At 50.4% G+C, this 56,150-nt stretch carries 62 protein-coding genes, 1 other RNA gene and 1 riboswitch (2 of these 64 cut by a window edge); of the genes, 21 read left to right on the top strand and 42 right to left on the bottom strand.

Annotation, left to right across the window (positions count from 1 at the left end; all coding sequences use genetic code 11):
- Positions 1-251, bottom strand: the beginning of a protein-coding gene (locus L1N85_RS10165) for an ammonium transporter (protein ID WP_235237447.1). It extends 1,114 nt beyond the left edge of the window; 251 of the gene's 1,365 nt are visible here — the first part of the coding sequence; the start codon lies at positions 249-251; its stop codon lies off the left edge, out of view.
- A 337-nt stretch (positions 252-588) separates the two neighbouring features.
- Here L1N85_RS10165 and L1N85_RS10160 point away from each other — a divergent pair, with 337 nt between their 5' ends.
- Together L1N85_RS10160 and L1N85_RS10155 are read left to right on the top strand one after the other, a co-directional pair.
- Positions 589-1,020 carry a MerR family transcriptional regulator gene (locus L1N85_RS10160; RefSeq protein ID WP_235237446.1) on the top strand — a complete coding sequence of 144 codons (432 nt, stop codon included), beginning with the start codon at positions 589-591 and terminating at the stop codon, positions 1,018-1,020.
- Between the two features lie 37 nt (positions 1,021-1,057).
- Positions 1,058-1,741, top strand: a complete 684-nt coding sequence (locus L1N85_RS10155) for a zinc metallopeptidase (RefSeq protein ID WP_235237445.1) — start codon at positions 1,058-1,060, stop codon at positions 1,739-1,741.
- Between the two features lie 89 nt (positions 1,742-1,830).
- Here the strand turns inward: L1N85_RS10155 and L1N85_RS10150 are convergent, their stop codons facing one another.
- Together L1N85_RS10150 and L1N85_RS10145 are read right to left on the bottom strand one after the other, a co-directional pair.
- Complete coding sequence (locus L1N85_RS10150; protein ID WP_235237444.1) at positions 1,831-2,724, bottom strand: LysR family transcriptional regulator; 894 nt, start codon at positions 2,722-2,724, stop codon at positions 1,831-1,833.
- A 32-nt stretch (positions 2,725-2,756) separates the two neighbouring features.
- Positions 2,757-3,404: a rhomboid family intramembrane serine protease gene (locus L1N85_RS10145; RefSeq protein ID WP_235237443.1), complete on the bottom strand. Its 648-nt coding sequence runs from the start codon at positions 3,402-3,404 to the stop codon at positions 2,757-2,759.
- A gap of 101 nt (positions 3,405-3,505) precedes the next feature.
- On the opposite strand from L1N85_RS10145, the gene tpx reads away from it, so the two are divergent.
- The gene (gene tpx / locus L1N85_RS10140) at positions 3,506-4,024 is read left to right on the top strand and encodes a thiol peroxidase (RefSeq protein WP_235237442.1); all 519 of its coding nucleotides are present in this window, start codon (positions 3,506-3,508) and stop codon (positions 4,022-4,024) included.
- Between the two features lie 65 nt (positions 4,025-4,089).
- Here tpx and L1N85_RS10135 read toward each other — a convergent pair whose 3' ends face one another.
- The 4 genes from L1N85_RS10135 to L1N85_RS10120 form a co-directional block, all read right to left on the bottom strand.
- The gene (locus L1N85_RS10135; protein WP_235237441.1) at positions 4,090-4,479 is read right to left on the bottom strand and encodes a DUF1499 domain-containing protein; all 390 of its coding nucleotides are present in this window, start codon (positions 4,477-4,479) and stop codon (positions 4,090-4,092) included.
- A 113-nt stretch (positions 4,480-4,592) separates the two neighbouring features.
- Positions 4,593-4,775: non-coding RNA, 6S RNA (gene ssrS / locus L1N85_RS10130), on the bottom strand.
- 47 nt (positions 4,776-4,822) lie between these two features.
- Positions 4,823-5,617: a YesL family protein gene (locus L1N85_RS10125; protein ID WP_235237440.1), complete on the bottom strand. Its 795-nt coding sequence runs from the start codon at positions 5,615-5,617 to the stop codon at positions 4,823-4,825.
- A gap of 118 nt (positions 5,618-5,735) precedes the next feature.
- Complete coding sequence (locus L1N85_RS10120; protein WP_235237439.1) at positions 5,736-7,337, bottom strand: DEAD/DEAH box helicase; 1,602 nt, start codon at positions 7,335-7,337, stop codon at positions 5,736-5,738.
- 153 nt (positions 7,338-7,490) lie between these two features.
- On the opposite strand from L1N85_RS10120, the gene L1N85_RS10115 reads away from it, so the two are divergent.
- The 3 genes from L1N85_RS10115 (at position 7,491) to L1N85_RS10105 (ending at position 10,001) form a co-directional block, all read left to right on the top strand.
- A complete protein-coding gene (locus L1N85_RS10115) occupies positions 7,491-8,330 on the top strand; it encodes a YitT family protein (protein ID WP_235237438.1) in 840 nt (279 codons plus the stop codon).
- A gap of 140 nt (positions 8,331-8,470) precedes the next feature.
- Entirely contained in the window at positions 8,471-8,665 is a 195-nt protein-coding gene (locus tag L1N85_RS10110) for a hypothetical protein (RefSeq protein WP_235237437.1), read from the top strand.
- A gap of 139 nt (positions 8,666-8,804) precedes the next feature.
- Positions 8,805-10,001, top strand: a complete 1,197-nt coding sequence (locus L1N85_RS10105; protein WP_235237436.1) for a putative glycoside hydrolase — start codon at positions 8,805-8,807, stop codon at positions 9,999-10,001.
- Positions 10,002-10,076: 75 nt separating this feature from the next.
- Here L1N85_RS10105 and L1N85_RS10100 read toward each other — a convergent pair whose 3' ends face one another.
- The 5 genes from L1N85_RS10100 to L1N85_RS10080 form a co-directional block, all read right to left on the bottom strand.
- Positions 10,077-10,796, bottom strand: a complete 720-nt coding sequence (locus L1N85_RS10100; RefSeq protein WP_235237435.1) for a YebC/PmpR family DNA-binding transcriptional regulator — start codon at positions 10,794-10,796, stop codon at positions 10,077-10,079.
- A gap of 113 nt (positions 10,797-10,909) precedes the next feature.
- Complete coding sequence (locus L1N85_RS10095; protein WP_235237434.1) at positions 10,910-11,119, bottom strand: DUF3906 family protein; 210 nt, start codon at positions 11,117-11,119, stop codon at positions 10,910-10,912.
- Between the two features lie 107 nt (positions 11,120-11,226).
- The gene (pfkA, locus tag L1N85_RS10090) at positions 11,227-12,195 is read right to left on the bottom strand and encodes a 6-phosphofructokinase (RefSeq protein ID WP_235237433.1); all 969 of its coding nucleotides are present in this window, start codon (positions 12,193-12,195) and stop codon (positions 11,227-11,229) included.
- Positions 12,196-12,225: 30 nt separating this feature from the next.
- Entirely contained in the window at positions 12,226-13,254 is a 1,029-nt protein-coding gene (locus tag L1N85_RS10085; protein WP_235237467.1) for a tetraprenyl-beta-curcumene synthase family protein, read from the bottom strand.
- A 79-nt stretch (positions 13,255-13,333) separates the two neighbouring features.
- A complete protein-coding gene (locus L1N85_RS10080) occupies positions 13,334-13,651 on the bottom strand; it encodes a hypothetical protein (RefSeq protein ID WP_235237432.1) in 318 nt (105 codons plus the stop codon).
- Positions 13,652-13,785: 134 nt separating this feature from the next.
- On the opposite strand from L1N85_RS10080, the gene L1N85_RS10075 reads away from it, so the two are divergent.
- Positions 13,786-14,973: an MFS transporter gene (locus L1N85_RS10075; RefSeq protein ID WP_235237431.1), complete on the top strand. Its 1,188-nt coding sequence runs from the start codon at positions 13,786-13,788 to the stop codon at positions 14,971-14,973.
- Positions 14,974-15,096: 123 nt separating this feature from the next.
- On the opposite strand, the gene L1N85_RS10070 is transcribed toward L1N85_RS10075, so the two are convergent.
- Both L1N85_RS10070 and L1N85_RS10065 read right to left on the bottom strand, forming a co-directional pair.
- The gene (locus L1N85_RS10070) at positions 15,097-15,294 is read right to left on the bottom strand and encodes a cold shock domain-containing protein (protein WP_235237430.1); all 198 of its coding nucleotides are present in this window, start codon (positions 15,292-15,294) and stop codon (positions 15,097-15,099) included.
- A gap of 79 nt (positions 15,295-15,373) precedes the next feature.
- The gene (locus tag L1N85_RS10065; protein ID WP_235237429.1) at positions 15,374-16,075 is read right to left on the bottom strand and encodes a class I SAM-dependent methyltransferase; all 702 of its coding nucleotides are present in this window, start codon (positions 16,073-16,075) and stop codon (positions 15,374-15,376) included.
- A 145-nt stretch (positions 16,076-16,220) separates the two neighbouring features.
- Between L1N85_RS10065 and L1N85_RS10060 the strand changes: the two genes are divergently transcribed.
- The 3 genes from L1N85_RS10060 to pepF all read left to right on the top strand — a co-directional run bounded on the left by L1N85_RS10060 (position 16,221) and on the right by pepF (position 18,754).
- On the top strand, positions 16,221-16,454 hold the full coding sequence (locus tag L1N85_RS10060) for a hypothetical protein (RefSeq protein ID WP_235237428.1): 234 nt from the start codon (positions 16,221-16,223) through the stop codon (positions 16,452-16,454).
- Positions 16,455-16,583: 129 nt separating this feature from the next.
- A complete protein-coding gene (locus tag L1N85_RS10055) occupies positions 16,584-16,766 on the top strand; it encodes a hypothetical protein (protein WP_235237427.1) in 183 nt (60 codons plus the stop codon).
- A gap of 197 nt (positions 16,767-16,963) precedes the next feature.
- Positions 16,964-18,754: an oligoendopeptidase F gene (gene pepF / locus L1N85_RS10050; protein ID WP_235237426.1), complete on the top strand. Its 1,791-nt coding sequence runs from the start codon at positions 16,964-16,966 to the stop codon at positions 18,752-18,754.
- 67 nt (positions 18,755-18,821) lie between these two features.
- Here pepF and L1N85_RS10045 read toward each other — a convergent pair whose 3' ends face one another.
- The 7 genes from L1N85_RS10045 to L1N85_RS10015 form a co-directional block, all read right to left on the bottom strand.
- Positions 18,822-19,697: a DUF92 domain-containing protein gene (locus tag L1N85_RS10045; RefSeq protein WP_235237425.1), complete on the bottom strand. Its 876-nt coding sequence runs from the start codon at positions 19,695-19,697 to the stop codon at positions 18,822-18,824.
- A 16-nt stretch (positions 19,698-19,713) separates the two neighbouring features.
- Complete coding sequence (locus tag L1N85_RS10040) at positions 19,714-20,454, bottom strand: glycerophosphodiester phosphodiesterase (RefSeq protein WP_235237424.1); 741 nt, start codon at positions 20,452-20,454, stop codon at positions 19,714-19,716.
- Between the two features lie 28 nt (positions 20,455-20,482).
- Positions 20,483-21,721, bottom strand: a complete 1,239-nt coding sequence (locus tag L1N85_RS10035; protein ID WP_235237423.1) for a CapA family protein — start codon at positions 21,719-21,721, stop codon at positions 20,483-20,485.
- Between the two features lie 83 nt (positions 21,722-21,804).
- Positions 21,805-23,271: a protoporphyrinogen oxidase gene (gene hemG / locus L1N85_RS10030; RefSeq protein ID WP_235237422.1), complete on the bottom strand. Its 1,467-nt coding sequence runs from the start codon at positions 23,269-23,271 to the stop codon at positions 21,805-21,807.
- 5 nt (positions 23,272-23,276) lie between these two features.
- Entirely contained in the window at positions 23,277-24,230 is a 954-nt protein-coding gene (hemH, locus tag L1N85_RS10025; RefSeq protein WP_235237421.1) for a ferrochelatase, read from the bottom strand.
- Positions 24,223-25,293: a uroporphyrinogen decarboxylase gene (gene hemE, locus L1N85_RS10020; protein ID WP_235237420.1), complete on the bottom strand. Its 1,071-nt coding sequence runs from the start codon at positions 25,291-25,293 to the stop codon at positions 24,223-24,225. Before hemE ends, hemH begins: the two co-directional genes overlap by 8 nt.
- 137 nt (positions 25,294-25,430) lie before the next feature.
- Positions 25,431-26,831: a DUF4832 domain-containing protein gene (locus L1N85_RS10015; RefSeq protein ID WP_235237419.1), complete on the bottom strand. Its 1,401-nt coding sequence runs from the start codon at positions 26,829-26,831 to the stop codon at positions 25,431-25,433.
- A 242-nt stretch (positions 26,832-27,073) separates the two neighbouring features.
- On the opposite strand from L1N85_RS10015, the gene L1N85_RS10010 reads away from it, so the two are divergent.
- The 7 genes from L1N85_RS10010 to L1N85_RS09980 are packed head-to-tail and all read left to right on the top strand — an operon-like array spanning position 27,074 to position 37,932.
- Positions 27,074-29,260 carry an NAD-dependent epimerase/dehydratase family protein gene (locus L1N85_RS10010; protein ID WP_235237418.1) on the top strand — a complete coding sequence of 729 codons (2,187 nt, stop codon included), beginning with the start codon at positions 27,074-27,076 and terminating at the stop codon, positions 29,258-29,260.
- A complete protein-coding gene (locus tag L1N85_RS10005; protein WP_235237417.1) occupies positions 29,253-30,170 on the top strand; it encodes a tetratricopeptide repeat protein in 918 nt (305 codons plus the stop codon). The genes L1N85_RS10010 and L1N85_RS10005 overlap by 8 nt, the downstream gene beginning before the upstream one ends.
- Positions 30,160-31,992 carry a DUF2194 domain-containing protein gene (locus tag L1N85_RS10000; protein ID WP_235237416.1) on the top strand — a complete coding sequence of 611 codons (1,833 nt, stop codon included), beginning with the start codon at positions 30,160-30,162 and terminating at the stop codon, positions 31,990-31,992. The genes L1N85_RS10005 and L1N85_RS10000 overlap by 11 nt, the downstream gene beginning before the upstream one ends.
- A gap of 5 nt (positions 31,993-31,997) precedes the next feature.
- Positions 31,998-33,455: a GT4 family glycosyltransferase PelF gene (gene pelF, locus L1N85_RS09995; protein WP_235237415.1), complete on the top strand. Its 1,458-nt coding sequence runs from the start codon at positions 31,998-32,000 to the stop codon at positions 33,453-33,455.
- Positions 33,418-36,528: an exopolysaccharide Pel transporter PelG gene (gene pelG, locus L1N85_RS09990; RefSeq protein WP_235237414.1), complete on the top strand. Its 3,111-nt coding sequence runs from the start codon at positions 33,418-33,420 to the stop codon at positions 36,526-36,528. The genes pelF and pelG overlap by 38 nt, the downstream gene beginning before the upstream one ends.
- Before the next feature lies 1 nt (position 36,529).
- Positions 36,530-37,240 (top strand): polyphosphate polymerase domain-containing protein, encoded by a 711-nt coding sequence (locus L1N85_RS09985; protein WP_235237413.1) that lies wholly within the window; start codon positions 36,530-36,532, stop codon positions 37,238-37,240.
- Between the two features lie 11 nt (positions 37,241-37,251).
- Positions 37,252-37,932, top strand: a complete 681-nt coding sequence (locus tag L1N85_RS09980; protein WP_235237412.1) for a DUF4956 domain-containing protein — start codon at positions 37,252-37,254, stop codon at positions 37,930-37,932.
- A gap of 132 nt (positions 37,933-38,064) precedes the next feature.
- Here L1N85_RS09980 and L1N85_RS09975 read toward each other — a convergent pair whose 3' ends face one another.
- Positions 38,065-38,694, bottom strand: coding sequence for an O-methyltransferase (locus L1N85_RS09975; RefSeq protein ID WP_235237411.1), 630 nt, complete (start codon positions 38,692-38,694; stop codon positions 38,065-38,067).
- 146 nt (positions 38,695-38,840) lie between these two features.
- On the opposite strand from L1N85_RS09975, the gene L1N85_RS09970 reads away from it, so the two are divergent.
- A complete protein-coding gene (locus tag L1N85_RS09970) occupies positions 38,841-39,986 on the top strand; it encodes a THUMP domain-containing class I SAM-dependent RNA methyltransferase (protein WP_235237410.1) in 1,146 nt (381 codons plus the stop codon).
- A 24-nt stretch (positions 39,987-40,010) separates the two neighbouring features.
- Positions 40,011-42,059 (top strand): LTA synthase family protein, encoded by a 2,049-nt coding sequence (locus L1N85_RS09965; RefSeq protein ID WP_235237409.1) that lies wholly within the window; start codon positions 40,011-40,013, stop codon positions 42,057-42,059.
- Positions 42,060-42,129: 70 nt separating this feature from the next.
- On the opposite strand, the gene L1N85_RS09960 is transcribed toward L1N85_RS09965, so the two are convergent.
- The 13 genes from L1N85_RS09960 to L1N85_RS09900 form a co-directional block, all read right to left on the bottom strand.
- The gene (locus tag L1N85_RS09960; protein WP_235237408.1) at positions 42,130-43,515 is read right to left on the bottom strand and encodes a PDZ domain-containing protein; all 1,386 of its coding nucleotides are present in this window, start codon (positions 43,513-43,515) and stop codon (positions 42,130-42,132) included.
- 79 nt (positions 43,516-43,594) lie between these two features.
- On the bottom strand, positions 43,595-43,894 hold the full coding sequence (locus tag L1N85_RS09955; protein ID WP_235237407.1) for a hypothetical protein: 300 nt from the start codon (positions 43,892-43,894) through the stop codon (positions 43,595-43,597).
- A complete protein-coding gene (locus L1N85_RS09950) occupies positions 43,857-44,471 on the bottom strand; it encodes a DUF3990 domain-containing protein (RefSeq protein WP_235237406.1) in 615 nt (204 codons plus the stop codon). The genes L1N85_RS09955 and L1N85_RS09950 overlap by 38 nt, the downstream gene beginning before the upstream one ends.
- Before the next feature lie 91 nt (positions 44,472-44,562).
- Complete coding sequence (locus L1N85_RS09945) at positions 44,563-44,793, bottom strand: DUF1450 domain-containing protein (protein WP_235237405.1); 231 nt, start codon at positions 44,791-44,793, stop codon at positions 44,563-44,565.
- Between the two features lie 37 nt (positions 44,794-44,830).
- Positions 44,831-45,133: an iron-sulfur cluster assembly accessory protein gene (locus L1N85_RS09940; protein ID WP_235237404.1), complete on the bottom strand. Its 303-nt coding sequence runs from the start codon at positions 45,131-45,133 to the stop codon at positions 44,831-44,833.
- A 43-nt stretch (positions 45,134-45,176) separates the two neighbouring features.
- Complete coding sequence (locus L1N85_RS09935; protein WP_235237403.1) at positions 45,177-45,416, bottom strand: hypothetical protein; 240 nt, start codon at positions 45,414-45,416, stop codon at positions 45,177-45,179.
- An 87-nt stretch (positions 45,417-45,503) separates the two neighbouring features.
- Complete coding sequence (locus tag L1N85_RS09930) at positions 45,504-46,388, bottom strand: M14 family metallopeptidase (protein WP_235237402.1); 885 nt, start codon at positions 46,386-46,388, stop codon at positions 45,504-45,506.
- 125 nt (positions 46,389-46,513) lie between these two features.
- The gene (gene racE, locus L1N85_RS09925) at positions 46,514-47,329 is read right to left on the bottom strand and encodes a glutamate racemase (protein ID WP_235237401.1); all 816 of its coding nucleotides are present in this window, start codon (positions 47,327-47,329) and stop codon (positions 46,514-46,516) included.
- 246 nt (positions 47,330-47,575) lie between these two features.
- Complete coding sequence (locus tag L1N85_RS09920; RefSeq protein WP_235237400.1) at positions 47,576-48,013, bottom strand: YtxH domain-containing protein; 438 nt, start codon at positions 48,011-48,013, stop codon at positions 47,576-47,578.
- Positions 48,000-48,539, bottom strand: a complete 540-nt coding sequence (locus L1N85_RS09915) for a DUF948 domain-containing protein (protein WP_235237399.1) — start codon at positions 48,537-48,539, stop codon at positions 48,000-48,002. Before L1N85_RS09915 ends, L1N85_RS09920 begins: the two co-directional genes overlap by 14 nt.
- A 198-nt stretch (positions 48,540-48,737) precedes the next feature.
- On the bottom strand, positions 48,738-49,406 hold the full coding sequence (locus L1N85_RS09910; RefSeq protein WP_268818221.1) for a helix-turn-helix transcriptional regulator: 669 nt from the start codon (positions 49,404-49,406) through the stop codon (positions 48,738-48,740).
- 87 nt (positions 49,407-49,493) lie between these two features.
- Entirely contained in the window at positions 49,494-49,913 is a 420-nt protein-coding gene (locus tag L1N85_RS09905) for a DUF86 domain-containing protein (RefSeq protein ID WP_235237398.1), read from the bottom strand.
- A gap of 143 nt (positions 49,914-50,056) precedes the next feature.
- Complete coding sequence (locus tag L1N85_RS09900) at positions 50,057-50,344, bottom strand: Dabb family protein (protein ID WP_235237397.1); 288 nt, start codon at positions 50,342-50,344, stop codon at positions 50,057-50,059.
- 106 nt (positions 50,345-50,450) lie between these two features.
- On the opposite strand from L1N85_RS09900, the gene L1N85_RS09895 reads away from it, so the two are divergent.
- Complete coding sequence (locus L1N85_RS09895; RefSeq protein ID WP_235237396.1) at positions 50,451-50,714, top strand: hypothetical protein; 264 nt, start codon at positions 50,451-50,453, stop codon at positions 50,712-50,714.
- A 69-nt stretch (positions 50,715-50,783) separates the two neighbouring features.
- Here the strand turns inward: L1N85_RS09895 and L1N85_RS09890 are convergent, their stop codons facing one another.
- The 5 genes from L1N85_RS09890 to L1N85_RS09870 all read right to left on the bottom strand — a co-directional run bounded on the left by L1N85_RS09890 (position 50,784) and on the right by L1N85_RS09870 (position 53,796).
- Positions 50,784-51,173, bottom strand: a complete 390-nt coding sequence (locus L1N85_RS09890) for a cupredoxin domain-containing protein (RefSeq protein WP_235237395.1) — start codon at positions 51,171-51,173, stop codon at positions 50,784-50,786.
- 135 nt (positions 51,174-51,308) lie between these two features.
- On the bottom strand, positions 51,309-51,710 hold the full coding sequence (locus L1N85_RS09885) for a hypothetical protein (RefSeq protein WP_235237394.1): 402 nt from the start codon (positions 51,708-51,710) through the stop codon (positions 51,309-51,311).
- A gap of 185 nt (positions 51,711-51,895) precedes the next feature.
- Positions 51,896-52,117: a hypothetical protein gene (locus L1N85_RS09880; RefSeq protein WP_235237393.1), complete on the bottom strand. Its 222-nt coding sequence runs from the start codon at positions 52,115-52,117 to the stop codon at positions 51,896-51,898.
- Between the two features lie 332 nt (positions 52,118-52,449).
- Positions 52,450-53,055: a DUF2087 domain-containing protein gene (locus L1N85_RS09875; RefSeq protein ID WP_235237392.1), complete on the bottom strand. Its 606-nt coding sequence runs from the start codon at positions 53,053-53,055 to the stop codon at positions 52,450-52,452.
- A gap of 186 nt (positions 53,056-53,241) precedes the next feature.
- A complete protein-coding gene (locus L1N85_RS09870; RefSeq protein ID WP_235237391.1) occupies positions 53,242-53,796 on the bottom strand; it encodes a DUF1273 domain-containing protein in 555 nt (184 codons plus the stop codon).
- A gap of 85 nt (positions 53,797-53,881) precedes the next feature.
- Positions 53,882-53,984, top strand: a riboswitch (TPP riboswitch).
- Between the two features lie 95 nt (positions 53,985-54,079).
- Between L1N85_RS09870 and thiD the strand changes: the two genes are divergently transcribed.
- Positions 54,080-54,928 carry a bifunctional hydroxymethylpyrimidine kinase/phosphomethylpyrimidine kinase gene (gene thiD / locus L1N85_RS09865; protein ID WP_235237390.1) on the top strand — a complete coding sequence of 283 codons (849 nt, stop codon included), beginning with the start codon at positions 54,080-54,082 and terminating at the stop codon, positions 54,926-54,928.
- Between the two features lie 272 nt (positions 54,929-55,200).
- Here the strand turns inward: thiD and queF are convergent, their stop codons facing one another.
- Both queF and queE read right to left on the bottom strand, forming a co-directional pair.
- A complete protein-coding gene (gene queF / locus L1N85_RS09860; protein ID WP_235237389.1) occupies positions 55,201-55,698 on the bottom strand; it encodes a preQ(1) synthase in 498 nt (165 codons plus the stop codon).
- Between the two features lie 33 nt (positions 55,699-55,731).
- Positions 55,732-56,150, bottom strand: partial view of a 7-carboxy-7-deazaguanine synthase QueE gene (gene queE, locus L1N85_RS09855; RefSeq protein ID WP_235237388.1) — the 3' portion only. Its footprint extends 313 nt past the window's final position; 419 of the gene's 732 nt are visible here — the last part of the coding sequence; its start codon lies beyond the right edge, outside the window; it ends in the stop codon at positions 55,732-55,734.

The following is a 56,150-nucleotide window of genomic DNA, read 5'->3' as shown; positions in this document are numbered from 1 at the left end:
TAAACAAGTGCGGCTAAGCCTGTCGTGAAAATCGTTTTGCCGGCAACATGGCCCGCATTCTTCATGCGTGTCGAGCCTGTTTCAAGTAGAATAAATCCGCCTTGCATAAGCAGAACAAGAACGAATGAGAGCATAACCCATAGAGAGTTAAGACCCATGTTCAACGTTGCGGCTGATGGATCCTCTGCAAACGCCGCTACCGGAAATAGCAAGGTGAAGATACCTAAAGCTAATATCGTTTTTTTAATCATTACGACCACTCCCTAAGTGTTATGTTTCCTTACATGTGAGGAAAGACTTAATGTCATTATAGTCAGTAGTGCTCATTTTGACAATATGTTTTCTTCTATTTTTTTAAAAAAATCAAACGTTCGGCACAAAAACTAACACGAACGTTTGGATTTTGAACAAATCATAACCAAAAATACCTAATTGAGAGTCTCATTCTTCGCATTTTCGCTTATTATAAGCATAGATTCCTACTTGGCTGCATAGGAAAACTTATAATTACAAAGCCGTGTAACACGTTTGACTGTATGGTCACTTTACTATTATCATGATAAGTAGGAAATTGAACGATCGGAGGAAATGATCATGTATCGAATTGGGGAACTGTCCAAGCTTGCAAACATTAGCCCGCGGACAATTGATTACTATACTTCTATCGGCCTAATTGAGCCGGCAGAGCGTTCGGCTAAAAACTATCGGCTCTATGCTCCTGAAACCTTGCAGAGACTTGAACGTATTGAACTAATGAAAAAAGATAAATATACATTAGAAGAGATAAAGGCGACAATAAAAAGCTGGAGCAAAATTTCGCCCGAGGAACATGTTTCCCGCAAGCTGACCGATTTACAGCTTCATATAAGCCAGCTGGAGCGCGAGGTAAAGGAGCTTGAGCCCGTAATCAATAAACTTAAGCCGCGTCAAGCTAACCACCTTTATACGCGCCTGATGCCGCAAACGGCCGCCTGCATGGAAGCGGTCATGCTGCTCATCAATAAAAGTTCCCTTATGTAACAATCTCTTTACATCATAATTATGGAGGAATGTCTCAATGACGTACATTTTCATTGGAACGATCTTGGCTTTTATTCTAACGATATGGGCTCAATTCCGGGTAAAAGGAACGTTTAAGAAATGGACCAAGGTACAATCCAATAGCGGATTAACGGGCTACCAAGCTGCTAGACGAATGCTTGATTCCAATGGTCTGCATAACATCCCGATCGAGCCCGTACGCGGCGTTCTGACTGACCATTACGATCCGATTCACCGAGTTGTCCGTTTATCAGAGCCCGTTTATTATGAAAACTCGATTTCAGCCGTATCCGTAGCTTGTCACGAGGTTGGGCATGCTATCCAGCACTCCGAGCATTATCCGATGCTCGTACTGCGTCACCGTATTTTCCCGGTCGTGAATTTCGCTTCCGGCGTCGCGCCTTTCCTATTCATCGCAGGCATTCTGTTCTCGGCGATGAATTTAATCGGATTAGGCATTATATTTTTCTCGGTAGCAGTAGCGTTCCAGCTCATTACGCTCCCAGTGGAGTTTAATGCAAGTAACAGGGCAAGAGATATAATGATTGCCGAAGGTTTCATTACGAACGACGAGGAGCGTGGAGTCGCCAAGGTTCTGAATGCAGCAGCGTTAACCTATGTAGCAGCAGCTCTTCTCTCCTTGCTCGAGCTCATTAGGTACATCATGATCTTCGTAGGCGGAAGCAGGCAAGAAGAATAATAGAAAATTTGCATGCGAAAGAGGAGCTGTCCGAAAGCGGTCTGTAAAGACCTCTGGAACAGCTCCTCTTTGTATATATCCAAACATCATTATATTCGGTCTTGAAAATAACGAAGCAAAAAGCTATGAAATACCCTTGCCACATGCGGCAGCTTCTCATTAGAGCGCCTGATTAAACCAATCGTCCTTGTTACTTGAGGCTTTGTGACACGCACTTTGGCCGGCTGCAGCGGCCCCGTATAGTGCAAGGCCATCTCCGGCAGCAAGCTGACACCCATCCCCGCGGCAACCAGGCCGCGAATCGTATCCGTTTCCTCGCCCTCAAATCCTATGCATGGCGTAAAGCCGGCATCCTGGCAAGCCTCCCATACGATCGGCCGTAATGAATAACCTTCACTAAACAGGACAAAGATCTCATCCCGAAGCTCCTGAAGCTCGATGGACTCCACCTCGGATAAGCGATGTCCTGGCGGCACGATTGCGTATAGCTCCTCCGTGAGCAGTACTTCCCCGCACACAAATTCATGTTCATCAGGAAATGGCGAAATAAATGCCAAGTCAATCTCGCCCTTAATCATATCGCGGATAAGAGATGGATACATCCCCTGCTTGAATCGAAACTTTACATTGGGGTGTTGCTTACGGAATGCTGCCACAACCTGCGGTATTAGTGAAATACCGAGACTATGCGGGAAACCAAGTCTAATCTCGCCCTTCTCCGGATCAAGAAATTCGTGTATCTCAATAACGGCCCTCTCCAGATCGGCCAAAATCACCTCAGCACGTTTCAGAAAAAGCTGACCGACCGGCGTAAGCTGCAAATTCCTGCCTTTTTGAACAAAAAGCTTTACGCCGAGCTCCTCCTCCAGCTGATGAATCTGCCGACTCACCGCCGATTGCGCAACATGCAGCTCTTCAGCAGCCTGCGTGACATGTTCTTTTTTTGCTACTTTTACGAAATAATGAAGCTGACGAAGTTCCATACCTATTCGTTTCTCTCCCGTATATATAGTTTTCAGGTGCGATGCTGCTGTTTACGCGCCATCTTGCGATCAAAAAGGTTGTAAAGCAGGAAGCCAGCCAGAGCGCCTCCGACATGAGCCCATAAATCGATTCTGGGCACGAGCAAGGAATAGATTACTCCAAATATTAAAATCGTATAAACCGTTTTGCGCGAGCTCTCATCAAGCTGTGTTTTCCGGAACAAGGAAATGTAAAGATACGCACCGTAGACGCCATAAATCGCTCCAGAGGCTCCTACACCGATGTGAGAATAAGGACCGCCATCAATCACATTCACCAATGTACTCATCCCGTTGCCAGCAATGCCGCATAACAAATAAAAAAGGGCATATCGGGCAGACTTCAGAAGTCGCTCCAGCGGCGGCGCGAATATAAGCAAAGCAAACATATTATAGAGAAGATGCTCAAACCCGGCATGCATGAAAATGGACGATACGTAGCGCCAAGGCTGTACTATACCATATGGATCATCTGCGGAGTTGGCAACAAAAGCACCGAACTTATAGGAGTGATTAACATTATTCGTATCACCGCTCCAAGCAACTATTATAAAATAAATAATATTCAAGGCGATAACCGCAGCAGTAACAGGATAAAGCCGCAAATAAGAGCGGAAGCTCTCATATCGCAAGAAGATCAAAACACCATCCCCTTTCCTCTCCAATAATTGGACAAGTTCGTTTCATTACGATTATAATAAAGCTGGTATTGACCATATAATCCAGAGGAGGAAGTTTACACATGTCACAAGAACGTAATGGAGCTGCCACATTCAAAGGCAATCCGATCACATTAGTTGGTCCTGAATTGAAAGCGGGAGATCAGGCTCCTGATTTCGCATTGAACAAATCGCTCGTAGAAACGGTATCCCTTAAGGATTATGCCGGTAAAGTCAAATTGATCAGTGTTGTACCTTCCATCGACACGGGCGTATGCGATGCGCAAACTCGCCGTTTTAACGAGGAAGCAGGCTCGCTTGGCGATAATGTTGTCGTTCTTACTGTCAGCGTTGATCTTCCATTCGCACAATCACGCTGGTGCGGCGCAGCCGGCATCGACAAAGTTGTATTGCTTTCGGATTACAAAGCGCACAGCTTCGGCGAGTCGTATGGCGTCTACATTAAAGAACTTGGATTAAATCAACGTTCGATCTTCGTCATCGATGCAAACGACAAGATTCAATACGTTGAATATTTGCCTGAAATGACGGAGCACCCGAATTACGAGCAAGCGATTCAAGCGGTAAAATCGCTCGTATAATCCATATCTTACTTATACTACAAACAAAGCGAGTGAAGGACATCCTTCCTCGCTTTGTTTATGTATTAATTATTGACTTTAAAAGCCGCAAGCTTCTTATCAAGTGTACGATACAAATCCAAAACAACTCTATAATTTGATCCTAGATCCCCTAAAGAGCCACGTGAAGCCGAATAAATATCCACCGCCGATTGCAGCGGATTCACACTAATGACGGAAACCGTTATGTCCATCGTTCTTCCGAATGCTGTGCGCTTCTCAAGTACAATTTCACCGACGGACTGTACCTCGTGCAGCACTTTGTAACCTTGCATCTTCTTAAGAGTCGATATCACTTCATCCCATGCCTTATCCTTCGAAAGCTTATAGAAATGAGATTTGAGCATTGGATCCTTAGCTCTGTCGCCTGTCTGTTCATGACTACGCAGCAGCCCGATCAAGGTCCGCTTCAACAAAAACGATCTCCCCCTCCGGCATCTATGTACACTACTCTTTATGATACCATGATTTGTCCAATGAAAAAAGAGCTATCACTGGATTTATCCAGCAAATGCTCTTTATTTGAAAATGAGAACCCGCCTATGCCGTCCGACTCACATGTTTCTGAACCCGCTTACGCAGGTGGGTGACCGCAGAACCGCTTTTGAGATCCCCTTTCGGGGGCATGTCAGCTACGCTTCGATATTGGTCTCCCGTGAAACAGCCATTGGTTCAAAACAGCGTAAAGCCGTAACGAGCATCGCAGGAGGTATTGCTATTATAGACCGAACAAAAGCAAAAGTAAACTTCTGCCGGCTGTTATTTCTTGGTGCCGTCAGAATCGCTCTTAACCAAGTCTTCACGATCCATTTCGGCAGCCTTCTCCGCTTCCTCTTCCTCTGCCAATCGCGCTTTCTCCGCTTGGTCTTGAAGCTTCTGATAGATCAGATAGAAGTTCCAGAAGGATAAGTACGCGATGATACTGCCCATAAAAAACGGAATGAGAAACGTGAACCTTGTACTGAAATACATGACAGCTCCTGCCATAATTGCAGTCGAAAGCGAGCGGAAAGGCCTGCCAATCGTAATAAGGATAGCATTTTTCAGTAATTGAAACGTTTTCATATGATAGTGGACAAGCATCGAGAAAAAATTAAATAGCGATACGATTAGAAGCACCAAAAATGCAATAAAGATGTAAGAAAGCAAATTCAATTGTTCACGATATACAATAAAGTCAACAATCATAATGGCAAGCAGTATCGTATAAATAATACCGCCCAGCATGCTTTGCTTATAGTTATCTTTGTAGCTGCGGAAGAAGGTTTTGAACAATGCGACGTCGCTTTCTCCCATTACCCATTTCCGTGCAACCGCAAACATGGCAGCAGTTGCGGGAAATAAAGTGAATGGCGCAACAATCGCCATCAAAATCAAAGTCATATACACCTGGCTGAGCATTTCAGCATCCGTTCCGCCCCCTGCCGTCAGCAAAGGAATGGCGAAGAAGATAAACGGGATCGAACAAACGATCCATAATACATTGATAACCGATAACCGCATGATCCACTCGGAAATTCGGTAAAAACCACCCATAAGCCCTCTAGGTTCCATCGGATCTGCCTCCAGAAAAGTAAGATTATACCCGCCAGATTAACTTGTAGAAAGGTGATAAAAAGAACCGAGGAAGACCAGATGCCCGCAAGGCATCACGGACTTCCTCGGTTTTTCATCAGTTATTTACAAAGCCTTCCGAGTTGCTCTTCGGACGACGATTTTCAGTACGTCCTTCACTGCTTCTTTTGCCGCCGTAGCCGCCGCTGCTTCCACGGTTCTCATAGCCGCCGCGCGAGCTGCCGCCTGTGCTGCTGCCGCTGCTGCGTCTATCATCGCGTCCGCGATAACCTCCGCCGCCTGTGCCGCTGCTGCTGCGATTGCCGCCATAGGATGAGGAGCCGCCGCTGCGGTTGAAAGGACGCCCGTTAGAACGAATGTCAGGTCTGCGCTTCTTGGCACGCAATGGCTCTTCCGGAGTCAATTCCACATCGACGTTCTTCTTCTCGCCGGTAATCAATTTGATTGCTGCTGCAAGAAGGTGTACCGAATCGTATTGCTCCAGCAATTGAATGGAGATCGCTTTGTATTCGGAGAATTCATCGTTTTGAACGATTTCGAGAAGTCGCTCAGCCGTTACACGCTGCTTGCCTTCGATTGCTTCAGCAATACTCGGAAGCGGTTTGCGGTTCATCTTCTGACGCGTAATTTTCTCGATAAAGTGCAGGTGGTCGATTTCACGAGGAGTCACGAACGACCAAGCTGTACCTTCCTTACCAGCACGGCCCGTACGACCGATACGGTGAACGTAGCTCTCAGGGTCTTGCGGAAGGTCGAAGTTGATAACATGCGTTACGCCCGAAACGTCAAGTCCACGCGCTGCAACGTCCGTTGCTACCAATACATCGATGCTGCCGTCACGGAATTTGCGCATCACGCTGTCCCGTTGATTCTGCGACAAGTCGCCATGCAAGCCGTCAGCGGAGTATCCGCGTTTCTGAAGAGCTTCGCTAAGCTCATCAACACGGCGCTTCGTACGTCCGAAGATGATGGCAAGTTCTGGCGATTCCATATCGAGCAAACGGCTAAGCGCTTCGAACTTCTGACGCTCATGCACTTCGATGTAAGATTGCTCAATCAATGGCGCTGTAACTTGCTTCGGAATGACCGAAACATGCTCCGGATTTTTCAGAAATTGCTGTGCAAGCTTTTGGATGTTTGCAGGCATCGTTGCTGAGAACAGCATCGTGTGACGCTCGTCCGGCACTTGCTTCAGAATGGACTGAATGTCCTCCATGAAGCCCATGTCCAGCATTTCGTCCGCTTCGTCCAAAATGACGGTTTGTACATCCTCAAGACGGATTGTCTTGCGGTTAATGTGGTCAAGCAAACGTCCAGGTGTACCGATGATAATTTGAGGCTTCTTCTTCAATGCACGGATTTGACGGCCAATTTCTTGTCCTCCGTAAATCGGGAGAGAGCGAAGGCCTTTGTATCGAGTCAACTTCCCGATCTCGTCAGCCACTTGGATTGCGAGTTCACGGGTTGGCGTCATTATTAATGCGACAATGCGTTCCTCGCTTGTCGGAATTTTGTTAATGAGCGGAATTCCGAATGCCGCTGTCTTTCCTGTACCCGTCTGTGCTTGGCCAATAAGATCTGTTCCAGCCAATGCGATAGGGATCGCTTTGTCTTGAATCGGGGTAGATTCTTCGAATCCAAGTTCAGTAATTGCTTGCAACACTTTCGGTTCCAAGCCAAATTCAGCAAATGTTTTCAAACTTTTCTCAAACTCCTTTTATCTGCAGCCTACTTAAGAATTTCCAAATCATTATAGCACATAACCATTCATGAATACCAGTAAACCAAATAAAGCCATACTACATAAGAAAAACGCTCGTATTATGTTTACGGATGAATGGGAGAGAACATCATGAACCCTCACTCAATAAGATACCTGTTCACGATACCTGTTATGACTTTCGGCGCTCTGCTGGTTGCCGTTGGCTTCAATTTATTTCTTATACCGCATCAGCTGTTGAGCGGCGGCATTTCCGGCATTTCAATGATGATCGGTTATATAACTGGAGGAAATATTGGCTGGCTCTATTTGGTGTTAAATATTCCGGTCCTCATTTGGGGCTGGTTCGCAGTCGGACATCGCTTCATTTATTGGAGCATCTACTCGGTTTTAGTGTCTACGCTATTCCTGCAGCTTGTCCCCGTAGTCAAAATAGCCGACGACATCGTGCTTGGATCCGTCTTCGGAGGCATCATTATCGGATTCGGCAGCGGTTTACTGTTGCGATATGGAGGATCTTCGGGCGGGTTTGATATTGTTGCGTCCATCGTGACCCGCAAACGCGATTTGCCGGTAGGCATGATCATCTTTATTTTGAACGGCGCCGTGATTGCAGCTTTGGTCATGTTCACGAAAAATTGGAATTCCGCCTTGTACTCCCTGCTCTCGATTTTCACCACAGGCAAAGTAGTAGATCTCATCCATGTGCGGCATATTAAACTAACTGCGTTCATTATTACAACCAAAACCGAGGAGCTGCTTGCCAAGCTGCTAACCCATCCCCGCGGGATTACGATTGTCAAGACGCGAGGCGCATTCTCATCAGCCGAGCGAGATATGCTGATGACGGTAAGGACGAAATATGAGCTGGCCGAGCTGAGTAAGACTATAACCACAATCGATCCGCATGCTTTCATAAACATCGTGGAAACGGTAGGCGTCATCGGCGACTTCTCGAAGCCTAAAGATTAATTCAAATACGCATATATGGATTTTATACCGTATCCCTATGTTTTTGAAAATGATCCTGCTATAATATTTGTATCCCGTAGCTTTTTGGTTTCTTGCCATATGATTTCCCCTGAACATTAAATATGAAAGGGTGATGCTCAATGGATTTGGAAACGGTCAAATTGTCTCAAATTGTAGAGAAGCTTGCCCCAGAGCTTAGTCCTTTTCTCACTGAACGTGAAATGGACATTAGCATTGTGCTGCGTGACGGACTCGCCTTGCTCGAGCCCGCTGATGCAATGGAAATTGTGCAGCACAGTATTTGCAATCAGCAGAGAGAAGCTTTGTTACAATGACAATGCGGGACATACGAATTATTCACGCGCCAGTCGAGTCAATTCGGCTGGCTTTTTGTTCGGTTTGAAAAAAGTTAGTGACCAAGAGCTTGGATCTGCTTTATAATTTGATCAGAATAGCTGGCGGGGAGAGAGCAAAATGGACATCATCATCTCATCTTTAATGCTGCTGTACAACTTGCTCACAGGGAGCGGAGACGACAGCCACGCAGCTGGGCAGATCGCCGCAGCCTATGTCAATTCCGCAGTTGGTCAGACGGTTATACAACCGGATTCGCCGTTAACAGGCGTTGAGGAGACGGAGACTGCCGCGCCTTCCGGCGTCAAGAAGGATCCGCAGCCCGACACACCTCCGATCAAGGGCATATATGTAACCGCTCACAGCGCCGGGGGCGCACGCATGAAGTCATTGCTGAAGCTGGTCAATGACACCGAGCTTAACAGTATGGTTATCGATATTAAAGATGATAACGGATATATTACATATCCAACGACTACCCCCGAGCTTCTCGAGGTAGGAGACGCCAAGAAATATATTCGAGACATCGGCGGGCTTATGGCCGTTTTGAAACAGAACAATATCTACCCGATTGCGCGAATCGTTGTCTTCAAGGATACGGTTCTCGCCCGCAAGCAGCCTGAACTGTCGTTCCTCCACCAGGACGGGACGATCTGGAAAAACCGCCGCGGTGAAAGTTTCGTGAATCCGTATCGCAAAGAGGTTTGGGATTACAATGTTGCAGTAGCCAAGGAAGCCGCCAAGCTCGGTTTCAAGGAAATTCAATTCGACTATGTCCGTTTTCCCGAAGGATTCGAGGATAAGGCAGCGTTTCTAACCTTTAACAAAACCGATCAAACCCGCGTTGACGTTGTCGCGGGTTTCGTCAAATACGCTCGCGAGCAGCTTGAGCCGCTCGGCGTGCGCGTATCCGTTGATATATTCGGATACGCGGCTTCAGTCCCCGCAGCCGAAGGCATCGGGCAAGATTTCGTAAAAATTTCGAATGACGTGCATGTGATATCACCGATGGTTTATCCAAGCCACTATAGTACCGGATGGTTTAAACAAAAAACGCCCGACCGCAGTCCCTATGAAACGATCAAAGGCGCTATGTTCGATACCCACAAGAAGCTTGAGCCAACAGGCGAGCTAAAGCCGATCATCAGACCTTGGATTCAAGATTTCACCGCAAGCTGGCTTGGTAAAGGCCAATACCTGAAATATGGCAAAGCAGAGGTTGAAGCCCAAATAAAAGCGCTGCATGATACTGGCGTTACGGAGTACTTGCTCTGGAACGCGGGCAACAAGTATTCACCCGGCGTAAGCTATAAGTGATGGGAACGTTTTTAAAAAAGGGATCAAGCGCTTGTCTTGGAGTCAGACAATAGCTTGATCCCTTTTATTTGTTGCTTAATCTTCAAATTCCACGTTGTGATAAACCTGCTGTACATCTTCGAGGTCTTCCAGCGCATCGACCAGCTTTTCGAATTGCGTCTGCGCGTCCTCAGGAAGCGTGACGAAGTTTTGCGCAAGCATCGTCAGCTCCGCAACCGTAAATTCAGTTATGCCGACATTTCGGAACGATTCCTGTACGGCATGAAACTGATCCGGCTCAGCATATACCATTACGGTCTCCTCTTCTTCCAAGACGTCCTTAACGTCCACGTCCGCTTCCAACAAGATGTCTATAACATCGTCAACGGTTTTGCCCGCTACGCCAATAACAGCCGTGGCATCGAACATATACGCCACCGATCCGCTGACGCCCATATTTCCGCCGTTTTTGTTAAAAGCGGCGCGAACGGCAGGAGCGGTCCGGTTCACGTTGTTCGTTAAAGCGTCAACGATGACCATGGCACCGTTTGGTCCAAAGCCTTCATAACGAAGCTCTTCATAGATTTCATCGGCGCTGCCCTTTGCTTTATCCAGCGCACGGTCGATGATCGCTTTAGGCACGTTATACGTTTTTGCCCGTTCAAGCACGACCTTTAACGCCCGATTCGATTCGGGATCCGGCTCACCCTTCTTGGCTGCTACATAAATTTCAACGCCGAATTTGGCGTAAATCCGGCTTGTGTTTGCATCCTTTGAAGCTTTTTTCTCTTTAATATTGTTCCACTTGCGGCCCATGATGCTCCCACTTTCTTTCAAAAGTATAATTTACGTACATTATAACCGATTTAGCCGCTTGCGGACTAGCTCTGATTGAATCGCCTTTTATTCGTGGGTTACTCGCAGTGTGATTAGTGCAAAGCTCCTTCGATAACGTAGCCGTTTCCGTTTTCCACTCTCTTCTTCTCTAGTAGCGCGATAGAGCGAATTTCCGGCATTTTGATAAAGTGGCGTTGTATGTGGCTCTCTACGACGTTCAACGCTTTCTCGTCCGAGTCCGACAGCAGCACAAGGTAAGCCATGCGATCAACCAGCTCGATTTCCATTTTGTATAAGAACATGATTCCTTCACTCCCTTATCTAATTGATGCTGCTAACTAAGCATGAAGAAAGCCTTATGTCCGGCCGCAGAAACGCAGCTTCGGACATAAGGCTCGATTCGCTCTGTTTATTGAGACAGGCGAAGCGCCAGCTCATACATACTCATGTCAAACGGTTTTTTGGAGTTGACCACCGTATCGATATCCGTTGTGGCCAGCTCGCCGCGAATAACGCCGCATGCTTTGCCGGAGTTGCCTTCCATCAGCTGTCTGACTGCGAAATCACCGAGCCGGCTTGCCAAAATACGATCAACCGCTGTTGGCGTTCCGCCGCGTTGAATATGGCCGAGAACCGTTACGCGAGGTTCAATTCCGCAATTGCCCGTAATTTGTTGTGCCACCTCTTCGCCCTTGCCTGCACCTTCTGCTACGACGATGATACTATGGCGTTTGCCTTTCGCGAAATTCGTCTTCATCCGCTCAGCAACCTCGGTCAGCTCGAACGGAACCTCAGGAACAAGAATCGTCTCCGCTCCGCTCGCAAGACCGGCATAAAGGGCAATATCGCCGCAATGGCGTCCCATTACCTCTACGATGGACGAGCGCTCATGGGAGGACATCGTATCCCGAATCTTGTTAATGGCATCCACGACAATGCTGACCGCCGTATCGAAGCCGATCGTAGCATCCGTGAACGGAATATCATTGTCGATCGTGCCGGGCAGCCCCATCGTTTTGATGCCAAGCTTGCTTAGTTTGTTGGCACCTTGGTAAGAGCCGTCTCCGCCGATGACGACCAGTCCGTCAATCCCTCTTGAGCGAAGCACCTCTGCGCCCCGCTGCTGGCCTTCCGCAGTCATAAACTCCTTGCAGCGCGCCGTTTGCAAGATGGTGCCGCCGCGCTGGATGATGTCTCCAACGCTCCGCAAATCCATTTGCCGCAAATCATCGTTAATAAGACCTTGATAACCGCGCTGTACGCCGTAAACGTCTAATCCGTAAAATAATGCACTTCTTACGACAGCGCGAACGGCTGCGTTCATTCCTTGCGAATCTCCTCCGCTTGTCAGTACTGCGATTGATTTGACTGCAGACATGGTTCATTCCTCCACATAAGTTAGTTATAGTTAAGCCTGTTGTCTCCGAATCCAGATGCTGTTTATGAGAAAAAACAGACGCGTAAGCGGACTGTTCTTCATGAGCTTTCTCGACACATCTCTTACATCCGCCTGGCGGCGAACCTTCGGGTCTGATAGATACAGGGCCAGAAGCCCTTCAATAATCAAACGATGAAAACGGGAAGCCGGAAGCTGCCTCACATCCTCGCGCGCCCGGTTCACTATCATGCCGATGCGCTCAACAAGCAGACCTTCATTATCATAGTAGTTGCAAAAATTAAGATCCCCGCCTGCATGGTCTTCTTCTTGATCAATTAAATAATCGAGTAAAATATGAAGGCCGCACACATGCGGAAAATAGATGCCTTTCATCGCAGCCGCATCCCGCTCGGACAAATGGTCTTCGCTTGCTGCCAAAAACAGCATAAACATGCCTAAAGTCGAGCCGGTCGCCGCCGCAAATTCATTCCAATGCAGGTTGGGATAGTCTCCCCGATGCCGTTCCCACCAGACTAACAGCTGCGATTCCCGTAAATCCTTACGAATATGCTTGTAGACTTGCAGATCGCCGTACAGTCCGACCAGCTCTGCAACATGACACTGTACGCTCCCATAAGAAGGCAGCAGAGCCGTCTGAAGCTGACAGGTCCGGACAAGATGATGCAGATAGCCGCCATCGTCCTTCTCCGTTCTGAGCGCGTAATAATCCTGAAGCTCAGCCTCCGGATTGACGGCATCAAGCATGGAACGATGCAAAAGACGAAAATCATCCGGATCCAGTGAGGTGCTGCGATCGCAAAGGTTGTCCAAATAGTCGCTTATCGTCTGAAGCGCCACAATAAGCGGGATGAGCACATGTCTGTGCTCAAGATTGGCAGCAGCGTAAACGCCTCCGCCTTGGCAATGAAACTTCTTGCTGTCCATGCTATCGAGCGCTTGCGTGCGCAGCTCGGGATCAGGTATTTGCAAAGCAAGACGGCGAAGCTTCTCAAGCTCCCGCTCCACATCAGGCAGAATATATTTATAAACGCGATGCATGAGTTTAAAAGGGCCTTGGGGCACCCGGCTGCCTGATAAAGTCGTCAATCTCACGATGCAACTCTCCTCAGAATCATGTTCATGAATGTCGGCGTGATTCCACTTGCTGATCGATGCGGTACCAGATGTGCAAATCATTGATCCTACTCGCATAGTCGGCAATATCGTAATTTAATATACAGGAACGCTCGAAGCTTTCTTCCTCGAATAACTGCGCTTGCTTCGCGTTAATAAGCCGCTCAAACTCCATGATACGGTCAGGAATGGTCCCCCGAATCAACTCCCACTGCTCAACGATCGCAAGCTGCTCAGTCGGTTCATACTGCTCCCATTCCGCTTCCAGCACGGGAATCCGGATCCGAAGCCTCTCATTCCAATCAAAACGATAAACTCCCATAGTAAACCTCCACATCTAAATGTACCATTTCAACTCATAATAATCCAGCTTCAAATCTCATTGGTCGGATTGCTTTTCCATGCTATACTGTTTCTCATATTATTTTTTGACAGAGATGGAATGAGGTTTCAACTATGAACACATCAGGAACAACCCGAACCGAGCTGTCACCAACAGCTCGAAAGGAGACGCTTTCGCTTCGGATCTATAGCTTTTCCTCGTATTCCACAGCCGCTCTGGTCGTCTCCTTTATACCGCTTTACTTTTTGGATCGAGGCTTTTCCGAGCAGCAGATCGGCATCATTTATTCGACAGGACCATTCATATCGATATTCGCAAACATCATTCTCGGTCTTGCCAGCGATAAATACAGAACGATCAAAAAGCTGCTCATGCTGCTGCTGTTTGGCCAGCTCGTCATGATTTCTATGCTATTCTCCATCGAAAACTTTGCCCTTGTTTGCTTAATTATGATGGGCTTTTACTTTTTTCAAACGCCGATCAATCCGTTAAGCGACAGCCTCCTGCTATTGTCCAGCCAGTATACAGGTACGCCTTATGCACTTATCAGGATCTTCGGATCATTAGGCTTTGCGGTCACCGCTTATTCATTCGGGTTAATTTTAAAGCAAATCGGGTCGCAGTGGACACTCCCGCTCGTATTATGCACCATTGCGGTCACATTGACCTTAACGACGAGAATCAAGGATTATCAAGGAAGCGCCCGCAAAATCGAGTTCTCCGGCTTCTTCAACCTTATTCGCCAACGGGACGTGTTTCTGTTTTTCCTAATTATTCTTATCGTCTCGATCCCGCACCGGATGTACGAAGGATTCCTTGCAGTCACCATGCGGCAGATGGGCGCCAGCGATTCGCTCGTAGGACTGGCATGGCTCGTATCCGCGCTTAGCGAAATTCCTATTTTATTTTTACTTGGAAAATACGGCCATAAGTTTAAAGAGCTGCCGCTGCTCATGATCGCTTCCCTTATGTATGCCATTCGGCTATGGATGCTTAGCGAAATTCAAGATCCGCGCTGGGTAATCGCCGCGCAGGCGATGCACAGCATTTCGTTCGGCATTTATTTCTCTACGGCTCTCCGCTACTTATCTCATCTGATACCGGATCAATTCCGAGCTTCTGGACAGGCTTTATACGCGGTGGTCTGGACGGGGCTCGCCGGGGTAATCAGCGGCATGTTCGGCGGCTTCGTTTATGAGAACTTCGGCAGAGAATCCTTCTTTCAGATGGGTGCCATTTTTGCATTAGTAGCGGCGGCAGGATTTCTGGCGCGATATTTACTCAGTCGTTCCGAACGTTAATCGATTTACATTGGTTATCATCGCAGGCCGGCCTTGGTCAAAGATGCCGTTTCAGTCCTAAAGGCAAAGAAGGGCTCCCTGTCGCCAGGGAGCCCTCTTCCGTCGTTCATTCAAGCATTGATCCTATAGTTTATTGACGTTGGCCGCTTGAGCGCCGCGGTTACCCTCAGTAATGTCGAATTCGACCGCTTGCCCTTCATCTAATGCTTTGAACCCTTCGCCTTGAATTGCCGAGAAATGAACGAATACGTCCTCTCCACCCTCTGTTTGGATAAAGCCGTAGCCTTTCTCTGCGTTAAACCATTTAACTGTTCCTTTCAATTGAACAACCTCCTAGATTTGACCGCCCTTTTATTAGGGCGAGTAGCATCATTATAGCGATACGAATTGGAAAAAGCAATTAGAGTGAAATTCGCAAGAAATAATCAGATCCAGGAATAAACGGAAGCTTGGAGGGCAATAATTCCGTCGTTGCCCCGCTTCGATTTATAGTTTCGATTAATCGCTCAAGCTCGGGATAAAGCTCCCAGTTAAGCGAAATAAGCGGATAAATGCGGATTTGACCGCCAGGCTTGCAAATTCGCATAAGCTCGAATATCGATTTTACATGAAAATCGGGTCCAAAGTGGTTCGCATACAAAAACATAAAATGACTGCAAAGCACGAGTGAAAAACGCTCGTCGGAAAATGGAAGATCTGGAAGTTGTCCGCCCACATAATTTTGCTTATGGTCGTTGCTCAGAACGTCTGCCGTAAAGCGCGCGTGAGAAGCCTTGCGTCCTTCGCGATGCTGCTCCAGCGTACCATAATAGCTCCAGTCGAAAGCATCCGCGAGCTTTGCCAATTTGGCGGTTGATGTCTCGATCTCTTGCTCCGCCTCCATGACCCATTGCTGAACACCCGCCCCATAGCGCGGATCAACGGCAACCGCCGAATAACCTCTTTCATTTGCATCAGCTGTAAACGATGAGCCGCCCGCCGCTACATCAAGCACTTGCCCGGCAGACAAATCCGCTTCTTTCAAATCAAACATCCGTACATACTCTTCGTAACCTCTGCAAGTCATGGCTACGCCGACCTGTTCATAACGCTGCGTACTCATCCTTACACTCTCCTCATCTCATCTGTTCTCTTTAAAAACTCGTCTCGGCTGGGCCTTCATCTTCGATGTCGTATTGATTACAGCCTCAATAATGGCTATGATGATAAGAATACCATAATTAACTACTAAAAGGGTGAAATTACGCATGTTCAAAAAACACGAAATCTATAAAACCGACAAATACAATATGCTAACGGTTGAAGTACAGGGCAAGACGCTTATTGTAAGAGAGATTTCCGATCAGTGGGGAGAAGACAGCCATACCTTCGTCAGCCGTCCGGAAATGATGAATTGGGCAGAAAAGCGATTCCGTCCAGACGATTTTGTTGGCCGCGAGGAAGAATTGGATGGGATTATGACCGCTTTAAAAAATGTATAGCAGCTATCATGCCGTTAAGAAGGAAAATTTGCCCATTACGGCGAACATAACGTAGCAAAGACCCGCATAGATAACGATATGCAACTGCAATTCACGTAAGTTTTATTTCTCAGGAGGCTTACCGAACAGATGGACCCTACTGCAACTATCATTTTCATCATTGCCGCTTTCTCGCTCGGAGCTGTCGTTATTATGAAACGGGACTCCCTGCCGCCAGGTTTGCGCCGCGGTCTTGCGTTGATATCCATCGCATTCATTGCGTTTGCGTTTTTTCTTATTGTTTATGCGTTTTTTACGATGGGTACTGCTTAGCCGGCTGGCTGCCGTATATCTGCAATGACGTTCGGACATAGTAACCACAAACTGTGTCCCGAGGTGATAATCGGATGAAATGGCTAGCCTTGCTGCTTGCTCTAATCCTCGTGCCGGGCGCTGCTGCCTCCAATATTGATGCGGCGGCAAATTCCCGGCACACTTTACCAACCTTTTCCATACCAAGGAGGAATTCGATGAATCACGTACCGAAACGTTCAGAATCCGCACCGGAGACCCGCTGGAAGCTAGAGGATTTATTTGAAAGCCAAGCTGCATGGGACAAGGAGTTCTCGGATGCGAAGACGCTCATTAAAAAAATAGCCGACTACCATGGCAAGCTTGCTGACGTTTCCCAGCTTAAGGCCTGCTTCGAGCTTGAGGATGAGCTCTCCCTTCATGTCGAACGGCTTTACGTATATGCCAACATGAAGCATCACGAGGACACGGCAGAGCCGGCCTTTCAAGCTCTTTCCGATAAGTCGAAGAAGCTGAGCGTTGAAACCGGAGAAGCGTTATCCTTTATTACGCCTGAGGTGCTTAGCCTATCCGATGCACAGCTTGATGCGATTATCAAAGACGAATCGGTTGTGAAATTCCGTCATACGCTCGAGGAAATGCGCCGTCAGAAGGCTCATATTTTATCGAAGAACGAAGAAGCGCTGCTTGCTCAGGTCGGCAACGTTAGCTCCGCTCCCGGCACGATCTTCGGCATGCTTAACAATGCGGACTTAAAGTTTCCCAAGGTGAAAAATGAAGACGGCGAAGAAGTCGAGCTGACTCACGGCCGCTACATACAGTTTCTCGAGAGCAAGAATCAGGATGTGCGCCGCGAAGCCTTCCAAGCGATGTATGATACGTACGGCAAGCTGAAAAACACGCTCGCCTCCACATTAAACGCGAACGTGACGAAAAATATTTTTTATTCCAAGGCTCGTAAATACGATTCCGCACTCGATATGTCCCTTTATGGCGACAACATTCCGAAGGAAGTTTATACGAACCTGGTCGACACCATTCATAAGCATCTGCCCCTTATGCACCGATACATGGAGCTGCGCAAGAAGCTGCTCGGCCTTGATGAGCTGCATATGTACGACCTGTTCGCTCCGCTCGTTGACGAGTTTAAACTTGATATCACATACGAGGAAGCGAAAAAAACGGTGAGCGAGAGCTTGAAGCCGCTTGGCGAGGACTATTTGAAAGTGCTGCAGGACGGCTTCGATAACGGCTGGATCGATGTTTATGAGAATGAAGGCAAGCGCAGCGGCGCATACAGCTGGGGCGCATTCGGTACGCATCCTTACGTGCTGCTTAATCATAAGGACAATTTGAACAGCATGTTCACGTTGACGCATGAGATGGGCCATGCGCTGCACTCGTACTATTCGGACACGAATCAGAACTACCGCGATGCGCAATACACGATTTTCCTTGCAGAGGTCGCTTCGACTTTGAACGAGGCGCTTCTGATGGACTTCCTGCTCAGCAAGTCGACAGATCCGAAGGAGAAAATGTATTTGCTGACCTACTATGCGGACCAATTCCGGACGACGGTGTTCCGTCAAACGATGTTTGCCGAATTTGAGAAAATCGTTCACGAGCGCTCTGAGCAAGGCGATTCGCTTACGCCGCAGGAGCTCAGCAAAATTTATTACGACCTGAACGTTCAGTATTATGGACCGGGAATGGTCATCGATAAGGATATCGAAATGGAATGGGCGCGTATCCCCCATTTCTACAACAGCTTCTACGTATACAAATACGCGACGGGCTTCTCGGCCGCGACAAGCTTCTCCAAGCAAATTTTAGAGGAGGGACAGCCGGCGGTCGAGCGTTACCTTGGCTTCCTGAAGAGCGGCGGCAGCGATTTCTCGATCAACATTTTGAAGAAAGCCGGCGTCGATATGTCATCGCCGGAGCCGATTGAGCAAGCGATGAGCGTATTCGAGGAATTGATCGGTCAGATGGAACAGCTGACGAAATAGTCTATGAAGAAGACCGCCAAGCTCCCTTGGCGGTCTTCTTTTTTTCGAATTAGACAATTGTCTGCAGCTATATGATCGCTTTCAGAAGCATATAGCCAATCGCCCAGGCTAGCGCGCCTGCGAATAGCGACGACAGGAGGTTCACCCTGTCGTTGTTCAGCCAAGCGAAGCCGCGCACACGCTCCGCCGCGCTGCCGCAATGCGCGGCGCGCTCGGTCTCGCTGCCGCATACCCGGCAGCGAAACATGGCCTGGCCGGTTGCGCCGAGCAAGGAGTCGGCGAAGGCACCGGCCAGGCCGGCGGCGGCAGCGGCGGCGATGTATGCCGCCGCTGCGGCTCCGCCGCCGGGCGTACCCGCAGCAGCCTCTGCAGGCTGCGGGACCGCCAGCAGCGCGGCAACGGCGCCGATGAACACGGCGCCTGCCAGCGCTGCTGCGCTGCCGAGCGGCGTGACTCCGCCGCTCGTGCCGGGAGCCACCGGCTTGCCGCTCGTTACCAGGCGCGGAGCCGACCTGCTCAGGGCCCCGATTTCGGTGGCCCAGGTATCTGCGTTTACGGCGGCCATGACGCCGACGTACGCGAATACCCAGCCCTCACCCGGCCACAGCGCATGAGCGGCGCACAGCAGCAAGCCCGCGCCGCCGTTCGCCCAGACTTGGCCGGCATCGCGCCGACCCGTCTTCTCATACTTCGCTTCGGCCTCCGCTTTCGCGCGATGCTTACGCTTCCATCTCGACCAGAGCGTCGAGGAAACGAAAAAAGCAATCAAAAGACCGAACCAGACCGGTTCCCCTAAGGTGACGAAGCCCGTCCCCATTGCAAGCGCCGACCATGCTCCAGACGCAGACAACGCTCGTCCGCGATAAGCGGCAGCAGCAATAAGGCCGCTGCCGAGCAAACCTGCGAGCAGCCTTAACCACCATTCTTCCATTATACCGGCCATACCAAAAATAACCTCCCTATCGCCAAACTCGCTGCTTCATCGCCTCATGCCAGCGATCCGGATAGTTCGTGCAGATCATTAGCTCCGGATCAAGCGCAGCCGCTCTTCGGATTGCACGCTTTTCATTTATCGTCCAAGCCATCACCTGGATGCCTGCTCCCTTCAGCATAGCCATCCGGTCCTTGTTTAATCGCGAATAGCCGATGGATAGGAAGTCCGAGCCAAGTTCCTCCAGCTCCTTCAGAAGCGTATTGCGCCAATCCTCAATAATAAGCCCGGTTCGGACTATGTCTGAAAGCTTGCGTACGCGATGCAGCGCCCCTTCATGAAAGGACGTAATGATCACTTCCTTCTCTGCGTCAAAGGCCCGCACCAGCTCAACTACTTTTTGCTCAATCTGCGGGTAACGGATACCGTCGGTTTTCAGCTCAATATTCAGCTTGCAATGGCCGTCAGTCTCTCTCAGTACCTGTTCGAGCGTTGGGATAGGCTCTTTTTGATATTTTTGCGAGAACCAATTACCCGCATCCAATTGCATAAGCTCAGCTGCCGTGAATGCTTTCACTTCGCCTTTGCCGTTCGTCGTCCTGCGCAATGTAAAATCATGAATGACAACCGGCACATGATCCTTCGACAGCTGAACATCGATTTCTATCCATTCTATTTCAGGATCGACGATTGCCAGACGAATGGCCGCCATCGTATTTTCCGGCGCGCGGCTGGACCAGCCTCTGTGCGCAACGCACGGATTTTTCATCGAGCGATCATCCTCTCGGAGGTTATCTTTAGTTAGGGACAATCACGCCATCCTCTCGGAGCTTCACGCCAAAAGAAATGGAAGTCAGCCGATCAAACAGCGCCTTCGCCGCATCTGCCTCCAACGGAGTAGGCTGCGCCTTTACCGTAATCATCGGATGGAACTTCAGGTCGCAGTCGCCATCCTTCGTGCAAAGTGCATCAAGGACGCCCGTTTCTGCTGCGGTTCCCTTCGGATAGGATGTGAAAATAAAGTTCCCTAAACTGTATGCAATCCATTTCCCTTTATACATTTCGAAGCCCTGAAGCACATGGGGATGACTGCCGATGACAAGGTCTGCGCCGGCATCGATATACTGCTTCCCGAAATCATGCTGATAAGGCAACGGCCGATCTGACCGTTCTTTGCCCCAATGAACCATGACGACAACGATATCCGCCTGTTCTTTCGCCTTCGCGATTGCGGCAACAGCCCTTTTCGTTTCATAGGTTTCGGCAACGCCGGCTACCCGCTTGTCCGCTTTCCACGAAACGAAGGGAATGATTCTGCTTATCCCGATATAAGCGACCTTAGTGCCGCGCACCTCTTTGATCAGCGGCATGAAAGCCTCCGTATCATTGCTGCCCGCGCCCATATGGGAAATTCCCGCATCATCCAGATGCTTCATCGTATCGAGCATGCCCTCTACACCTTGATCGAGCGTATGATTATTCGCAAGGCTTAACACATCGAAGCCGGCATCCCGCATGGATGGCAGCGTTTCCGGCGATCCTTTGAACACATACGGAGTGCCCTCCACCGGAACTCCCCGATCCGTTACCGGATACTCCAAATTGCCCGCGGTCAGATCAGGCTCGCTTAAATACAGCAAGGATGGCTGATACAGATAATTATAGCCTTCACGCTGCGTCACGGCGCTTACATATTCGTTAACCAGCAAATCGCCGACAAATGATAAGCTGATCCTTTCCCCGTCGCCGTTTTCCCCGCTGCCTTCTTCCGTGGAAGAGTCTTCCTCATCCGCCGGTGCGGCATCATTCCCCGCGCCCGCATTGCCAGGCAACTGAGCCTCTTCTTGCTTCTTCCGGGCACCACCGGTATCGCCAAACAAATCCTTAAGCTTATCGGAATTAGCCGCGGCAAGCCATGCGCCTAGCAGCACTATAATAACGACTAGCAGCGTCATATTGATTGTAAATAGCCGTCTAAGCCTTTTTTTACGCTTGAGCTTATCCTGCTGATGAGACTCGGACCGAGATACATACATGGAAGACAGCTCCTCTTTAATAGAATAAAGACTCTTCCATTATACCAATGTTCTGCCTAGGATGGAAAAACAATTATACGAGATCAGCTTTCTAATATCGCCTTCGCCGCTTCCTTTCCCTGTCTTATACAATCGGGCAGCCCTACGCCATCGAATGCCGCGCCCGTAATCCATACGCCCGGAAGCTGCTGCCCGAACCTTGCGCGAAGCTGCTGCATTTGCTCCACATGTCCAACCGGATATTGCGGCATCGAGCGGTGCAATCTCGTAATTTCGGTAAAAATCGGCTTCGCCTTAATGCCCATCGTATCTTCAATATCTTTGCGTACGGCCTTTATGAGCTCAGCATCGGGCAGATTGACGCTCTCCTCATCGCCCGAACGGCCGACATAGCAGCGCAGCAATACCTTATCGTCCGGACTGGTATGCAGCCATTTGCTGGACGTCCACGTACAAGCCGTAATGTGCAGCCCTTCCGAACGCGGGACAACGAAGCCCGAGCCGTCAAAATCAAGCCCGAACGTCGCCTTGTCAAACGCCATGACCACGTTGGCGACCGAAACGTATTGGACCGCCCGCAGCTCCCGGCAGTCAGCCAGCGGCTCAAGCAGCTCCGCCGCGCTATAAGCGGGCGCAGTCATTACGATACGATCAGCCTGCAGCCTTTCGCCGTCTTCAAGCACGACCTCATAGCGGGCGCCCTCCACGTCCTTATAAGCTGACGAAGCCGCTCCCTCAGCCATATCAGCTTTGCGAATTTCCGTCACCTTCGTCCCGAGACGACGCTCTACTCCGGTCAACGCTTCGTCCAGCGCCTTTACAAGCGTCGACAATCCGCCTTTGAACGTAAGAAAGATGCCTCCCTTCGCAACGGCAGGCAGCGCTCCGGCGGCAGCGCCAGACTTCCGGTTATGCCGCATGCCGCGGATAAGACTGCCGTGCTTCTGCTCGGACGCCTTGAATTGCGGGAATGTCGCCCGCAAGCTCAGCTTCTTCAAATCGCCTGCATAAATGCCAGCGAGCAGCGGCTCCGCGATGCGCCGCATCACCTGCTTACCTACGCGGCGCTCCAGAAACCCGCCAATCGACTCATCGTCCTGCTCCTTGCGGGCCGGGAGCACGAGATCAAGCAATGCCCGCAGCTTTCCGCCCCATGAGAGCAAACCTGTTTTTACGAATGGGCCTATCTCCGTCGGTATTCCGAGCACGAGACCGGGCGGCATGGGATACAGCTTGCGCCGATGCAAAATATAAGTTTTTTTGGCGCCCGGATTCGTCGTCGTCAGCTCATCCTCCAGGCCAAGCTCTTTCGCCAGATCAATGATCGCCAGCTTACGCGCCAGAAACGAATCCGGCCCTTTCTCAATGACGAAGCCGTCACGATGCAGCGTATTAATTTTTCCGCCAAAGGCAGGAGCTCCTTCTACGATGGTAATCGCAAGCTCCCTGCCTAACCGCTCCGCTTCCCGCTGCAAATAAAAAGCGGAGCTCAGTCCGCTGATCCCTCCGCCAATAATGACAATACGATCAGGGTTTCCGATTCTCCGCATCCCGCTCATTCCTTCCTAACGCATACCGACGCCTCGATGACCGATTCCGCCAGCGTTTCCATGTATAACGGATCGCGATTAAGCATCGCGATCCGTTCCAATGTCATATCAAGCTCTTTCGCCGCAGCCCGCGCTTCGATATCAAGGTCGTATAAAACTTCCAAATGATCCGATACGAAGCCGACCGGCGCGACAAGCACCGCCTTTACGCCTTCCTCCGCCAGCACCTGCAAAGTCTCCAAAATATCCGGTCCGAGCCAAGGCTCTCTTGTCCGTCCCGCGCTTTGCCACGTAAATTGCCATTCCTGCACTTTAGCCGCCTTCGCAACAGCTGCGGACGTTTCCAGCAATTGTTCCTCGTATGGATCGCCAAGCTCACGAATCCTCACCGGCAAGCTGTGTGCGCTGAACAGCACCTTCACGCGTTCTTCTCCTTCGGTTGCAGCCGCCAATTGCTTCAAGCCGTCCACTACTCGATCCGTCAATGCCTTCAGAAGCTTCGGATGCAGGTGATACTGCTGAACAAAGGTCATCTCAATGCCAAGCTCAGCCGCCTTCTCCTGCGCCCGCTTGATATAGCTTCCGACGCTCATCGCCGAGTAATGCGGCGCAAGCACGATTCCGACCGCCTGCTTGATGCCGTCCTTCGCCATTTGCTCTACGCCGTCTTCAATATAAGGCTTCGCATGCTTCAAGCCTTGATAGCAAACGAAGCGTCCGGCGATAAGCTGCTCCAGCTTGTCCTGCAAACCCGCAACCTGCCCGTTCGTATTCTCCCGCAGCGGGAATACGCCGCCGACGATCGCTTCGTACCGCTCCTTCAGCTCCGCAAGCTGCTCAGGCGCCGGTGCGCTGCCGCGGCGAATATGCGTATAGTAAGCTTCCACGTCAGCCATGGACTCCGGCGTTCCATAGGACATGACGAGTACGCCGATTCGCTTCGCTCTATGCTCAGGCATGACTTTCCTCCTTCTTGCTGCGCGCTGCAATGGCCTTCTTCGAATACGAATGAACGAAAGCCGTCAGCTCAGCGAGCTTCTCCAGCGATGCTTCCGGGAATAGGCCGTGTCCAAGGTTGAAAATAAAGCCAGGCTCCTCTATGCCGCTATCTATGATTTCTTTGGCATACGCTTCGATGACGCTGATAGGTGCGGTCAAAATAGTCGGGTCCAGATTCCCTTGTACCGCGAATCCGCCGTCCAATCTCCTGCGGCCTTCCGCGATCGATACGCGCCAGTCAAGGCCGATCACATCCGATTTCACGTTATGCAGCTCAGGCAACAGCTCGCCGGAGCTCACGCCCGGAAAATAAATTTTCGGCTGCGGCAAATCCGCCAGCTCGGTAAATATCCGTTCAATTGTCGGCAATACGAACGTCCTGAAATCAGCGGGCGCGAGCGCGCCTACCCAGCTGTCGAACAGCTGAAAAGCCTTGCCCCCTGCTGCAATATGGGCACGCAAATAAGTAATGACCATATCGCCGAGCTTGCGCATCAGCTCATGCCATACCGCCGGCTCGCTGTACATCATTTCCTTCGTCCGCAAATAGTTTTTTGAAGGCCTTCCTTCAATCAGATAGCTCGCAATCGTGAACGGAGCCCCGGCGAACGTGATGAGCGGCACGGTAAGCTCACGGTCCAGAATGCGAATCGTCTCCAGCACATGTCCCAAATCGCCCTCTACATCAATCGGCTTCAACCGCTCCACGTCGGCTGCCGATCGAATCGGATTCGCGATGACGGGACCGATATTCGCTACGATGTCAAAATCGATGCCGATCGAAGCGACTGGATTCATGATGTCGGAATACAATATAGCCGCATCGACGCCCAGTTTCCGAATCGGCATCAGCGTCACCTCGGCTGCCAATTCAGGCTGCTTGCATATTTCAAGCAATGAATATTTTTCTTTTATTTTGCGATAATCAGGGTCGTACCGTCCTGCCTGTCGCATATACCATACAGGCACCTGATCTACGTGTTCCTTCCGGCAAGCCCGTATGAAACGGTCGTTATAAGACATTCCCGTTCCCCATTTCTATGTATTTTCCTATGTTTTCATTATGCCCTTTTTCATTCGGCCAAACAACTGCCGCCAATCGACTTCCTATGACAATAGTATGACAATAAGCGGTTCCTTGCATGAAGGACATGTGAAACTTATCTCTTAACCAGAACGGAGCCGAGCGCGTAGCGACCGTCGGGCCGTTTGCCTTCATTGGCAAACAGAATCCCGGGCGCACCTTTGTCCGGGTCGAGAATAGCGGCATTGACCGTATACTCGCTCTCAGTCAAATGTTTCGGGACATTCAGCTGTACGGAGACCTTGTGAGACCCCGGCAGCCATTTGCGGATATCGATAGACGGCCTGGCCGTTGCTGCGATTTGCCCGCTTTGGTCGCTTAACGTCATTTCCAGCGGCCAGCGATAATAAAACGGAGCCACTCCCCGGTTCGCCATGTCGATGATTACATTCAGCTTACCGCCTGCCTTGACCTTTGCCGCATAAGATACTTTCGTAATAACGAAGCGATAACCGATCGTTTTTAGAAACCGGTCGATGTTCGTTTGCAGCTCTCCGCCCGGTTCCTCATGAATGGGAGCATTCGGCCCCATCCACGAAACATGCGTCAGCCTGGCCTGCCGCAGCGTTTCTTCGATAGCCGAGTCGCGCAAATACTTCGTGTCGTCCGCGAACTCCCCGCCGCTTGGCGCCTTCTTCCAAAAATGCGGCATGGCGGGCTCTTCCTCATTCGTTAGCCACGATGTATAGCCTTCCTTATACCAACGCAGAAATCCGTCGACCGTAGCGTCGTGCTTGCCGAACGCATCGTTATACAGCCCAAACTCATTCTTTGCCGCGATCGCATGAGGCCTGCGCATTAGCAGCGGTTTGTCCTTAAAATATGTAATGTAATGCTTCGCATACTGGTCCGATATGTTCCGCAGCGGAAAGGGGATGCTCGCTTGTTCGTCGTCCCGGGTATGCCACTCGCCCCAATGGCCTACGCTGCCAAGCTGAATAAAGGCAATGAGAGAATCGTTATTGTAACGTTTGGCCAAGGCAGCTATGAGCCGTTCATGATGACGAATAAGTACAGCTTGATTGTAATCGGGACTAAACCCTTTTCCATAGTCGGTATCGTAATGGGTGCCCCTCTTCCCTATTTCGTCATATAGCCAATCCGGAATGTCCATGTGGGCATCGTCTCTCGGATAGTCCAAAATCACGCGCAAGACGAGCTTCACGTCTTCCTTTCTCCAATGGGCAAAATTAAATTTACGTTCGATTTCATCAAACGCATACTCTCCTTTAGCCGGTTCAAGCTCGCGCCAACTCAAATTGGCATGCGCAAGCCGAAATGGCTGCGTCACTTCGACATATTTCGCATCGACCGAAAAACCCATATAGGGATTGGCCAGCACCTCGTCCGTTTCGGCCGGGGAGTATGAAATACGCTTAACCGAAGCATCCGCATAAAATCCCATGCCAACAAAAAGGCCGACCGCACTTATTGTCAAAACGACAAAAACGATTAAAAACCAGTAACTCTTCAACATGATGAGAGCCTCCTTCAATAATGGAAATATACCAAATCGTACATAAAGACACAATCTCGCATGGATAATTGTACCTAGCAACTTTTAAGCCAATATTTCGTATAGGTCTTTAGTTTCGCTTTCTATTGTTTTATGAGATAATATTCGACATAGGCAGGTCGATTTCATCAATCATTCGTTTCAAGAGAATGGTATAATAGCAAAATATGTCGAAGAACTCTCGTACATTGGGGTGAAGATTGATGAGGGTGCTCGTAACGGGAGGTTATGGCTTTATTGGCTCCTTCGTGGCGGAGCGGTTCAATATGGAAGGCTATGAAGTATCTATCATAGACAACTTGGCAACCGGAAGCAGACAAAACGTTGATTGCAAGCATAAATCTTATATTATGTCGGTCGAAGAACGCAATTGCGAGGAAATTTTCCGCAATAACCGCTTTGACGTCGTCATTCACTTGGCCGCGCAGGTAAGCGTTGCGACTTCGATGGAGAATCCGAGACAGGATACGAAATCCAATGTCCTCGGCTTATCCAATATGCTCGTATTATCTCATAAATATGGAGTAAAAAAATTTATTTTCGCCTCTTCCGCCGCCGTTTACGGCTTGAACGACCAACTGCCGCTTCAAGAATCTGCGCAGCGCGACCCGATTTCGCCTTACGGCATTAATAAGATGATTGGCGAAATTTACTGCGCGAAGTGGCACGAAATTTACGCCTTGGAGACGCTTTGCTTTCGTTTCTCGAATGTGTACGGACCGCGTCAGGACAGTCTCGGTGAAGGCGGCGTCGTCTCCATTTTCATGGACCGGACAACAAAAGGCCAAGAGCTGACGATTTACGGAGACGGCGGACAGACGAGGGATTTTATTTATGTCGAGGATGTGGCCGACGCGATTTACCGGGCCTCCTATTCAGATTTGACCGGCGTCTACAACTTGTCCACCAATACCGAGAGCAGCGTAAACGATCTGATTGAAGCGTTGCGCGGCTTGCACGGCACGGCCTCCGTATCCTATCGCGATTTCCGGCAAGGCGATATTTACCGCTCCGCGCTCGATAACTCGCGCATTGGTAACGATCTTGATTGGGCGCCTAAGTACGATCTTCAAGAAGGACTTTACCGGACCTACGAATGGTTTAAGAACGAACGCCCAGCTGAGGAGCCCGTAACGAAGCCGGATCGCGAGCGTCCATCACTTCTTGCCCGTGCAGTGAAGGCAATTATCCCGTATGCGGAAAACATGCTTGCATTTGCCCTTTCGGCTTGGCTGACGTTAACGATTGAGGACACGCTGTACAACTTTATCGATATCAGGCTCTTCTATATCATTATCATCGGCATTATATACGGCAGCCGTCAATCGATCATTGCCGTTGCCTTATCCGTTGCACTGTATACATATCAGCTGCTAGAAGACGGTTACGATCTCATTTCGCTATTTTACGGTACGGACCTCTTCTTTCAGATCGCCATTTACTTGTTTGTCGGACTGGTCGTAGGCTACTCGATCGAACGAAGGACGAACGCTGCCAAGAGCAAAGAGAGACAGTTGGAGGCGCTCCAAGTGAAGTATGCGTTCCTTAACGAGGTTTACGACGAGACACGCATTGTGAAGGAAGAGCTTCAGCAGCAAATCATGAATAACGGCGACAGCTTCGGCAAGATTTATTCCATAACGAAAGAGCTGGACAGCCTGGAGCCCGAACAAATTTTCACATCTACCGTAACCGTCGTCGAATCCATCATGAAGTCCCAATCGGTTTCGATTTATACCGTTAATAAATATAAAAGCTACCTGCGTCTCGCAGCGCGCTCAAACGGCAGAGACTTCGAAGTGCCCAAATCGATGAAGGTTGATGATTACCCCTATATGAAACAGCTGCTCGATTGCAAGAAGATTTATATAAACAAGGAGCTTCTCGGGGACTCGCCTCTGCTCGCCGCTCCCGTTATCAGCGGCGGCGAAGTGGTCGCTATCGTCTCGCTGCATCAAATGAAGTTCGATAATTTCTCGCTTTATTATCAGAATTTGTTCAAAATCACTGTAGACCTTATCTCCTCCTCCCTGTCTCGCGCGCTCTCCTATGTGGGGGCGACCAGCAGCCAGCGCTACATCGAAGGAACGCAGGTGCTGAGACCGGACGTATTTACGGATATTCTCGCCAGCAAACGGATGGCCAGCGATAAGCACGGCATCGAGTACGTGCTGCTTTCCGCAGGGCCCCCGGGCGACGCTCCTCCGGATCTAGCGGATCAAATTTCCCGCTCGCTGCGGGAAACCGACTACCTGGGCCTGGGGCCGGACGGACAGCTGCTCGTGCTTCTGAGCAATTCCAGTAAGCAGGACGCCGCGTTTGTTCTAAACCGGTTTTATAACAACAACATCAAATTGGACATTGTAAAAGAGGATTTAAGATATGCTTGATCTGATCTTCATCTCATATTTGCTGTTGAGCGCCATTCTGCTTGGCATAAGGCACCGTAGAGATAAGCGGGAATGGCTGCTCCGTTTCGTTCTCTCCGCCTCCCTGCCTGTTATCTGCTTCTTGCTGCCGTTGTTTTGGCGAAAACGGTGGCATGAGCGGAACGCCTGCCGCGCTTCCGCCCGGATTGCCGAGCTGGAGGTCGCCATATCGATAGACGGCTCCAGCGGACAGATCGGCGTTTACAAGATGCCCGAGTCCGCGAAGGAAATGAATGTCATTCCGCTTGAGGAAGCGCTGCTCGTGAACGATTTGACTACAAGAAGGCGCATTATGATCGATTTATTGAAGCAGGATTCGTTAGAACATCTCGAAGTGCTCCGGCTTGCGGTCAGCAACGAGGATACGGAAACCTCCCATTATGCCGTCAGCGCGATTATGGAGATCAAGCGCAAGCTGACGCTGACGCTGCAGGACCTCGCGGTCAAATTTGAAGAAAACAAGCAAGACGCCTACATGCTCGCATCTTACGCAGAAGTGCTGAACAGCTATATGCGAAGCGGCTTCCTCGATGAGCGGACGATGCTTAAGCATAAACATACCTATGCCATGGTCCTCGGCAAGCTGATCGAAGCTTCCCCCGATTCCGCCGAAGCTTATTCAGGCAAGCTGGAAACGGAATTGGACCTCGAGGAATTCGCCGCCGCCGAACAAACGGCCAAGCGTTATCTCGAGAGGTTCCCGCGCAGCGAGGACGCTTATCTCGGCCTGATGAAAGTTTATTTTACAGTCCGTTCGATTGATCAACTGAATCAAACACTGGCGCAAATGAAGCGCTCGTCCATCCGTTTGTCGAGCAAAGCGATTACGACCGTCCGATTCTGGTCGGAGGGAGGGCAGCATGAAATCTAAAATCAGATTAAAACGCAGCATCTACCTGATCATCATCGGCGTCGTTCTGCTGGCGATCGGCGTGCAGATCGCCCAATCGCGGTTCGTCCTCCAGTTCAGTCGAAATGAACAGACGAGCAGCAGCATCAAGCAGTTGAAAGCCAGCATGGCCAGCAGCACGGAACTTACGCCGTCCGGCACACCTTATTGCTTGGCGTTCGATGGTGCCAACGAATACAGCGTCAAGGTGAATGATCAAGTAAGACAATTGCTTAAGTATATGAAGAAGCCTGTTAATGCCTTTGACATCCGGCAAGGCGAGTTTAACCCAACGGATTGCGAGATGGTGATCGTATCGGTGCAGCAGTTGAATCTGCTTGGAAATACGCAGACGCTCGCCGACTATGTGAATCAGGGCGGCTATGCTTTCTTTACGGTACAGCTCGATCAAGACGACGCATTCTTCCGCTTGTACCGGAAGATAGGCATTCTTGATGCGGGAAACATCACCATTCAACAAGGTATTACAATCACCTCCAATGTGCTGATTGGCGAGAGCGGACTTGCCATTGACGACCCGTTCCTCACTAACACGGTCATGAACGTTGAGCTGGAGAAGAAGAGCCGGGTGCTCGCCACAACGGCAAGCGGCATGCCGCTGCTATGGGATTACCGCCACGGCAAAGGAAAATTCATGGTGTTTAACGGCACCATGCTCCAGGAGAAAATAAACCGCGGGCTGCTCGCGGGTGCCATTTCGATGCTGCAGCCCGATTTTATCTACCCGATCTTTAATACAAAAATGATGTATATCGACGATTTCCCCGCACCGATCGGCAAGACGGTCGACGCCGCCATCTACCGCGATTACCGCCGGGACCGGCCGGCCTTCTTCCGGGATATATGGTGGCCTGACATGCTCAAAGCCGCAAAGCAGTACGATATCAAATATTCGGCCGTACTGATCGAATCCTACAACGACGTAGTGACGCCGCCCTTCCATTCTCCGGTCGATGCCGATGAAGAAGGACTCATCACCTATGGGCGCGAGGTACTAAAGAGCGGCGGCGAAATCGGCCTTCACGGCTTTAATCACCAGTCGCTTGTGCTTTCGCAAGAGGTCGCGGACAAATATGGCTACCAAGCATGGCGCAATGTCGAAGAGATGGCTGAATCGATCAAAGAAGCACTCCGTTTCACGAAAACGGCTTTTCCGAACTATACGATGCTAACTTACGTACCCCCTTCCAACGCGCTGAGTCCGGAGGGTCGGGAAGCGCTTAAGCTTGGCTGGCCGGATATCTCGGTTATAGCCTCGCTGTACGGTGAAGACGCATCCGGTCTCTCCTACGTGCAAGAATACGAGATCGCACAGGACGGCATCCTCGAAATGCCGCGGGTGACGTCAGGCTATACGCAGGGCAGCTTCGAGAGATGGGCGGAAGCGAGCACGATAACCTCGATCGGCGTCTTCTCCCACTTTCTCCACCCGGACGACTTGCTTCACGCGGTTCGCAGCAAAGGTCTGAACTGGGAGAAGCTATTCGAGAAATTTGCGGATATGCTGGCACGGCTCGATAAGACCTATCCATGGCTGAGGCCGATGACTTCGACGGAATCGGCGATCAACATAGCGGAGGTTCTTACCAGCAGCGTCGATTGGAATCGCAGCGGGCGGACGATTCGCGGCTCGATCAAGCCATACCGCGGCGATGCGTTCTTCATTCTCCGGACGGAGAAAACGATGCGATCGTTGAAGGGCTGCACCGTTCGAAAAATCGACGATGGCACGTATTTGATAACCGCGAGCAAGGCGGAATTCTACATCGAATTGGGTGATTAACGACTATGCGGATCTGCATCATTGCGGAGGGCTCGTACCCTCATATAACAGGCGGCGTGTCAAGCTGGATTCATTCGCTGATCACCAATTTGCCCGAGCATGAATTCGTCATCTTCGCCATCGTCGCCAATGAGAAACAACGCGGCCAGTTCAAGTACACGCTCCCTTCTAACGTCATAGAGGTGAAGGAGATGTTTCTTGATTCTTATTTGCGCGAGCATGGAGAAAGCGGTCACCGCTTCCGGCTTACAGACCACCAGAGCAAAGCATTCCGTTCGCTTCTCGGTGCGGGCGGCGAAGTCAAATGGAACGGCATATTCGATCTGCTTCGGACAAAGAAGCTCAGGGCGGCGGCGGATTTCCTGATGAGCAAGGATTTCTTCGACATTCTGGTCGAGCTGTGCAAGGAAAAGTACGCCCAAGTCCCGTTTACCGAAATGTTCTGGACCGTACGCTCCATGGTCCTCCCCCTCTTCCAGACGATTCGCGGCGACATCCCGAAGGCTGACTTGTATCACAGCGTATCGACCGGATACGCCGGCGTCGTTGGCGCGCTCGCCAAACATCTTTACGGCAAACCCTTCATTCTTACCGAGCACGGCATCTATTCCCGCGAGCGCGAGGAAGAAATCATTAAAGCAGACTGGGTCAAAGGCTATTTCAAGGACTTGTGGATCGAATACTTTTACCGGCTCTCCGAAGCCGCTTACGAATACACCGACGAAGTGATCACCTTGTTTAACCGTAACCGGGAAATCGAAATCGAGCTCGGCTGCGACGAGAATAAGATCAAAATCATTCCTAATGGCGTCAATATATCCGATTATGCCGAACTTGCGGGCCCTCCCGCTAACGATGACGGGAAAATCCGATTAGGCGCCATCGTTCGCGTCGTCCCGATCAAAGATCTCAAAACGATGATTCAAAGCTTCGCTCTCGTCAAGCGGGAGGTGCCGGAAGCCGAGCTGTACATTATGGGACCTTCCGAGGAGAACGAGGAATATTACGAGGAATGCCTGCAGCTGGTGGAAACGCTCCAGGTTGAGGACATCACCTTCACGGGAGAGGTCCGGATCAAAGACTATCTTGCCCGGATGGACATCATCCTGCTCTCAAGCGTCAGCGAAGGCATGCCCCTTGCCGTTCTGGAGGCGATGGCGGCGGCAAAGCCATGCGTAACGACCGACGTCGGCAGCTGCCGGGAGCTGCTTAACGGTCTGGACGACGGAATCGGGCCAGCCGGCATAGTCGTGCCGGTCATGCATTACGACCAGTTGGCTGCAGCGATCATCCAACTGTGCAATAACCGCCTCCTGCGTGAGGAAATGGGCAGCAACGGACTGTCGCGGACAAAAGCCACTTATACGCGGGAAAAATTCATCGAGGGCTACCGCATGCTGTATGCGGCATATAAGGAGGATAAAGATGGCAGGTATCGGTTTCGAGCTGAGAAAGCTCTTTAATAGTCAAGGACTGTTGAATAACGCCATTGCCTATGCCTACTCGTCACTGACGACGATCGGGCCGATGATGCTCTGCATGTTCATGGTCATGGGCATGCAGTGGCTGATGACGTTATCCGGGGCATCATTTTTAGAGAAGGAGCTATTTCTTACGACAATCGTCTACTGCTTCATCTTCTCGGTGCTGATTACCGGCGGACTGTCAATGGTTCTGACCCGGTTCATCGCCGACATGATGTTCATGAAAAAGTATGAGCACCTGCTCTCCTCTTATTACGGCTCGATGGCCGTCTGCCTGCCAATCGGAGCGCTGACCGCCTGGCTGTTTCTGCGCGGTATGCCGGTCGGAATGGGTTACAAAATAGCTACTTACTTGCTATTCTCAGAGCTGATCATCATTTGGCTGCAAACGGTACATTTGTCTGCGCTCAAAGATTATAAGCGAATTGTCAGGAGCTTCCTGATCGGCGTCGTTTGCGCGTCGGCCGGCGCATGGCTGCTGCTGTATTTTACTCCCTTTGACAACGCCACTTCAGTGTTGACCGCGATCGTCATCGGCTTTTTTTTCGTCGTACTGCTTTCTGCGAGACATTTCGAGCAATTTTTCCCGCCTAAGCAAAGCCGGATTTATTTCAGCTTTCTATCCTATCTCGGCAAATATCCGTCGCTGTTCTTTATCGGTACGTTTTTTTACGCAGGCGTCTACATTCACAGCTTCGTCTATTGGTTCGGGCCCGGCCAAATTCGTGTCGCCCAGCACTACGTCATTTCGCCGTTCTTCGATTTGCCGGTTTTCTATGCTTATTTGACCGTCATTCCGACGCTGGTCACCTTCGTCGTATCGGTCGAAACATCATTCTACGAAAAGTTCCGCACCTACTACGACAAAATCTTAAACGGCGGCACTCTGACCGACATTACGCATGCCAAGCAGGAAATGCAGCGCACGCTCATCCAGGAAATCAGCTTTATCATGGAGGTGCAGCTGCTTTTCACCGTCGTTTCGCTGGCGATCGGCATCAAGGTTCTCCCGGCGATTGGTTTCTCGATGGAACAGCTGGACGTTTTCACTATTCTGGCGCTTAGCTATTTTCTGTTCATTACCGCCTTTATCGTCATGCTTATGATGCTGTACTACGATGATCGCAAGGGGGTTCTAATCATTAGCGGAATATTCGTTGCCTTTAATGCCGCGCTTACGTACTTGACGATGCATACGGGCCATCACGGGCTTGGCATGTTTCTCGCGGCGCTGTTGACGCTCACGCTCGCGCTTGGCAGACTCATGCAGTATGTTCGGAACATCGACTACTATACGTTCTGCAGCCAGCCGATTACCGCTCCTCCTAAATCATCCTTCTTGCGGCGATTGTTTGGTAAAGCGTCGACAACCGCCGTGCTTCTCGTTGGAGCCGCAACTTTGCTGTCTGCCTGCACCAGCAACAGCAGTACAGTCATCCCGGCAAATGCGAACGACAGCGGAGCACCCGTGCCGGAAGCCGTACAGAAGTTCGGCTTGACGGAGGATAAAAAAATTTACGAGCGCGATGACGACACCTCGGTTGTACCGATATATGTCACTATTCTGCAGGAGGACAAGGACAAGGAAAATCCAATGACGTGGTATGTGCTCAACCGGGTCCGCGCACGTATGGACGAGGGTGACTTGAAGGTCATCGTTCAAGAAGGCTCGGCCGACGGGAGCGGACCGGAATCCGGCATGTTCGGTTACGGTACGACGGATGCTAACGGAACGATCAGCCTGCGCGGAAATTCATCAAGGTACGCATCACAGCGGTCTTACAAAATCAAATTGAACGATCAGGCCGGTCTCTGGCATGATCAGCGGACGCTCAATTTGAACAAGCATTCCTCCGATCCTTCGCGGATCCGCAACAAGCTAAGCTTCGATATTTTCGAGACGCTTCCGAATATGGCAAGCCTTCGCACGCAGTTCGTTCAGCTATACGTCAAAGATTTGTCAGAAGGCGGCACCAAGGACAAGCCGTTCGACGACTATGGTTTGTTCACGCACGTCGAGCAGCCGAACGAATTGTATCTGAAGAACCATTGGCTCGATCCGTACGGACAACTATACAAAGCAGTTATGTTCGAGTTTTACCGTTATCCGGACGAAATTAAATCGCAATCCGATTCGAATTACGACAAAGCCGCGTTCGAGACACGGCTTGAAATGAACGGGCGCGAAGATCACGACAAGCTGATCGCAATGCTGGACGATGTCAATAATATGGCGATTCCGATTAACGACGTGATCGAGAAGCACTTTGACCTCGACAATTACTTAACATGGCTCGCAGCCAACATTTTGATGGACAATATGGATACGAGCGCGCAAAACTTTATGCTCTATTCACCGCTCAACTCAAACAAATGGTACTTCCTTCCATGGGATTATGATGGTGCATGGGAGAAGCCGCGCGATTCTAGCAATATTAATAGCTACCAGAGCGGAATAAGCAACTACTGGGGCAGCAGGCTGCACAATCGTTTTTTCCGCAGCGAGGACAATGTCCGCAAGCTGAAGGACAAGATCGATGAGCTGTATGTAACCATCAATAACGATACCATCGGAAAAATGCTGGAGTCCTTGCGCGGTGTTGCCGAGCCGTTCATCAAACGGATGCCCGATATCGGTTTCATGCCGATTGAGGTCGATGAGCTGAACGAGGAATACGAACGGATCGCGGGCGTTCCCCTTCGTTCGCTGGAGCGTTTCAAGATGGACCTGGAGAAGCCGAAGCCCTTTTATCTCGGAGACATCGTCAACAAAGACGGCAAGCAAACGTTCGTCTGGGATCCCTCTTTCGACCTGCAGGGCGACGATCTCGTTTACGACTTTATCGTCGCGAAAGACTCGGCCTTTACCCAAATCATCGAGAAGCGGCTAAATTTACATGACACGACGATCGAGCTCGCGCTCTCACCGGGCACGTACTACTGGAAAGTGATCGCTCGCGATAAGCTGGGGCATGAACAGACCGCTTTCGATATTTATTACGACATAGAAGGCGATCGCAATTATGGAGTAAGGGAAGCGAAGGTGGAGTAACATGAAATTTCTTGGACGCAAGCTGCGGCATGAGCTGAAATATTATTTGCACCCGCAGGAATATATAACGCTGCGGCAGCGCATAGCCGCCCTGCTGCCTCTCGATTCACATGCGCTCGACCAAAACGGCTACGGCATACGCAGCCTTTATTTCGACGGGCCTCAGGACAGCGCTTTGTTTAACAAATCGAATGGCATCTTCCGCCGCCACAAATACCGCATCCGCATCTACAACGGCAGCGACCGGATGATCAAGCTTGAACGGAAGCACAAATTCGGGGAGTACGTAAATAAAGAATCGGCAAGCCTCGGCAAGGACGAATACGATCAAATTTTGCTCGGAGACTTCTCGTGCCTGCAGTCGTCTACTATTCCGCTGGTGAAGGATTTCTACGGCGCGCTCGTGCACGAGGGCTATAGTCCGGCAGCCGTTGTCGATTATATGCGGGAAGCCTACGTGTATGAGCATGGAGACGTCCGCATTACCTTCGACAAGCGGCTGGCTGCCGGGATCAATTCGTACGACATGTTCGATCCGGGTCTTATACTGACGGAAACGCTGGATTCTACGCGAACGATTATGGAGGTCAAGTACAACGAGTATTTGCCGGATATAATCCGTCTGCTTGCCAACCCGCATGCCAGCAATCGCTCGGCTATTTCGAAGTACGTCATCTGCCGGGAAATCGCCAAGCAACATTTCAAACGATAGAGGAGAAGCATATGGGAGAGAACGTAAACTTTCAAGATCTATTCAAGAAAAGCATGCTTCATCTGGAAGCGTTCCGCAGCATCTCGTATATCGATGTGCTGCTCGGTCTCTTCGCCTCGTTCGGCATCGGGCTGTTCATCTTCTATATCTACAAAAAAACGTTCCGGGGCGTCGTTTACAGCTACAATTACAACGTGACGTTCGTGCTTATGACGATGATTACGGCGCTCATCATTATGACGATCAGTACGAATATCATTCTGTCGCTCGGTATGGTCGGAGCGCTCAGCATCGTCCGCTTCCGGACCGCGGTGAAAGACCCGCTCGACATCGTTTACATGTTCTGGTCGATTTCCGCAGGCATCGCGACAGGCGCCAAAATGTATCCGGTCGCGCTGATCGGCTCAGTCGGTGTCGGTCTCGCGCTGCTGTGGCTGTCCAGGCGCAAAGTCAGGGAGCAGCCGTATCTACTCATAATCCGGCATTCGGAAACAGCGATCTCGGATGTCCGAATTCAGCTCCGCAAGCTGACCTATACCCTCAAGTCGAAGACGGTCCGCAAAGATTACATCGAGATGACGATAGAAATAAGACTCCGGGACGACAACACTGCGTTCGTCAATGTATTGTCTGCCATTGAAGGCGTAAACGACGTTTCGCTTATTAATTATACCGGCGATTACGCGCAGTAATTGGCGCTAATCGGCGTGCATAAGTCAATTACGCTATACTTTAGACATGGAACAATAGACACTGTTTCGCAAACGGGAGCGCAAACAAAAGGGACGTGCAGGAGAATAATATCTCCTTCGTCCCTTTTGTCGTTACTTCACTATCGCAATAGCCAATCCGTCATAGCCGGGCAGCACGGTGCTTAACAATCGGGCGTCCGCGGCAATCGTTTCGTTGAAGGAGCGAACCGCGCGTACCGCTGGCCCTGCCTTGGCAGGATCGATCGTTCTGCCTCGCAGCAAGATGTTATCGCCAACGATAACCGCGCCGGGCTCGGCAAGCAGGAGCGCATACTCCAAATAAACGGGATAGCCTTCCTTATCCGCATCGATGAAGAAGAAATCGAATGTCCTACCTTCCTCCTTCAGCTCCTTTAGGCTTTGCTTCGCATCGCCGACCCGGTATTCGACTTTGTCGCCTAATCCGGCCGCTTCCATATGTACCTTTGCCAAATCCGCGTAGTTTTGCAGCAGCTCAAGCGATACCAAGCTTCCGCCAGCTTGCAATCCGCGTGCCAAGCATATGCCGCTATATCCGCCAAGCGCTCCAATTTCCAATATTTTTTGCGCCTTTGACATCGTTACAAGCAGGGTGAGCAGTCTGCCATATCCGTCTGCAACCGAAATATCCGGCATTCCGTGCGCGGCTATGCCCGCTTTTACCCGCTCCAGATCGTTATCCTCCCCGTAAAGCGTATCGACATATTTTTCATTTTGCAGCATTATTTATCTCTCTCCATTTTTACAATTTGTAAAAACAACCTGTTTTGTCCTATACTTGATTGTATGTTTTTGTTCGAGGGGTTACAAGCTTTGGCTTTAAATGCGACTACATTTGTCGTCAAGTATATATGAAATGAGTGTGTGAGATGGAAAAGTTACAGCTTATCGCAACCGCGCCGATGGGGCTTGAGGCGGTTGTGGCGCGCGAGCTGAAGGATCTCGGCTATGCGGACCTGCAGGTGGAGAACGGACGGGTTAATTTTACGGGCGGGCCTATCGATATTTGCCGCACCAACTTATGGCTGCGCTCGGCGGGCCGGATTTTGATCAAAATGGGAGAATTCCCTGCAACTACCTTCGAGGAGCTGTTCGAAGGAACGAAAGCGCTCGACTGGCCGAACTGGATACCCGAGGATGGCGAATTCCCTGTCAATGGCCGTTCGCAGAAATCTCAGCTCACAAGCGTCCCTGCATGCCAAAGCATCGTAAAAAAAGCGGTTGTCGATAAAATGACGGAGAACTATGGTACCGAATGGTTCCCCGAGGATGGCGGACGTTATGTAATTGAAGTTACGCTAATGAATGACTGGGCGATGCTTACGCTCGACACAACCGGCGACGGCTTGCATAAACGCGGCTATCGCAAAGTTGCCACTGAAGCGCCGATTCGCGAGACGATGGCCGCCGCACTCGTACAGCTAAGCCGTTGGCGCCCGGAACGGCCGCTTTACGATCCCTTTTGCGGCTCAGGCACGATGTTGATCGAAGCGGCCATGATCGGATGGAACATTGCGCCAGGGCTGCGCCGCAGCTTTAACAGCGAGGGTTGGCCGCTTATTCCGAACGAGCTGTGGGATGAAGCGCGCGACGAAGCGTTCGATTTAGTGAAGGACGATATCTCTCTGCAAATTGCCGGCTCGGATATCGATCCTGGCGCCATCGAAATCGCGGAGGCAGCGGTCAAGAAGGCTGGCTTCGGCAAAGAAATTAAGTTGTCCGTGCAGCCCGTTTCGAAGGTGAAGCTTCAAGGCGATTACGGCGTCATTATTACAAACCCGCCATACGGGGAACGCCTTGGCGACGACGCCGGCGCGGAAGCCGCTTTAAGACAATTCGGCTTAACCGCCCTGCACTACCCGACATGGTCCTATTTTGCCATCAGTCCTTCAACGACGGTCGAGCATTATTTCGGCCGGCCTGCGGACAAGAAGCGCAAGCTGTTCAATGGGCGTATTCAATGTGACTATTACCAGTTCTTTGGCCCTCTTCCGCCTCGCGGAAATCGGGCATAAGCAGCAAGGAAGGGCATTAATCTTATGTTATCTAATCATCGCAGCATGACTCGTCGCACCTTTAGTACGCTTCTGGTTTGGCTGCAGCGCTTCAAGGCCGCCGACCTGCTCTTGTTCGTCATCGTCCTATTGGCCAAGCTCTATCTGTTCTCGGAATTTCTCGGGCTGCCCAAAATGAAAATGAACGGCATAGACGCGATTATCGAAATAGGCGCGATTTTGCTTTTAAGCTTCTGGACGATTTGGCTGCCTGCACGCGGCCGTATCATTGCGCTTATTTTTCTAAATATGATCGTATCCTTTGTGCTGTATGCCGATCTTATTTATTTCCGTTATTTTCAAGATTTGATTTCCGTGCCCGTGCTGCTTCAGATGGGCCAAGTCGACTCGTTAGGCGGAAGCATCGAAACGCTGCTGCACATGAAGGATATCCTTTTTTTCCTTGACTGGATTCTGATTGTTCCGTTTGCGGTCTATGTGATTTGGCTCGGACGCCGTGATCTTAGCCAAGCAAACAAACATCGCAGCCATGCTCCTATCTGGAAAAAAATGACCGTTCGGATCGTGCTGAGCGCCGTTATTTTCTTTATCGGCATATCGCTCGTATTCACGAACGTAAATGAAGCGAAGCGCACATGGGGGCAAGGCATTTTCGTCGGAAACTGGTGGAACCTGTCGATCTATAACGTTACGGGCGGGCTGGGCTTTCACGGCTATGACGTTTACCGTTATGCGAAGCAGAATTGGCTCGATGCCGAGACGGTTACGGCCGAGCAATCGGCAGAGGCGAAAAAGTGGATCGGCGCACGGGGCGAGCTGCGCGGTGCCCTTGAGCAGGATGCGTTATTCGGCGCTTATACGGGCAGCAATGTATTGATGGTGCAGCTTGAAGCTTTCCATAATTTTATGATCAATAAGTCGATTGGCGGGCAAGAGGTTACACCTAATCTAAACAAGCTGATGGGGCAAAGCGCCTATTTCAGCCAGTTTTATCATCAAACCGCTCAAGGAAGAACTTCGGATGCCGACTTTACCTCCAACTGCTCATTGCAGCCTGTAGCGAACGGGTCCGTATTTATCCAGTACGCTCCTCATGAGTTCGACTGCATGCCGAGTACGTTGAAGGCAAACGATTATTCTACTACCGTATTCCATTCTTATGAAGGCGGTTTTTGGAATCGGAATACGATGTACCGCAATATGCAATACGATAATTTCTACAGCTTGAAGCATTATACGTTAGATGAGAAGATCGGCTGGGCGCTTGGAGACAAATCCTTCTTTAGGCAGTCGCTTGACATTATCTCGGAGCAGAAGCAGCCCTTCTACTCGTTCCTCATCACGTTATCCAGCCATCATCCCTACACGATGCCGGACACGGAGAAGAAACTGAGCTTAGGCGAGCTCGAGGGCACGATTTTGGGCGATTATATCCAAGCCGTTCATTACGTCGATGCCGCGGTAGGCGAGCTCGTGGACCGTTTGAAAGCCGAAGGGCTTTGGAATAACACGATTTTGGCCATGTACGGCGACCATGACAATTCCATCAAAGATTGGCCGCAGTTCGAGACCTTTTTAGGCAAACCGCTGAGTGAGCTCGAGCGCCAAATGATTTTGAAGCAGGTTCCGCTGCTTGTTCATCTCCCTAATGACGCGCATGCGGGGACGTATGAAAATGTCGGCGGGCAGCTTGATGTGACGCCGACGATCATGCATCTGCTGGGCATTTCCACTGCCGATCAATATTTGATCGGCACGCCGCTGCTGACCGGGCAGCCGGTTGAAGGCAAGAAGGTCGTGCTGCGGAACGGCGCTTTTACGGATGGCATCGTTTATTACATGCCTTCCGGAGACGGAATTGCCGCGAACGGCAAGTGCTGGGATATCTCCGCGAATTCCGTCCGCGATATTCAAGCTTGCCTTGCCGCAGCTGAAGAAGCGCGAACCGAGCTGAATGTATCCGACCAAATCGTGATGAGCGATTTGATTGCGGGCTTCAAAGAGCAAGATATTACGGAAGCTAGCGCCGATAGGAAAGACAACGGCGCTTTAGAAGCCGCGAGCAGGCGATAACATCACCAACCGTTGACTAACGGAAATAGGGGCTGTCCCGGGTCTATGACCCCAAGGGACAGCCCCTATTTCATTTGTCTTGCCGCGCCAGCCAGTCCAGCACATCATCGATCGTTTTCACCGGCACGATATTCAAATCAGGCGCCGCGCTGCGCGCATCCTCCTCCTGGACTGCCGGCACGAAAAAAACATCCGCATTCGTACGACTGACCGCATACGCCTTCTGCCGTATGCCTCCGATAAGTCCGACCGAACCATCCGGCTCAATTGTCCCTGTCCCGGCAACCTGCAATCCGCGTGTTACGCCTCCCGGCGTCAGCTGGTCAATAATTGCAAGCGTCATCATCGCGCCGTGTGAAGGCCCGCCAATATGGGCCATAAATCGTTTGTAGTCGACGCTTCGCGGTATATCGAGATGCAGCTCCGTTTGTACCGAGATGCCGAAGACAGGCCTTTCCGCCGCATCTGCTGCGGCTGTGGTCGGCACCTCAATCTGCAGGACGGCTCCTTCTCTCCTCAGCGTAACGAGAATCGTCTGTCCGGGCTGAACTGACTCTATCATATAGGACATCATGTCACCGATCGACCGGACCGACTGCTCGTCCAGTTTATCAATGATGTCGCCTGCCTGCAGACGCTGCTCGGCCGGACTATCCTTTACCACCGCTACAACTCTCACGCCTTCCGCCGATATCCCGTCTCCCACTCCCGCCTTCTGCATCGCTACAGCGGCAGCAACATCATTTGCGTCCGTCTTCATCGCGACGACCTGCGCATACGATTCCGTTAACGGCGGTTCATCATCCGGCAACTTCTCGAATTCGTACAAGGGCAGCAGCCGAGCGTAAAGCCAGTCTGCAGATACCGCCGGCCTTTCGAACACAAGCACGCCGTTCACCGTTCCTCCGCTCTCTCCTCCTTCCGCATGTGCGTAGCGGTTCATATTAATCGTCATGCCTGGATAAGTCACCCGATATCCCGTAGGATAAAGCAGAACCATAAGCAGCATAGCCGTAACCAGCATGACCGCTCCGCTTTGCTTCGGCATTCTCAAAGACTTCGCAGGTCGCTCTAACGCTTCGCTAAACAGCATATCCATAAAGATAAGAGGTGCTGCCGAGCCTATTATAATGAATAATAGAATAAGCCTATCGGGAGCAAATAGCACAAAATAAGCTCCGATCATGCTGAGCATGGCTATAATAACCCGCACCAGCTGCAGCATGCCGTGCATGACTCGCCTCTCCCTCCGATGTTCCCATATGCCAAGCAGCGCTCCAACTGCCCAGCTAATAGGGACAAGTACGAGGCCGTAGAACAAACGGTCGATCATCTCGACCCACTGCATGCCGTTTCCCATCCGGACCGGAGCCGGCAGCCATATGAGCTCTGCAGCAACCAAACACGCTACCGCAACTGCTAGTCCAATGATGTAATACCGTGCCGGCTTCCGCATCAGTTTTTCCTCCTAAAGGTTCTATCGCACATCGGCCTTTATACAAAATAAAAGACCCGACGATCGCTGTCGCAGGGTCTTACTTCGTTTGCAAATAGTGTCGCTCTTCCGATTCAATCCCTCTGTCCCTAAGCTCGCCCTTCTCGATCTCTTGGATACGTTCCAGCCATTGCTCTGCAGAGTGATTCATCCGGCGCGCGCGATCCAGCAGCTGTGCATAATGGGTGCATTGCTCGTATCCGCCAAGCTTGCGTAAGACCGCGATATAATCGACGACAAGCTTCCTTGCATCAGCTGCAGTATAACGGTATTGTTCGACAAGCGCTTCTACGATGCCGCGCTCATACAAGCTTAGCCTGACCTGCGTCCTCGCTCTCATGATACATCCACCTGCTTCCCGTATAGATATGATAGCCCACAAGCCTCAAATGAGATTCCCAGCGTTCCGAACAAAAAACAACCTGATTGCCAAGCCTTAGCGAATCAAGCTTTCGTCCGCCGCGTGACACGATAATTTGTTCATAAAACCAATGTTCATCTTTCTTTAATTGTACTGCTTTATGTACGATTTTTCCAGTGTCATTGTCCGCCATCGGTCCTATCAGGATGTCCGGATGCGAGTCGCACGGGTCTTTACCTTTCGATGTAACCTTGCGGTGGGCATAAATAAACGAAGCCCAAGCCAGCGAATCGGATAGAAACAGCAGCGGCTCTATGGAGTCAGGCACTGATGCCAGCTCCACCACGAGTACACATGGCCGACCTCCATCCAATGACTCCTTAGCCGCCTTATGCGACCATTTGCGTGCTTGCGCGATTGAAATCGTCGTATAGAAGCCTTCCCCAAAATCTTTGCCCGGCCGCCAATATGGCGCATTCAGCAGCTTATGCTGGAAGGATTGTACCGTATCGCTTGTTGTTCCATGGTATAGCAGCTGCGGCGTTGTAATGTCCACCCTTGAACTCCTCTCCTATATGGCACAAGACCCAACGAATATCATTGTCGTTGGGTCTTGTTGTGTCATTACCGTATTAATCGATCCATAACTACTTCTTTTTCTTGATAAAAGGAAGGGCCTTCTCGATCGCCTCATCCTCGGTCGCCGCCTTTACGTAACGCCCGTTTACGAATATGAATGCGTAACGGGCGCATGGCCCGCAATAGGATTTGCACCCGACCTTAATCTCCGCATCGGGCACCAGCTTTTGCAGCTTGGGCACAATCGTCTTCATCTTCATGTGCTTGCATTTGTCACATACCCGTATATCGTTAGCCATCATTCATCGTCCTATTCCAACCTTTTGCTGATAGAGCTTAATGATCGCCGTGGTTGCCCTTGGTTGGATTCGTAACGGCAAAGCCTTCTTCCGGCACATAGAAATAATCGATGCGAACGCCGTCCAGAAACTCATTGCCTTTCTCCAAAATAACGTCGATGCCCTTATCCGTAGATACTACCACGTCATTTTCATTAGGCTCGTCTATGCCCATGCCGTAATGCGCATGATCGCCATGCGAATGAGTTACGTAAACGCGCAGCTTCTTGCCCTCGTTCTCAGGCTTGTCCAACTCGACTTGTATAACCTTAGCGGCGTTTTTTGAAATTTTGCAATTCATGAATGACCCAGCTCCTTATTCGTATGCCTTTCGGCAATAATCATTATTTCATATTATACTTGGTCTCCATTCTACGGGCAAACCATTCCGCGAGGATCATCGTTACGGCTATATCGTCAACTGGCAAAAACGGTAACGGCAGCACGTCGGGCAGCACCCAATAGAGGAAAACCGGCACTGAAAAAAGCAGCTTGTCAAGCAGGGAAACATCCTTCGACCTAAGCAGCTGAAATATGCGGACAAACGTCCGCTGCCAGTGGCGCAGCGACAGCAATTTTCGCATCTGATTTCCCACCTTTGCAGACCTTTGCCGTCAATTATATCACAAACAAACCGCATTTACCTGCGGCGTGGAGCCGGCAGGCGCCCGTCATAGACGAAGCGCCTCCAGCAAGAGCGGCTGCAGCTCGACATAGATCTGATCGAAATTGCTCATTGGCAGCGGATTCTCACCATAGCCCGCCTCCACCGTAAAGCCGGGCCTGCGGAAATGCTGAATAAACCAATCCTTGTAGCCTGCATCGCTGCCCGTCAGCTTCACCGGCTTATAGCCGCTTACCTGTCCAAGCCTGCGCGCCAGCTGCTCTGCATCCGCGGGCTCATAGTTGCGGTAGTTCCAATAGATTTCCCGACCCTGGGTATGGAGCGCCACGACCGCATCGAATCCGATTGACTCCGTAAACTGGGCCATGGCGAGCGCTTCGGGCTCGCTTAAAGGATGGATCCCCGGGTAATCGCGCGGACTTGGTCCCGATATTCCGCGGCGTCTGCACTCCTCCTCCCAAAACGCAGGAAACTGATCATTCAAATCGACGCCTCTTATGTTGGCCTTCCAGCAGCTGAAATCCTCCGACCCCCCATTCCATTCAAGCAGCTGTCTATTCCAAGGATGAGATGGCGAGGTACCCCGCTGCGCAAGCTCTACGCCGTCAGGGTTGACCATCGGAACCACCCACAATGTGGTTTCTCTGCAAAGCTGCTCTACCTGCTGTCCACCAATAGGCTCCCCGCTGCAATAGGCCGCAGACAAATCAGCTGCGAATCGCATGAGCAGGGCAGACGTTATCCACTCGTTAGCATGAAAGGAGGCGTTCATATGAATTTGGCGCGGTCCGCTTCCGCAGCGAAGCGCGATCAGCGGCTTGCCCATCACACTCTTTCCGATCACATATGCCGAAACAAACGGATAGCTGCCTGCCAACTGCCTTGTCCCCTCAATCAAATCGAGATACCCGTATGATTGTACCGAATACATATTCATCGCCTCCCGCTGTTCGCTTTTCTTCTTAACATGATATGCGGGAGCGAGCATGTCCTATGTGGCGGGCAGCACAATGAAGAAGCCGAGCCCCTATCGGGACCCGGCTTCTGCTTAAGCAATCAACTAATATGAGGGACCTGCCAAACGACGGGCGTCAGCTCGATCTGCTCTCCCAGCCACTGCTGGGCGATAGACTTGAACAAGAGCGGTTGTCCGCTGCAAAAAAATTGATGAATCGGCTCCTGATCTCCTCTGGCAAGCTTTCTCTTATCGTGCAATATCGTGCTGATCTCGCGTGCGGTCTCGTCGGCGGAGCTGATGAGGTTAACGCCTTGACCCATTACCTCGGATATCGTTTCTATCAAAAAGGGATAGTGAGTGCACCCGAGTATTAATGTGTCTATCGGATGGCTTCGCAAGTGACCGATTGAAAGGCGAACGGTCTCATACGTTTCTGCCGACCGGAAATTGCCCTTCTCCACCAGCGGCACAAACTTCGGACAAGCCTCGCTGATTACCTGCACATGCGGCGACAGCTCGCACAGAGCTTGCTCGTAGGCGCCGCTCTTAATGGTCCCTTCCGTTCCGATCACGCCGACGCAGCCGGTTACCGTGCGCCCGATTGCCGCTCTGGCACCAGGATTAATGACGCCGACTACAGGTATGACGATCCTCGAACGAATATCGTCGAGCGCTGCGGCCGTAGCCGTATTACATGCTATAACCATCATTTTGGGACGAAATTGAATTAAGTAATCGACGATTTCCCGCGTAAATTTGACAACTTCTTCGGAAGATCGCGGTCCATAGGGTGTCCGAGCCGTATCGCCGAAGTAAATGATTTTCTCGCGCGGCAGTTGGCGCATCACTTCCTTGACAACCGTGAGGCCGCCTACGCCTGAGTCTAGTATCGCAATCGGTTGCTGCACAAACACACCGCTTTCTCGAACAAAATGTAATGATTCAAGTCAGAATAGCATATGAATACAGGTAGAAAAATGTACCTATATATTATCGCAAATTCGGACAAGGTTCAAGAAAGCAACAGCACCGTCACATCCTTAGCGAGCTCGCTTGCTGTATTTAGGCGGTTCGCTGTCCTTAACGTTACGAACAAATAGAAAGTTGCATTAAAAAAGACCCCATAGCATTCAGCCATGAGATCTATTTGGGTCCATTCGTTAATTAGTCGATTGAAGCTCCTTCGATACCGCCGCTTGCGTCTCTCCTGCCTCTACCGTTTCGATCGCGCTCGCCTCTTGATCTCCATCCGCGACCGATATTGCAACGTTAGCGGTCTCCTCCTTAACTGCTTCCGTTTCCTCGCTGCCTTTGTTCCGGCTTCTCATGCCCGTTACAACACTGCTGGCAACCTGCTTCGTTTTGCCGGCGATTTGTACGGCCTGGCCTCCGAGCTGCTTCGCAAGACGTCCGGTCGTATCGGTCACTTGACCCGCTACCTTCACTGTCGTATCACTAACCTTCTGTGCCCCAACCGAAATATCCTGACGGAGCTCCTTGCCAGCCTTCGGCGCTATCAACAGCGCCGTAATCGAGCCGACAACACCTCCTGCTAATGCTCCCAGCAAAAATCCTTTTGTTTGTTTACGTGTTGACATTGTAGTTGCTCCCTTCGTTCTTAGCGTGCCCTTCGTCTCTGCTCCTTGATTCGGAATCCGATCCGGATACGGGTTCATGGGCATCCCCGGCAGGCGCCGCTGCCTTTCGACTAGTTTGCCACAGCTGCCACGCTGCCATTCCTAGCTCAGCCCATTCCAGCACTTCACCAGTCTGTCGCTTCGTTGCCGGACGCTTCGCATGAAGCTCAGCCGCTTCGGACAAAACGGAGGTTACATGCTCCACCGCAGATGTCGTATGCGCGATTGCTCCTCCGATTTGGCCCGCCGCTTCAAACAGCCTGCTCGCCGATTGCAGTTGCCGATGCGCTGCCCTTATCGTTTCTTCCGCCTCGTGCACAAGCCCGCCCAGTTCCGTCGTTACCTTCTGCAGATCCTGCTGCATGCCGGCTGCCGAAGCCTGCATCTGCGCTAACCTGCCGAGCGCCGACCGCAAAGCAATCAAAATGCCTATCGCCAAAATCACGAATGCACCTGCGGCTATCGCCGCGCTCCATGAGATTACCATGCCCGTTTCCCTCCTCCTTCATCAATTGCAAGGCAATGTATATGCTTGAATAGACGAATGCCCACTTGAGTAATGACAGTATAAGCAGCATGGGCTCGTCTTGACACAACAGAGGCAAAAATGTTCGTCATCCCAACAAAAAGGCCGCTTCGGCAGATACTTATCATCTGCTGAAACGGCCTTATTCACATGTTTGCGTTATCCAATCCGATAGCTGCACTTGCCTCCGCCCTTAGCCAAACATTCCGTTCGTTCGACAGGTACGTCAAGCAATAATGCCTTGAATAAAGAAAGCTCGCATTTGCAAGCCTGCTGATACTTGCCGGCAACCTGGGCAATCGGACAATTATACTCATAAAACATATAGCTGCCGTCATTCCGGGACTCAATGTCTACCATATAACCCCCGGCGTTTTGAATCGCGGCCAGCTCGCTTATTCTCTGTTCTAAGCTCTTGTCCGCCATTCGCGGCTCGTAGCGCTCTAGCAGCTTCTTCCTGCGTCCTTCGAACATCCGATCGATTAGCGCTGCAGTGTCCGGGTCGTCCGCCAGCTCGCCGAGCAAATCCAAAGCGAGCATATTATAATTTTTCGGAAAAAGCTCATCTGCCTCTGCCGTAAGCTCATAGACATGCAGCGGTCTTCCCATCGCTTGACGCATGGCTAAGATGTTGACGCTGCCTTCGCTCTCCAGCGCATACATATGCCGCCGAATCGCCATTTCCGTTAATTCCAGCTCCTGCGACAATTGGCCGGCGTTCATTCTGCCGCTTGTTTTCAGCAGCATTAATATCCGCTCCCGCGTCGTTCCGTCTCCGCGCGTCCCCGCTGCAACGCCGGCTGCGCGTACCGCTCCGTTCCGCTTCAACCCTTCACCACCCCTGCAGGCTTGATAGCGTCATTGTAACGTATTTTTATCTATTCGTAAATGAACAATCATTTCTACGGCAGCTGCCTAGAGCTCACGTTCCAAATATTGCTCAACCGCCAGTTTGAAAGCCGGCATTACGGCAGCGAGCGTCACGGTGAGCGGATGAAGATCGCTTCTCTGCCATTTGAAATAGTCCTGAACAAGCGGCTTGCGCAGCTTCACAAGCTCGGTCAGCGTTTCCAGCATGTCCGACGGGAAAACGCCTTCTTCTCCCGTAATTTCGATGATATCCTCATAGCTGCTCGCATCCCGCATAATAAACCCGTCAATGAGGAAACTGCCAACATCGGTTACCGTCTCTATAGCCAGATGAAGCGCTCTTTCCTGCGCCAGCCCCTCCAGCATCGTGCCCTGCCAATTGGCAGCAAGCGATTGCATCGTCGTTGCGATATCAGGTATCGTGTCCAGCCTTACTGCAATTTGTTCGCGATTCACATAATACATCCATTAGTCGCCCGCTTTCAGCCTTGCTTCTTTTTTTTGGCTTTGCGTTTCAGCCACGCTACCATAATGATGCTGCTAAAGATAATGACAAGCAAATAAGTCAAAATTTCGTAAACATCCCTCATGTCACGTTAACCTGCCTCTCAGCTCTCAAAATCGACGCTGACGGAAGCTTCGCGGACTTGCAGCATATGCTCGATTACTTTTTTATGTACGGGATGCACCTGATAAGCCTCCAGCGCTTTCATCGATTCGAATTTCGTAATAAGCGCAATATCGTAAGAACGTTCGGAATGAAGCACGTCAATTCCGATCTCAATCGACATCAGCTCGTCGATTTGTCCTTCCATGTCCCGCAGCACCTGTGCGGTGCGCTCAACGCTCTCCGCGCTGTTGTCCTTCAACTTAAAGCAAACGATATGTGTAATCATGGTTAGTTCCTCCTCTGATTTCTCGCATGAATTTCGTCCTTTTGTCACATAATAACCTAAGCAGTCGCATTACGGCAATCTTTAACATGAAGGAGATCGGTACGTTATGCGCTATCCAGTGACCATTGCAGCTACTCTTATAGGTGTTGCTATCTGTTTGTTCAATTACACGGGCTATGACCCGCATAATCTTGTTTTCTTCATGTTGAGCGTTCCCGCATGGGTTGTCGATCTATTCGTGGACGTGCATGAGGTAAGCGTCCTTCTTATGTACGTGCTTACCATACTGACGTGGGCATTGCTCGGTTATGTCGCCGATGTGCTTATTGCACGCGGCCGCGAACAGGAGCGAAATCGCCGTTCTGCCTAAGAACATTTCTATGTCAGCAAAAAGGAGCCTTTCGGCTCCTTTTTGCATGTCCATACTCTATAACAAGTCTTACGCCGCTTCGACAATCAGCTTAGACACCATTGTTGCATGTCCTTGTCCGCATGGAATGGAACAATAAATCTCATATTCCCCAGGCTCGGTGAACTCCAAATCCATTTCAGGGTGATCATTGTCGAGCACTACTTGAAGCTCATCAATATGAATGCCGTGAATACCGCTCTTATTGGAAAGCTTCAATCGAACCTTGTCTCCAACCTTCGCTTTGTATTCCGCTTGGTCAAATACGAAATCGTTCGATGCTACAACCTTCATTAGTGTAACGCCTTCCGGCAACGAGGCAGACTCGTCAACCGGCCTTTCAGGCAGGGCGAATGTGAGCAAATATAAGCCCAGCAACGACGCCGCTGTAAATAAACCAAACATAATCCACTTGTGCATTGCTACGTGCTCCCCTTTGCGATCATAATGTCTACCTCTTATATTACATAAGATCATCCGAAGTTCTCAACCTTAAACTGCGGAAAGAGGGAAAATTTTTTTTCTTTTTTGACAAAACCATGAACAATTCCAGCTTTAGCTGGACAAATACCGCTTCAATACCCGTTCCGATTCTGCTTTCACGAACCCCCACAGCATAAAAAAACGATGATGGTAGCCGCGGCACACGTACTTGGCATGCAATCCATCCGCTTCGCGTTTCTCTTCATAAACTTTAATCCCCGTCTCGCGAAACTGCCTTCTAATAGCGGCGAGATCAAGCAGCACGCGGTCCTGCATGCCGCGCAGCATCGATTCATAGAACCTCGGCAGCTTAATGGCCGATGTGCCAATCACGCGAATATCATGGTCCAGTATACGCATCACGATACCGAGCAGCACATAGCGCTTCACCAGCCCGAGCTCATCCTCGGTCTGTATCGGCGGATGCGGCGCCGTCTTCACCGCAATGCGGGCTTCTTCCTCTTTAGCGGTCATTGCCACCCCTCCAAAAAGAACGTATGTTCTTATTATAACGAGGTGCAGCTATTCCATGCAAGTAAAATTCCCGGACGCTATATTTTTCATATTGGAAATAGTTGAAATGGTTGTTGTTACATGAAGCATTATTTCCAGTGAGGGTGATCATTATCCATCTATTTTTAACGATATACCCGCCGTAGTTATAAGCAATAGTAGCCTTTAAAAACAGAAAAGGAATCATCGCTCTCATGGGCGTGATTCCTTCGGTGCTTCTTATTCAGCCTTGCTTGCTTCTCCTGCATTGTCGGGCTGCGTTTCATGGCTGGATCGACTCCCTGCCAGCTGCCTCGCAACATATCCGGCGTCGTTCGACCTTGACGGGCCAGCTTCTGCCTTGCTTTCTTCGCTTTGCTAATAGACATCGTATTGCCTCCTATATTCATCAAGTAACTTCTCGCTTCCGAGACCCATCTGGCGCGCTATGTTGGATTTATCCTTTTAAAAAATAAACCTGTTTGTTTATATTATATACGGAATGCAGTCGGTACGGGAAGAGCAATACGTTTAGGCAAAATTGATCTCTATCGTCCTCCTGCTTCCCACTCCTTAAACGCCTTGCGCTATTCCGATAAATTTAATCGGGATATGTAATGTACCATATTATACCAACCCCAATTTGCAGGTGTCAATCAAAGTATGAAGCGACCGCCCAGCTCATTCAATTAACCTGTCCAGGCGGCTTTGCGCATCGCTATCAGGCGAGTGTCTCCCACTTCGTCCATAGCTCTGGCGGATTCAGCTCGTAAATCCCGTTTTCCCTGAACATGAGCTGATGCATAATGAATTCCCGGCGGATCGTCGCGAAATCGTCATGAAATCCTTTGATGAACTGATTGATTTCCTTCTCCGTGTAGCGTTGTCCTCTCGTTAACCGCGAAACGATATGCTGGAGCACGATCAGTTTTTTCTTTAGCTGCACCGGCATATGCTTCAGCTTGCCGTCCGCCGTAAAGAAATTTTTGATGACGGCAATCTTTAAACGCTCATAGCTCTCCTCCATATGGTCCATCCCTCTTTCTTTGCCGGCATTCCGGTAGATCAGCTGCTCTGCGGCATTCGCGTTGCTTTTAATAAAATAGTCATTGAGCGAAAAATAAATCGTGTTCTTGTCCCTTCGCTCGTTAATTAAGCTCGCTTCACGTAATTTTGTCGCATGATGCGTAATTGTAGCCGGCGTAACGCCCAGCTTCTCGGCAAGCAACTGGCCGTTAAGCTCGCCCTCCGCCAGCATAATAAGCATTTTGATCCTCGTAGCGTCCGCCAGCGCCTTATGATAGGCGACGACTTTATCCAACTGCATGAAATGGCCTCCCTCCAAATCTAATTTAATAAATATCTAATTAGATATTTGTTAAATTAAATTATAGAACATTTGTTTAAATTGTCAAATATAAAACAAAAAACTCAAGCCGTGTTCAGGCTTGAGTCAGGCTGTCGGGAAAGTCCATTTTTTCAAAAAACAGCTCGGTATTGAGTACTTTATTACTCACTCCGTATACATATTCGCCTCATCCGCAATGCTTTGAATATCCTCCGAGCTGATGCTTATGAATCCGTAGCCCTCGGCCTGCTGCTTCTTCAGCGCTTTCTCTTTAAAGTACTTCGGGCTGCCCTCACCGGCGTCCTCGTCATAGACGAGCAAGATGCCGTCCGTCTTTCGGAACAGCAGTTCGTCCCGCGCCGTGAATTGCCAAATGCCGCTGTACGGCTGCTTGCTGACCGCTGCATAGTAGTCAACTCCTTTTAGCACCTGCTCGTAATACTCCTTCTTGTCGTCCTTCCATTTCTCCTCCGGGTTGCTGTAAGCCGACAGAATCGACAGCCGCAAATGGGGATACGCTTCCTTAAGCGAAATGACGACCTCGCACGCCCATAGATCGACGCCGTATTGGCCGGGCGTAATGACCCACTCGAGTCCGTCCTCAATAAGGGGAACCAGCTTTCCCGCCAAAGCCTTTTTGATATATACGATTCCCTCGTGCTTTTGGCTGAAAATATTAAGCTCATGCGCGCGATAGCCGGTAACGAGTAAATTTTTCATAGATTCAATCCCTTTTCGGATCATTATGTTTTACATCTCTCCAGTGTATGCTATAGTAGTAAAAAAACAAATCGAATATGGATCTCAAATTCACTAGGGGAGTCTACCGGCTGAGATGGAGCGAATGCTCCGGACCCTTGGAACCTGATCTGGATCATTCCAGCGGAGGGAAGTGGAGCGACAGCTTTCATGCATGCGCGCAAGCCTTGCAGGACGTTTGGACCTGCTCGTTTCTTTTCGGAAACGGGTGGGTCTTTATTTATTTGCAAGGAGGAGCTCATTTATGGCGTTTCTAGCAAAAGTAAGCAAGGCTTTAACAATTGCCGGCTCGGACTGCGGAGGCGGAGCGGGCATACAGGCGGATCTGAAAACGTTTCAGGAGCTTGGCGCCTACGGCATGTCCGTCATCACCGCGGTAACGGCGCAGAACACGCTGGGTGTACAGGGCGTCTACCCCATGGAGGCAGCGGCGGTCATCAGGCAGCTCGATTCGATCGGAGAGGACCTGACACCGGATGCCATAAAGACAGGGATGCTGTTTAGTGCGGAAATCATTCAAGCAGTATCCGCGAAAGTGAAGCAATATGGATGGAAAAACCTTGTCATTGACCCGGTCATGGTCGCCAAGGGCGGCTCTTCCCTGCTTCAGCAGGAGGCGATTCAATCATTGATCAAACATTTGATTCCGTTAGCGCTCGTTACGACTCCAAACATTCCAGAAGCTGAGCTGCTGACGAGGATGCCGATTCGCACGCTCCATGACCGGGAGGAAGCGGCAAAACGAATCATCCAAATGGGCTCGCAATATGTCGTCATCAAAGGCGGACACGATACGGGTAAAGACGGGATCATTGACTTGGTCTACGACGGCGGTCATTTTGCATACATGGAGTCCAAACGAATCGACACCCAGCATACTCATGGAACCGGCTGCACGTACTCCGCCGCCGTTACGGCTGAATTAGCTTCCGGAAAAACGGTCGACGAAGCGGTTCGAACCGCCAAAGGTTTCATTCAAGCAGCGATCGAGGATCAGCTAAGCATAGGTGGCGGGCATGGACCGACGAATCATTTTGCGTATCAGCGCAGAATGCGAGGCGCGGCTACTGGGCCGCAGCGATTCTTGCAGTAATCGGTGCATACAAAATCGTAGGAGTATCCGCCATTCCGACGCCATTGCTAGTGCAGCTTCAGCGCGAGCGAATTTATTGGATAAATCCAACATAGAGCGCCAATTGGGTGCTGCACGAGCGAAGTTATTGGATAAATCCAACATAGAGCACCAATTGGGTGCTGCACGAGCGAAGTTATTGGACTTTTCCACTTTGAGCTAATGACAGCATTATAAGAGTAAATAGGGGCTGTCTCTTAGGGTCTATGACCTATTGAGACAGCCCCTATTCACTATCGGTTATCGATTTTCTCAGGGTAAAGATCATGATTCATCAAACGATGCTCCGCAATCTGCTCGTACTTGGTGCCGGGCTGGCCCCAGTTGCAATAGGGATCGATGGAAATGCCGCCGCGCGGCGTGAACTTGCCCCAAACCTCGATGTATCTGGGATTCATAAGTGAAATCAAGTCGTTCATAATAATGTTCATGCAGTCCTCGTGAAAATCGCCGTGATTGCGGAAGCTGAACAAGTACAGCTTGAGCGATTTGCTTTCGACCATTTTGAGATCGGGAATATAGGAAATGTATATCGTTGCAAAATCCGGCTGCCCCGTCATCGGACATAGGCTCGTAAATTCCGGGCAATTGAATTTTACGAAATAGTCCCTTTTCGAATGCTTGTTATCGAATGCCTCCAATATTTCCGGCGAATAGTTAAATAAATATTGCGTGCCTTGGTTGCCGAGCAGCGTCACGCCGCTTAGCTCCTCCTTGCTTCTTCCTTCCATGCCAGCTCTCCCGCCCTTCTCGTTGTTCAGGTGTTATACACCCTTCTTATTTCCCCAAACCCAGGTATGAAGCTGCGGCAGCACATGCACCCGCTTCAGCTCGGGATTCGGCATCACCCGCTCGATTAGCCACTCGTAACGCTCCAACAAATACGGCAGCATGCGCTGCGGCTCCGTCTCCTGCAAATTGCCGTTTCCCGCTTGCACATAGAACGGAACCTGAGGGTAACGCCTATGAACATAGGTCGCGTATTCCAGATCTGCCTCGTCAAACACGACCGTCTTGAGGGAAAAGCACCGTTCATGTTCGTTTAATTTGTCGACGATATCGTCCAGCACCGTCCAATCGGTCTTCATGCCGGAGCTTGGAGGTTTAGGAGAGAGCGTCAGCTCGTCGATCGTCCAAAACCAATCCTGCCAGCGGCTGCCCTGCGTCTCCAGCGCAACGCCAA

It is taken from the genome of Paenibacillus alkaliterrae (genome assembly GCF_021532375.1).
GTDB lineage: Bacteria > Bacillota > Bacilli > Paenibacillales > Paenibacillaceae > Pristimantibacillus > Pristimantibacillus alkaliterrae.
This window is presented reverse-complemented; position numbering and strand designations above follow the sequence as displayed.

Excerpts from the sequence above, each read along its gene's own strand:
- L1N85_RS10160 (WP_235237446.1), top strand. The coding sequence starts at position 589 with ATGATCATGTATCGAATTGGGGAACTGTCCAAGCTTGCAAACATTAGC.
- L1N85_RS10155 (WP_235237445.1), top strand. The coding sequence starts at position 1,058 with ATGACGTACATTTTCATTGGAACGATCTTGGCTTTTATTCTAACGATA.
- L1N85_RS10150 (WP_235237444.1), bottom strand. The coding sequence starts at position 2,724 with ATGGAACTTCGTCAGCTTCATTATTTCGTAAAAGTAGCAAAAAAAGAA.
- tpx (WP_235237442.1), top strand. The coding sequence starts at position 3,506 with ATGTCACAAGAACGTAATGGAGCTGCCACATTCAAAGGCAATCCGATC.
- L1N85_RS10125 (WP_235237440.1), bottom strand. The coding sequence starts at position 5,617 with ATGGAACCTAGAGGGCTTATGGGTGGTTTTTACCGAATTTCCGAGTGG.
- L1N85_RS10115 (WP_235237438.1), top strand. The coding sequence starts at position 7,491 with ATGAACCCTCACTCAATAAGATACCTGTTCACGATACCTGTTATGACT.
- L1N85_RS10110 (WP_235237437.1), top strand. The coding sequence starts at position 8,471 with ATGGATTTGGAAACGGTCAAATTGTCTCAAATTGTAGAGAAGCTTGCC.
- L1N85_RS10105 (WP_235237436.1), top strand. The coding sequence starts at position 8,805 with ATGGACATCATCATCTCATCTTTAATGCTGCTGTACAACTTGCTCACA.
- L1N85_RS10100 (WP_235237435.1), bottom strand. The coding sequence starts at position 10,796 with ATGGGCCGCAAGTGGAACAATATTAAAGAGAAAAAAGCTTCAAAGGAT.
- L1N85_RS10095 (WP_235237434.1), bottom strand. The coding sequence starts at position 11,119 with ATGTTCTTATACAAAATGGAAATCGAGCTGGTTGATCGCATGGCTTAC.
- pfkA (WP_235237433.1), bottom strand. The coding sequence starts at position 12,195 with ATGTCTGCAGTCAAATCAATCGCAGTACTGACAAGCGGAGGAGATTCG.
- L1N85_RS10085 (WP_235237467.1), bottom strand. The coding sequence starts at position 13,254 with ATGCATCGCGTTTATAAATATATTCTGCCTGATGTGGAGCGGGAGCTT.
- L1N85_RS10080 (WP_235237432.1), bottom strand. The coding sequence starts at position 13,651 with ATGGGAGTTTATCGTTTTGATTGGAATGAGAGGCTTCGGATCCGGATT.
- L1N85_RS10075 (WP_235237431.1), top strand. The coding sequence starts at position 13,786 with ATGAACACATCAGGAACAACCCGAACCGAGCTGTCACCAACAGCTCGA.
- L1N85_RS10065 (WP_235237429.1), bottom strand. The coding sequence starts at position 16,075 with ATGAGTACGCAGCGTTATGAACAGGTCGGCGTAGCCATGACTTGCAGA.
- L1N85_RS10060 (WP_235237428.1), top strand. The coding sequence starts at position 16,221 with ATGTTCAAAAAACACGAAATCTATAAAACCGACAAATACAATATGCTA.
- L1N85_RS10055 (WP_235237427.1), top strand. The coding sequence starts at position 16,584 with ATGGACCCTACTGCAACTATCATTTTCATCATTGCCGCTTTCTCGCTC.
- pepF (WP_235237426.1), top strand. The coding sequence starts at position 16,964 with ATGAATCACGTACCGAAACGTTCAGAATCCGCACCGGAGACCCGCTGG.
- L1N85_RS10045 (WP_235237425.1), bottom strand. The coding sequence starts at position 19,697 with ATGGCCGGTATAATGGAAGAATGGTGGTTAAGGCTGCTCGCAGGTTTG.
- L1N85_RS10040 (WP_235237424.1), bottom strand. The coding sequence starts at position 20,454 with ATGAAAAATCCGTGCGTTGCGCACAGAGGCTGGTCCAGCCGCGCGCCG.
- L1N85_RS10035 (WP_235237423.1), bottom strand. The coding sequence starts at position 21,721 with ATGTATGTATCTCGGTCCGAGTCTCATCAGCAGGATAAGCTCAAGCGT.
- hemG (WP_235237422.1), bottom strand. The coding sequence starts at position 23,271 with ATGCGGAGAATCGGAAACCCTGATCGTATTGTCATTATTGGCGGAGGG.
- hemH (WP_235237421.1), bottom strand. The coding sequence starts at position 24,230 with ATGCCTGAGCATAGAGCGAAGCGAATCGGCGTACTCGTCATGTCCTAT.
- hemE (WP_235237420.1), bottom strand. The coding sequence starts at position 25,293 with ATGTCTTATAACGACCGTTTCATACGGGCTTGCCGGAAGGAACACGTA.
- L1N85_RS10015 (WP_235237419.1), bottom strand. The coding sequence starts at position 26,831 with ATGTTGAAGAGTTACTGGTTTTTAATCGTTTTTGTCGTTTTGACAATA.
- L1N85_RS10010 (WP_235237418.1), top strand. The coding sequence starts at position 27,074 with ATGAGGGTGCTCGTAACGGGAGGTTATGGCTTTATTGGCTCCTTCGTG.
- L1N85_RS10005 (WP_235237417.1), top strand. The coding sequence starts at position 29,253 with ATGCTTGATCTGATCTTCATCTCATATTTGCTGTTGAGCGCCATTCTG.
- L1N85_RS10000 (WP_235237416.1), top strand. The coding sequence starts at position 30,160 with ATGAAATCTAAAATCAGATTAAAACGCAGCATCTACCTGATCATCATC.
- pelF (WP_235237415.1), top strand. The coding sequence starts at position 31,998 with ATGCGGATCTGCATCATTGCGGAGGGCTCGTACCCTCATATAACAGGC.
- pelG (WP_235237414.1), top strand. The coding sequence starts at position 33,418 with ATGGCAGGTATCGGTTTCGAGCTGAGAAAGCTCTTTAATAGTCAAGGA.
- L1N85_RS09985 (WP_235237413.1), top strand. The coding sequence starts at position 36,530 with ATGAAATTTCTTGGACGCAAGCTGCGGCATGAGCTGAAATATTATTTG.
- L1N85_RS09980 (WP_235237412.1), top strand. The coding sequence starts at position 37,252 with ATGGGAGAGAACGTAAACTTTCAAGATCTATTCAAGAAAAGCATGCTT.
- L1N85_RS09975 (WP_235237411.1), bottom strand. The coding sequence starts at position 38,694 with ATGCTGCAAAATGAAAAATATGTCGATACGCTTTACGGGGAGGATAAC.
- L1N85_RS09970 (WP_235237410.1), top strand. The coding sequence starts at position 38,841 with ATGGAAAAGTTACAGCTTATCGCAACCGCGCCGATGGGGCTTGAGGCG.
- L1N85_RS09965 (WP_235237409.1), top strand. The coding sequence starts at position 40,011 with ATGTTATCTAATCATCGCAGCATGACTCGTCGCACCTTTAGTACGCTT.
- L1N85_RS09960 (WP_235237408.1), bottom strand. The coding sequence starts at position 43,515 with ATGCGGAAGCCGGCACGGTATTACATCATTGGACTAGCAGTTGCGGTA.
- L1N85_RS09955 (WP_235237407.1), bottom strand. The coding sequence starts at position 43,894 with ATGAGAGCGAGGACGCAGGTCAGGCTAAGCTTGTATGAGCGCGGCATC.
- L1N85_RS09945 (WP_235237405.1), bottom strand. The coding sequence starts at position 44,793 with ATGGCTAACGATATACGGGTATGTGACAAATGCAAGCACATGAAGATG.
- L1N85_RS09940 (WP_235237404.1), bottom strand. The coding sequence starts at position 45,133 with ATGAATTGCAAAATTTCAAAAAACGCCGCTAAGGTTATACAAGTCGAG.
- L1N85_RS09935 (WP_235237403.1), bottom strand. The coding sequence starts at position 45,416 with ATGCGAAAATTGCTGTCGCTGCGCCACTGGCAGCGGACGTTTGTCCGC.
- L1N85_RS09930 (WP_235237402.1), bottom strand. The coding sequence starts at position 46,388 with ATGTATTCGGTACAATCATACGGGTATCTCGATTTGATTGAGGGGACA.
- L1N85_RS09920 (WP_235237400.1), bottom strand. The coding sequence starts at position 48,013 with ATGTCAACACGTAAACAAACAAAAGGATTTTTGCTGGGAGCATTAGCA.
- L1N85_RS09915 (WP_235237399.1), bottom strand. The coding sequence starts at position 48,539 with ATGGTAATCTCATGGAGCGCGGCGATAGCCGCAGGTGCATTCGTGATT.
- L1N85_RS09905 (WP_235237398.1), bottom strand. The coding sequence starts at position 49,913 with ATGTATTATGTGAATCGCGAACAAATTGCAGTAAGGCTGGACACGATA.
- L1N85_RS09900 (WP_235237397.1), bottom strand. The coding sequence starts at position 50,344 with ATGATTACACATATCGTTTGCTTTAAGTTGAAGGACAACAGCGCGGAG.
- L1N85_RS09895 (WP_235237396.1), top strand. The coding sequence starts at position 50,451 with ATGCGCTATCCAGTGACCATTGCAGCTACTCTTATAGGTGTTGCTATC.
- L1N85_RS09890 (WP_235237395.1), bottom strand. The coding sequence starts at position 51,173 with ATGCACAAGTGGATTATGTTTGGTTTATTTACAGCGGCGTCGTTGCTG.
- L1N85_RS09885 (WP_235237394.1), bottom strand. The coding sequence starts at position 51,710 with ATGACCGCTAAAGAGGAAGAAGCCCGCATTGCGGTGAAGACGGCGCCG.
- L1N85_RS09880 (WP_235237393.1), bottom strand. The coding sequence starts at position 52,117 with ATGTCTATTAGCAAAGCGAAGAAAGCAAGGCAGAAGCTGGCCCGTCAA.
- L1N85_RS09875 (WP_235237392.1), bottom strand. The coding sequence starts at position 53,055 with ATGCAGTTGGATAAAGTCGTCGCCTATCATAAGGCGCTGGCGGACGCT.
- L1N85_RS09870 (WP_235237391.1), bottom strand. The coding sequence starts at position 53,796 with ATGAAAAATTTACTCGTTACCGGCTATCGCGCGCATGAGCTTAATATT.
- thiD (WP_235237390.1), top strand. The coding sequence starts at position 54,080 with ATGGCGTTTCTAGCAAAAGTAAGCAAGGCTTTAACAATTGCCGGCTCG.
- queF (WP_235237389.1), bottom strand. The coding sequence starts at position 55,698 with ATGGAAGGAAGAAGCAAGGAGGAGCTAAGCGGCGTGACGCTGCTCGGC.